This window comes from Enterococcus dispar ATCC 51266 (genome assembly GCF_000406945.1).
Lineage (GTDB): Bacteria > Bacillota > Bacilli > Lactobacillales > Enterococcaceae > Enterococcus_C > Enterococcus_C dispar.
The window spans coordinates 1,808,592-1,866,262 of the sequence record NZ_KE136354.1; the positions used below are offsets into that span (position 1 = coordinate 1,808,592).

Annotated in this window: 48 protein-coding genes and 1 other annotated feature (1 of these 49 only partly in view); of the genes, 11 read left to right on the forward strand and 37 right to left on the reverse strand. The window is 37.2% G+C overall.

Annotation, left to right across the window (positions count from 1 at the left end):
• Window positions 1-10: 10 nt before the first annotated feature.
• The 5 genes from RK01_RS13755 to RK01_RS08685 all read right to left on the reverse strand — a co-directional run bounded on the left by RK01_RS13755 (window position 11) and on the right by RK01_RS08685 (window position 4,869).
• Window positions 11-178, reverse strand: a complete 168-nt coding sequence (locus RK01_RS13755) for a hypothetical protein (protein ID WP_016172920.1) — start codon at window positions 176-178, stop codon at window positions 11-13.
• A gap of 43 nt (window positions 179-221) precedes the next feature.
• Complete coding sequence (locus tag RK01_RS08670; protein ID WP_016172921.1) at window positions 222-2,636, reverse strand: DNA translocase FtsK; 2,415 nt, start codon at window positions 2,634-2,636, stop codon at window positions 222-224.
• Window positions 2,637-2,726: 90 nt separating this feature from the next.
• Window positions 2,727-3,536, reverse strand: coding sequence for an amino acid ABC transporter substrate-binding protein (locus tag RK01_RS08675; protein WP_034864858.1), 810 nt, complete (start codon window positions 3,534-3,536; stop codon window positions 2,727-2,729).
• A gap of 38 nt (window positions 3,537-3,574) precedes the next feature.
• Complete coding sequence (locus RK01_RS08680; protein ID WP_016172923.1) at window positions 3,575-4,207, reverse strand: amino acid ABC transporter ATP-binding protein; 633 nt, start codon at window positions 4,205-4,207, stop codon at window positions 3,575-3,577.
• 14 nt (window positions 4,208-4,221) lie between these two features.
• Entirely contained in the window at window positions 4,222-4,869 is a 648-nt protein-coding gene (locus RK01_RS08685; RefSeq protein WP_016172924.1) for an amino acid ABC transporter permease, read from the reverse strand.
• A gap of 167 nt (window positions 4,870-5,036) precedes the next feature.
• Window positions 5,037-5,271, reverse strand: a binding site (T-box leader).
• A 71-nt stretch (window positions 5,272-5,342) separates the two neighbouring features.
• Between RK01_RS08685 and RK01_RS08690 the strand changes: the two genes are divergently transcribed.
• Both RK01_RS08690 and RK01_RS13760 read left to right on the forward strand, forming a co-directional pair.
• The gene (locus RK01_RS08690) at window positions 5,343-5,825 is read left to right on the forward strand and encodes a prolyl-tRNA synthetase associated domain-containing protein (protein WP_016172925.1); all 483 of its coding nucleotides are present in this window, start codon (window positions 5,343-5,345) and stop codon (window positions 5,823-5,825) included.
• A 28-nt stretch (window positions 5,826-5,853) separates the two neighbouring features.
• The gene (locus tag RK01_RS13760) at window positions 5,854-6,024 is read left to right on the forward strand and encodes a hypothetical protein (protein ID WP_169391355.1); all 171 of its coding nucleotides are present in this window, start codon (window positions 5,854-5,856) and stop codon (window positions 6,022-6,024) included.
• Between the two features lie 575 nt (window positions 6,025-6,599).
• On the opposite strand, the gene RK01_RS08695 is transcribed toward RK01_RS13760, so the two are convergent.
• Complete coding sequence (locus RK01_RS08695; protein WP_016172927.1) at window positions 6,600-7,235, reverse strand: DUF421 domain-containing protein; 636 nt, start codon at window positions 7,233-7,235, stop codon at window positions 6,600-6,602.
• Window positions 7,236-7,246: 11 nt separating this feature from the next.
• On the reverse strand, window positions 7,247-7,696 hold the full coding sequence (locus tag RK01_RS08700) for a DUF3290 domain-containing protein (protein ID WP_016172928.1): 450 nt from the start codon (window positions 7,694-7,696) through the stop codon (window positions 7,247-7,249).
• A 284-nt stretch (window positions 7,697-7,980) separates the two neighbouring features.
• Here RK01_RS08700 and RK01_RS08705 point away from each other — a divergent pair, with 284 nt between their 5' ends.
• Window positions 7,981-9,972 (forward strand): KUP/HAK/KT family potassium transporter, encoded by a 1,992-nt coding sequence (locus RK01_RS08705; RefSeq protein ID WP_016172929.1) that lies wholly within the window; start codon window positions 7,981-7,983, stop codon window positions 9,970-9,972.
• A 102-nt stretch (window positions 9,973-10,074) separates the two neighbouring features.
• Here RK01_RS08705 and RK01_RS08710 read toward each other — a convergent pair whose 3' ends face one another.
• On the reverse strand, window positions 10,075-11,856 hold the full coding sequence (locus tag RK01_RS08710) for an ABC transporter ATP-binding protein (protein WP_016172930.1): 1,782 nt from the start codon (window positions 11,854-11,856) through the stop codon (window positions 10,075-10,077).
• Entirely contained in the window at window positions 11,846-13,594 is a 1,749-nt protein-coding gene (locus tag RK01_RS08715; protein WP_016172931.1) for an ABC transporter ATP-binding protein, read from the reverse strand. Before RK01_RS08715 ends, RK01_RS08710 begins: the two co-directional genes overlap by 11 nt.
• Window positions 13,595-13,779: 185 nt before the next feature.
• Between RK01_RS08715 and RK01_RS08720 the strand changes: the two genes are divergently transcribed.
• Window positions 13,780-14,613 carry an AraC family transcriptional regulator gene (locus RK01_RS08720; protein ID WP_016172932.1) on the forward strand — a complete coding sequence of 278 codons (834 nt, stop codon included), beginning with the start codon at window positions 13,780-13,782 and terminating at the stop codon, window positions 14,611-14,613.
• Between the two features lie 307 nt (window positions 14,614-14,920).
• Complete coding sequence (locus RK01_RS08725; RefSeq protein ID WP_016172933.1) at window positions 14,921-16,195, forward strand: solute carrier family 23 protein; 1,275 nt, start codon at window positions 14,921-14,923, stop codon at window positions 16,193-16,195.
• A 175-nt stretch (window positions 16,196-16,370) separates the two neighbouring features.
• Here RK01_RS08725 and RK01_RS08730 read toward each other — a convergent pair whose 3' ends face one another.
• The 11 genes from RK01_RS08730 to RK01_RS08780 form a co-directional block, all read right to left on the reverse strand.
• Window positions 16,371-18,455 carry a DNA topoisomerase 3 gene (locus tag RK01_RS08730; RefSeq protein WP_016172934.1) on the reverse strand — a complete coding sequence of 695 codons (2,085 nt, stop codon included), beginning with the start codon at window positions 18,453-18,455 and terminating at the stop codon, window positions 16,371-16,373.
• 268 nt (window positions 18,456-18,723) lie between these two features.
• Window positions 18,724-19,092 carry a DUF1033 family protein gene (locus RK01_RS08735; protein ID WP_016172935.1) on the reverse strand — a complete coding sequence of 123 codons (369 nt, stop codon included), beginning with the start codon at window positions 19,090-19,092 and terminating at the stop codon, window positions 18,724-18,726.
• A gap of 558 nt (window positions 19,093-19,650) precedes the next feature.
• Window positions 19,651-21,690 carry a penicillin-binding protein PBP4(5) gene (gene pbp4, locus RK01_RS08740; RefSeq protein ID WP_016172936.1) on the reverse strand — a complete coding sequence of 680 codons (2,040 nt, stop codon included), beginning with the start codon at window positions 21,688-21,690 and terminating at the stop codon, window positions 19,651-19,653.
• A gap of 225 nt (window positions 21,691-21,915) precedes the next feature.
• The gene (gene mnmA / locus RK01_RS08745) at window positions 21,916-23,037 is read right to left on the reverse strand and encodes a tRNA 2-thiouridine(34) synthase MnmA (RefSeq protein ID WP_016172937.1); all 1,122 of its coding nucleotides are present in this window, start codon (window positions 23,035-23,037) and stop codon (window positions 21,916-21,918) included.
• 173 nt (window positions 23,038-23,210) lie between these two features.
• The gene (locus tag RK01_RS08750) at window positions 23,211-27,758 is read right to left on the reverse strand and encodes a prealbumin-like fold domain-containing protein (RefSeq protein ID WP_016172938.1); all 4,548 of its coding nucleotides are present in this window, start codon (window positions 27,756-27,758) and stop codon (window positions 23,211-23,213) included.
• 240 nt (window positions 27,759-27,998) lie between these two features.
• Window positions 27,999-28,604 (reverse strand): metallophosphoesterase, encoded by a 606-nt coding sequence (locus tag RK01_RS08755; RefSeq protein WP_016172939.1) that lies wholly within the window; start codon window positions 28,602-28,604, stop codon window positions 27,999-28,001.
• A 9-nt stretch (window positions 28,605-28,613) separates the two neighbouring features.
• Complete coding sequence (locus tag RK01_RS08760) at window positions 28,614-29,465, reverse strand: aldo/keto reductase (RefSeq protein ID WP_016172940.1); 852 nt, start codon at window positions 29,463-29,465, stop codon at window positions 28,614-28,616.
• Between the two features lie 327 nt (window positions 29,466-29,792).
• Window positions 29,793-30,140, reverse strand: coding sequence for a DUF1831 domain-containing protein (locus RK01_RS08765; protein WP_016172941.1), 348 nt, complete (start codon window positions 30,138-30,140; stop codon window positions 29,793-29,795).
• Between the two features lie 70 nt (window positions 30,141-30,210).
• Complete coding sequence (locus RK01_RS08770) at window positions 30,211-31,344, reverse strand: cysteine desulfurase family protein (protein ID WP_016172942.1); 1,134 nt, start codon at window positions 31,342-31,344, stop codon at window positions 30,211-30,213.
• 202 nt (window positions 31,345-31,546) lie between these two features.
• Window positions 31,547-32,518 (reverse strand): ribose-phosphate diphosphokinase, encoded by a 972-nt coding sequence (locus RK01_RS08775; protein WP_016172943.1) that lies wholly within the window; start codon window positions 32,516-32,518, stop codon window positions 31,547-31,549.
• Between the two features lie 124 nt (window positions 32,519-32,642).
• Complete coding sequence (locus RK01_RS08780; RefSeq protein WP_016172944.1) at window positions 32,643-33,185, reverse strand: hypothetical protein; 543 nt, start codon at window positions 33,183-33,185, stop codon at window positions 32,643-32,645.
• A 269-nt stretch (window positions 33,186-33,454) separates the two neighbouring features.
• Between RK01_RS08780 and RK01_RS08785 the strand changes: the two genes are divergently transcribed.
• Window positions 33,455-35,359 (forward strand): M13 family metallopeptidase, encoded by a 1,905-nt coding sequence (locus RK01_RS08785; protein ID WP_016172945.1) that lies wholly within the window; start codon window positions 33,455-33,457, stop codon window positions 35,357-35,359.
• A gap of 83 nt (window positions 35,360-35,442) precedes the next feature.
• Window positions 35,443-36,609 carry an alanyl-tRNA editing protein gene (locus tag RK01_RS08790; protein WP_244874959.1) on the forward strand — a complete coding sequence of 389 codons (1,167 nt, stop codon included), beginning with the start codon at window positions 35,443-35,445 and terminating at the stop codon, window positions 36,607-36,609.
• 372 nt (window positions 36,610-36,981) lie between these two features.
• Here the strand turns inward: RK01_RS08790 and RK01_RS08795 are convergent, their stop codons facing one another.
• From RK01_RS08795 to RK01_RS08810, 4 genes are all read right to left on the reverse strand, one after another.
• Complete coding sequence (locus tag RK01_RS08795; protein WP_016172947.1) at window positions 36,982-37,530, reverse strand: cysteine hydrolase family protein; 549 nt, start codon at window positions 37,528-37,530, stop codon at window positions 36,982-36,984.
• Between the two features lie 25 nt (window positions 37,531-37,555).
• Window positions 37,556-38,251, reverse strand: coding sequence for a 5'-methylthioadenosine/adenosylhomocysteine nucleosidase (locus RK01_RS08800; RefSeq protein WP_016172948.1), 696 nt, complete (start codon window positions 38,249-38,251; stop codon window positions 37,556-37,558).
• Window positions 38,252-38,547: 296 nt separating this feature from the next.
• On the reverse strand, window positions 38,548-38,853 hold the full coding sequence (macP, locus tag RK01_RS08805; RefSeq protein WP_016172949.1) for a cell wall synthase accessory phosphoprotein MacP: 306 nt from the start codon (window positions 38,851-38,853) through the stop codon (window positions 38,548-38,550).
• Between the two features lie 9 nt (window positions 38,854-38,862).
• Entirely contained in the window at window positions 38,863-39,420 is a 558-nt protein-coding gene (locus tag RK01_RS08810) for an NUDIX hydrolase (protein ID WP_016172950.1), read from the reverse strand.
• A 311-nt stretch (window positions 39,421-39,731) separates the two neighbouring features.
• On the opposite strand from RK01_RS08810, the gene RK01_RS08815 reads away from it, so the two are divergent.
• From RK01_RS08815 to RK01_RS08825, 3 genes are all read left to right on the forward strand, one after another.
• Window positions 39,732-40,382, forward strand: coding sequence for a 5-bromo-4-chloroindolyl phosphate hydrolysis family protein (locus tag RK01_RS08815; RefSeq protein WP_016172951.1), 651 nt, complete (start codon window positions 39,732-39,734; stop codon window positions 40,380-40,382).
• A gap of 89 nt (window positions 40,383-40,471) precedes the next feature.
• Window positions 40,472-41,668 (forward strand): toxic anion resistance protein, encoded by a 1,197-nt coding sequence (locus RK01_RS08820; protein ID WP_016172952.1) that lies wholly within the window; start codon window positions 40,472-40,474, stop codon window positions 41,666-41,668.
• Between the two features lie 142 nt (window positions 41,669-41,810).
• On the forward strand, window positions 41,811-42,593 hold the full coding sequence (locus RK01_RS08825; RefSeq protein ID WP_016172953.1) for an ABC transporter ATP-binding protein: 783 nt from the start codon (window positions 41,811-41,813) through the stop codon (window positions 42,591-42,593).
• Between the two features lie 239 nt (window positions 42,594-42,832).
• Here RK01_RS08825 and RK01_RS08830 read toward each other — a convergent pair whose 3' ends face one another.
• The 9 genes from RK01_RS08830 to RK01_RS08870 all read right to left on the reverse strand — a co-directional run bounded on the left by RK01_RS08830 (window position 42,833) and on the right by RK01_RS08870 (window position 52,853).
• Entirely contained in the window at window positions 42,833-44,206 is a 1,374-nt protein-coding gene (locus tag RK01_RS08830) for an amino acid permease (RefSeq protein ID WP_016172954.1), read from the reverse strand.
• 43 nt (window positions 44,207-44,249) lie between these two features.
• Window positions 44,250-45,125, reverse strand: coding sequence for a GRP family sugar transporter (locus RK01_RS08835; RefSeq protein WP_016172955.1), 876 nt, complete (start codon window positions 45,123-45,125; stop codon window positions 44,250-44,252).
• 98 nt (window positions 45,126-45,223) lie between these two features.
• Window positions 45,224-46,249 carry a two-component system sensor histidine kinase SapS gene (gene sapS / locus RK01_RS08840; RefSeq protein ID WP_016172956.1) on the reverse strand — a complete coding sequence of 342 codons (1,026 nt, stop codon included), beginning with the start codon at window positions 46,247-46,249 and terminating at the stop codon, window positions 45,224-45,226.
• An 88-nt stretch (window positions 46,250-46,337) separates the two neighbouring features.
• Window positions 46,338-47,012 carry a two-component system response regulator SapR gene (gene sapR, locus RK01_RS08845; protein WP_016172957.1) on the reverse strand — a complete coding sequence of 225 codons (675 nt, stop codon included), beginning with the start codon at window positions 47,010-47,012 and terminating at the stop codon, window positions 46,338-46,340.
• A 159-nt stretch (window positions 47,013-47,171) separates the two neighbouring features.
• A complete protein-coding gene (locus RK01_RS08850; protein ID WP_016172958.1) occupies window positions 47,172-47,375 on the reverse strand; it encodes a hypothetical protein in 204 nt (67 codons plus the stop codon).
• Between the two features lie 84 nt (window positions 47,376-47,459).
• Complete coding sequence (locus RK01_RS08855; protein ID WP_016172959.1) at window positions 47,460-48,965, reverse strand: phosphohexomutase domain-containing protein; 1,506 nt, start codon at window positions 48,963-48,965, stop codon at window positions 47,460-47,462.
• A 117-nt stretch (window positions 48,966-49,082) separates the two neighbouring features.
• Window positions 49,083-50,477 carry a glutamate decarboxylase gene (gene gad, locus RK01_RS08860; protein WP_016172960.1) on the reverse strand — a complete coding sequence of 465 codons (1,395 nt, stop codon included), beginning with the start codon at window positions 50,475-50,477 and terminating at the stop codon, window positions 49,083-49,085.
• 111 nt (window positions 50,478-50,588) lie between these two features.
• Entirely contained in the window at window positions 50,589-52,244 is a 1,656-nt protein-coding gene (locus tag RK01_RS08865) for a phosphoenolpyruvate carboxykinase (ATP) (protein ID WP_016172961.1), read from the reverse strand.
• A gap of 105 nt (window positions 52,245-52,349) precedes the next feature.
• Window positions 52,350-52,853 (reverse strand): methylated-DNA--[protein]-cysteine S-methyltransferase, encoded by a 504-nt coding sequence (locus RK01_RS08870; protein ID WP_016172962.1) that lies wholly within the window; start codon window positions 52,851-52,853, stop codon window positions 52,350-52,352.
• 114 nt (window positions 52,854-52,967) lie between these two features.
• On the opposite strand from RK01_RS08870, the gene RK01_RS08875 reads away from it, so the two are divergent.
• On the forward strand, window positions 52,968-53,885 hold the full coding sequence (locus RK01_RS08875; protein WP_016172963.1) for a GIY-YIG nuclease family protein: 918 nt from the start codon (window positions 52,968-52,970) through the stop codon (window positions 53,883-53,885).
• Between the two features lie 75 nt (window positions 53,886-53,960).
• Here the strand turns inward: RK01_RS08875 and dtd are convergent, their stop codons facing one another.
• The 4 genes from dtd to RK01_RS08895 form a co-directional block, all read right to left on the reverse strand.
• Complete coding sequence (gene dtd, locus RK01_RS08880; RefSeq protein WP_016172964.1) at window positions 53,961-54,407, reverse strand: D-aminoacyl-tRNA deacylase; 447 nt, start codon at window positions 54,405-54,407, stop codon at window positions 53,961-53,963.
• Between the two features lie 3 nt (window positions 54,408-54,410).
• Window positions 54,411-56,621, reverse strand: coding sequence for a RelA/SpoT family protein (locus RK01_RS08885; RefSeq protein ID WP_016172965.1), 2,211 nt, complete (start codon window positions 56,619-56,621; stop codon window positions 54,411-54,413).
• A gap of 286 nt (window positions 56,622-56,907) precedes the next feature.
• Entirely contained in the window at window positions 56,908-57,564 is a 657-nt protein-coding gene (locus RK01_RS08890) for a beta/alpha barrel domain-containing protein (protein WP_016172966.1), read from the reverse strand.
• A 12-nt stretch (window positions 57,565-57,576) separates the two neighbouring features.
• On the reverse strand, window positions 57,577-57,671 hold the 3' end of the coding sequence (locus RK01_RS08895) for a 16S rRNA (uracil(1498)-N(3))-methyltransferase (protein WP_016172967.1). Its footprint extends 652 nt past the window's final position; 95 of the gene's 747 nt are visible here — the last part of the coding sequence; its start codon lies beyond the right edge, outside the window; it ends in the stop codon at window positions 57,577-57,579.

Below are 57,671 nucleotides of genomic sequence, written 5' to 3' on the forward strand. Positions count from 1 at the left end.
CAATCAACTTTTACTTTGATGTCTTGTTACGTGCTTTTCTTTTTGTTTCGTTTACCCTTTGTTCTTTTCGCTCCAATTCACCATAAGCATTACGCGCATACGTATTGCCATTTGCCGCGCCGCCATTGCGTGATATTCGCGCGATTGTGCGCAATAATCTAATCAAAAAATTTTTCATCTTATGCCTCCCAGCCTTGCAAAAGCAATGTGCATGTGATTTCTTACTCTAAATCTTGCGGAAGTTCTTCTGTATTGGTTGGTTCAATTAAAACTTTACGGGGTTTACTTCCTTCAGAAGGCCCCACAACACCATGCATCTCCAGTTCATCTACTAGGCGAGCAGCTCGATTGTAACCAATTCGAAAACGACGTTGCAGTAACGAAACACTGGCGGTCTGCATATCGACGACTAAATCTTTTGCTTGTCCATAGAGCTCATCTTCTGGTTGGGCATTAGCACCGTTTGCGGCCTCGTCTTCTTCAGTTACCATCATTTTTTCTTCATAATCTGCCCCTTGTTGTTCCGTGATAAATGCTACAACTCGTTCTACTTCATGATCTGAAATAAAGGCACCTTGAACGCGAATTGGTTTATTTTCACCCATTGGTAAAAAGAGCATATCCCCACGGCCTAATAATTTTTCTGCGCCATTACTATCTAAAATCGTGCGGGAATCAGTCCCACTGGAAACAGCAAAAGCCATGCGGGAGGGAACATTGGCTTTAATGATTCCGGTAATAACATCAACACTTGGACGCTGTGTGGCTAAAATCATATGGATACCTGCTGCCCGGGCCATTTGAGCTAAGCGGATAATGGCATCTTCAACTTCATTGGAAGCGACCATCATCAAGTCCGCCAATTCATCAACAATAACTACAATAAAAGGTAAAATGGGGTTGTTTTCACCATGACTTAAATTACGAGCTAAAATCATTTCATTGTAACCGGTGATATTGCGTACACCGGCTGCAGCAAATTTTTCGTAACGCTCTTCCATTTCTTTGACTACTTTTTGTAATGCTTGGGCGGCTTTACGTGGATTAGTAACCACTGGTGTTAACAGATGGGGAATCCCGTTATAGACATTTAATTCCACCATTTTGGGATCAATCATCATTAACTTTACTTCATGCGGTTTAGCCCGCATCAAAATACTTGTGATAATGCCATTAATGGCAACAGATTTCCCACTACCAGTCGAACCAGCAATTAGTAAATGGGGCATCTTCGTTAAATCAGCCGTTTGAACCCGGCCAGAAATATCTCGTCCTAATGGCACTTCTAATAATTTATCGGGATGATCCGGTTGTGCTTCGATCACTTCCCGAAATGAAACGGTACTTATACTACTATTTGGCACTTCAATACCGATCAAAGATTTACCAGGAATCGGCGCTTCCATCCGGACATCTTTAGCGGCTAGCGCCAAAGCTATATCATCTGTTAAGCTCACAATTTTGCTGACCTTCACACCGACAGCCGGCTGCACTTCAAATTTGGTAACAGCAGGTCCCAAACTCGCTTTTACAACTTTGGCATCGACACCAAAACTTTGGAAGGTTTTTTCTAATACACCAATATTATGTTCAATTTTTTGATATTCATCACTTTGATCTATCGGTGGTAAAGAGTCTAGTAATTCCACATTTGGCAATTGATAGTCACGATCTTCCGCTTCAGCTGGAATTTCAAAATCCAAATCTTCTCCGTCATCCGGTAATTCTGGTGTCTCATTTGTACCTACTACAGTGTTGAGATCAGTTGCAGGTTTCGCCACTTTTTCTTGAAAATGATCAATTGGGACAAAACTCAATTGTTCCGGTTCGACTTCTACAGGACTTTTCGCTGCTTCTGCTAATTTTTCCCCTTCTGTCAGCGGTCGAACTTGGTTTTTCTCATTTTTTTCCAATTCCATTTTTGCAGCTGCTTTTTCAGCGGCAATTTTTTCCGCTTTGGCCGCAGCCTTTTCTTCTTGGCGTGCTTTTTTGGCCGCTTGTTTCGCTGCTTTTTTCGCTGGATCACCGGCTAAAAGTTCTTGCAAAGCTTCCCCTGCATTTTGCAGATGCTCTAAAAGTTCGCCACCACTCATCATACTGACTAAAAACAGACCAACTACTGCTAATAAAAATGCGAAAAAGTAACTGCCAATTTGGGAAACAAGAAAATAACTTCCTTGGTAAAGAATAGCGCCTAACATACCGCCACCTACATTTTGACTCACTTGATTCGTGCGGATATCCCCTAATAAAGTGCCCCATGTTGTATTAATAATATTGGGTGCACCGCTAATCACATTCCGGAACAATAGTGCGTGCAAAAACATTAAAAGTCCCGCATAAATGAACAGCCCTCCTAAAAAGCGCCGGAAATTTTCAAATTTTGCCGCTGTAGTTTTGACCATTAACCATAATCCATATAAAGCCAAGGCAATTGCCAACATTGGATAAGTATTGCCGCCAATGATTCTTAGACAGTTGGCAATTAAAGTTCCCAAAAAGCCTAGCTTAAATAGACCAAGTCCTGCAAATATTATAAAAGCGGCGCCGATTACCGCCAACATCATTTTTTCTTGTTGTTGCTGTTGTTTCTTTGTTACACGTTTCTTTTTCTTCTGGCTTTTTCGTTGTGCCATTTTTATAATCCCTCATTTCATCTTCCTTATTATACAAAAAAAAACAGGCGAACAAAAGTTTTGTTCTGCCTGTTAAAAGTTTTCTCCTCTTTATTTTGGCGATACATCTTCACCGAACCATTTTTCAGAGATTTTTTTAAATTCGCCATTTTCTTGGATTGTTTTCAAAGCCGCATTAATTTTTTCTGCCAAGGCTTGATCATTTTTTCGAATACCCACCGCGTAGTCCTCATTTTCAAAAGGCCCTTTGATAATATTATAATCGTTTAGCTGATTTTTCTGGGTTAAGTAATAATCTGCATAGACCTTATCAATTAGTAAACCGTCAATTCGACCATTTTCTAAATCAATAAAACCTTCATTAAAACTAGCATATAAGACAGCATCATTATCTGCTACGCTATCTTTTAAAACTTCTGGTTGTTTGGTAAACAAGTCATAGCCAGAGGAACCTTCTTGCGCTCCTAAAATTTTCCCTTTCATACCTTTAAAAGTGGTTATTTTACTTTTCTTAGGTGTCACGAGTACCTGATCATTTTCCATATAAGTATCAGAAAAAAGAACTTTCTTCTCGCGTTCTGCCGTTTTAGAGTATCCATTCCAAATGACGTCAATCGTCCCATTATCCAGTTCAGTTTCTTTCATTGACCAGTCAATCGATTGAAATTTGACTTTTTGTCCTGTTTCTTTAAAAACAGCTTTGGCTAAGTCGATGTCAAATCCAACTAACTTACCTGCTTTATCTTTAAAGCCCATTGGGACAAAAGTGTCATCTAACCCTACTACTACTTCTTTTGGCACTTCATTAGCTTTTGTTTTGGGATTTTCTTCCTTATTCCCACAAGCCACTAATACCCCAAGACTTGCTACTACTGTCAGTAATGTACCCCATTTTTTCAATTTCATTCTTATACCTCCTTGTTTTTCACACTTATATTTTATTTTGGTGTTACTTTTAGTGTTTGATCCGCGATATGTTCCGCAAACGTCCAGTCGTGGGTAACGACGATTTGGGTGACGCCCTCTTTTTTTAAAGACAAAATTAATTTTTCAACTTGTTCTCTTAAAGCAGGATCAAGAGCACTGGTCGGTTCATCGTAAGCTAAAACTTGCGGATCCATCGCCATAGCTCGGGCAAGTGCTACCCGTTGTTTTTGTCCACCAGACAGTTGATATGGGTAACTTTGTAATAAATCTTCTAGTCCCAACTGCGCTGCTAATTTTTCGGCTTTTTGTGTATACATCGCAGTATTTTCTTTTAAGACTAATTTTGGCGCTAACGTAATATTCTCAAAAACATTTAGATGCGGAAATAATTGAAAATCTTGAAAAACCACGCCGACAACTTGCTCTTGCTCATTTAAAGCTGTGGGATTAAAGGGTTGACCATCTAGTAAAAAAGTCCCGCTGTCTGCTTTTTCTAGTCCAGCTAACATTCGTAATAATGTCGTTTTCCCTCCACCAGAAGGGCCAACAATCGCTAAAATCTCACCATCGGGAATATTTAAATCCAAATTTTCAAAAATATTTTTTTTACCAAACGCTTTAGTAATTTTTTTTAATTCCAACATAGTTTTTCACCCACCTAACGATAATAATTCAATTTGTTTTCCAAAACCTTCATAATTAATGTGAAAACTCCCGTCATCACTAAGTATATCAAACCTACCCCAACTAACGGTAGCAAAGTAGTATCGCGTTCCATCGCAATTTTACCAATCCGCATCATATCCGATAGCCCTAAAATATAAACCAGTGATGTGTCTTTTACTAAGTTGACCACTTCATTTCCTACTGAAGGAAGTGTTATTTTTACAACTTGAGGAATAATAATTTTGGTGATTGTTTGCATTTTACTCAAGCGTAAAACTTGCGCTGCTTCATATTGCCCTTCTGGAATAGATTGAATGCCGCCACGAAAAATTTCAGCAAAATAAGCCGCATAGTTAATAATAAAAGCTAGTAGTGCAGCATCAAAACGATCCAAGACCAATGCCGGCATTAAAAGTGGCAATCCATAAAAAATAAAAATTAATTGCAATAAAAGTGGTGTGCCTCGCATAATCCAAACATACATTTGAACGATTAATTTAAAAGGCTGCAAGTGACTTGCTAATACAAAGGCCAAAAGAATCCCTAGTGGAATTGAACCGAGTAAGGTTAAGCCAAACAATTTTAGTGTGATGCCTGCTCCAGACAATAATTGTGGTAAAACAGATAATAAATAATTCATTTCATCAGCTCCTTATTTTTGTAAACAAAAAGCCCTCTGACTTTTACATCAGAGGGCGTAACAACGCGGTGCCACCTCTATTTATTACTTTTTCACAAAAGTAAACTCCATCAGTCACAATAGATAAGCAAAAAACGAGGCAATAAAAAAGTCCTTTAGCGCAAGCGCTAAAGGACGTGAATTACGTGGTTCCACCTTTTTTCACTCTTACTTTACAGTAAAGAGTCTCTATAAGTCATCTATCAATGACTGTTGCTATAACGGGCATACCCGGATTTTCTTACTTTCATTTCAGAAAAACAACTCCAAGATGTGGTTCACAAAATGTCATCGTCTCTTTTCACCTACCAGAGACTCTCTTTAGATGGCCATACTTGCTACTCTTCTTATCGATGTCGTATTATTAGGTTGTCTCTAACTTTAAAAGGTGAAATGAAATTTGTCAACTATTTTTTTCGAAGGGAGTCTTTTTTATGTTTGCTACAGCTCAAGCTGCCTATCAATTATTAGAAGATTTAAATATTGTCTACCAACGAGTAGATCATGAACCCATCACATCCGTTAAAAATGTTCCCTTTACATTACCAGGACCACAAGTAAAAAATTTAGTTTTAAAGCCACGCAAAGGTGAGCATCGTTTTTTAGTCATTTTACCTGATGAAAAACAAGCAGATTTGACACATTTAGCCGAAATTTTAAATGAAAAGCGTCTTTCTTTTGTTTCAGAAAAAAATTTGGTAGAATTACTCAATGTGCCCGCAGGTTCGGTCACACCTTTGGCTTTGCCCAATGATCATGATCACAAAATCACTGTCGTCATTGATAAAGAAATTGACCAACAAGACACGGTCGGATTTCACCCCAACATTAATTCGACAACACTTATTATGCAATTTCGTGATTTTGAAAAGATCTTAAATCATCTAGGTTACAAACCGCTTTATGTAGCGATTTAAATAGAAATTACGAGGTGTAGTTACTCTTATGTTGTTCTTATTGATTTTCACATTGATTGCCGGTGGCGCCGGCTACCTATTTTATTTACTTACCAAAGATACAATTCGCGAAGTTTATGAACAATTGGATGACAAAAATGAAAAGGTTCGTAAAATAAAAGCTGTTTGCTTAGGAGTATTTCACCTGATAGCTTTCTAAAGCTACCCCTAGTGAATAAAATCAAAATCTTTTATTCGATGCAAAAGCGCCCTCTAGTGAGGACGCTTTTTTATGTATTTTTCAAAAAATATGTACTATACCAGCAAATCCAAACCTAAATATTTTAAGACACCTAACAATACGCCGACGAATATAATAACAGAAATTATCATAAACAATATCAGTCCTACCATAAATTTTCTTCGACTACGCATACTTATTCCTCCCTTGTGGTAAATAATTAGCTTATTACATATTTATGCTAACACTTATTTACCAAAATATTCCTAAAATGTGAGAGGTTTTATGATTTTAACCAGCTTTTTTTATAACTTTGCCACCGAAAAAGAAATTTATTAAAAAACACTTTTCAAAAATTATAAATAACACTAATTATACCATTTCGCTTATTTTTTACAGAAAGAAAATAGATACAAACTAAAATTCACCCAAAAAATTCTCCTTGCATGTCTTTTTGTGACACGCTAATATCAAGAATGAAATTTTCAAAAAGCAATGTTTTTTCATGCGAAAAATTCATTATTGGTTTCATTAAGTCTGTATCTTTCTTCTTTTTAGGCATCATAAGCCGTTAGAATGACGTTGCCATTTAAATATTCTCCTAGATAAATTTCACTAATTTTATCATGCCCTTGGGCTTTTACCTCTGCTTCTAACCACTCGAGGTCTTTTTCAATTATTTCCAACAAGTCAAAATTAGCTTGCCCATCAACAATAATGGGATAGCGAATCATTTCGGCACCGTATTCAATCACATTTAACTGCCCGTTTTGTTCCATCACCGCTAGCTTGACTTTTTCTACTTCAAAAATACCATTCGAACGCAGTTTAAACATTAAATCATTGGCAGAGATACCAATTCGTAAACAATCTTGTACATTTACTGCACCATTACGTATCAAGGTTACTGGCGCTCCGTCAATCACTCGTTTCACCCAACGATTATGTTCTTTGGCAAATTTTAAAACGAGAACCAATAATGTCCAAATAATTAGGACCAGGACAAACTGTAAAACTGTAATGGCTTCGTTATAAATGACACCGCCAATGATTCCCCCTAATACGAAATTTTGCACTTGATCCATCGGAGAAGTTGGTGCCAAATTGCCTTTTCCCATAATTGTAATTTGTAATATCAAACAAATGAGCCCTAGGGCAAATTTGGCGAGTATTGGTAAATAATAACTCATCTTTATTCCTCCTACTTTTGTTTCACAATCTGGTCTTTGGTTGTTAAAAGAGCGACAGCATCCATTTTGAAATTGGACCCATCTTGGCTTAGTGTCACCCGATAACAATCATCCCCGATTAAAACGAGCATCTGGTCTGTTAAAGTCGTGCTGTTCACATACACTTCTTCTGGCGCTACCACTTCATCTTGCGCGACTCTTTTGACAAAATGAACCATTTGAGACGATTGCGAATGATTACTTTGATCTTGTTTGTAATCAGAATATTGGACGCCAAGTAAAAATAATAGCAGTAACAACATAATAATTGTTAAATCACGATATTTGGTATCTAAACGATGTCGCAAATAAGCACTAAACACAAAGATTAAAAATATTAAAGAGGCAAAAATCAAGCCATACTTAATATAATCGTTGACACCTGCATTATTTTGTAAATACTCAATGCCATAAAAAGTCATTTTCACTCCTCATTTCTTTTTTACTTGATTTTATTTTAGTATGAAGACGAATTATTTTTAGTATATTTGAATTTTACTATAAGTATTGTTTGACATTGCGCTTTAAAATCTCGATAATGTAGCTTAATTAGGGGAGTAGCACATAGACGTACTATGGTTTTAGATCAACAACTCGCGTAAATCGCTGGTCTAAAACATAAATGCCAGACCTAAGTTCCAACTGAAAAAGGATTCATTGTATATGAACTTTTCCAGTTAATTTAAGCAAAACTTAGGAGGAAAAAATGAGTCAGCAAAAAATGTCAAAAGTAACAGCAGCTGGACTGCTTGTTGCCATGGGGGTTGTCTACGGTGATATCGGGACAAGTCCTCTTTACGTTATGAAGGCGATTGTCGAAGAAAACGGTGGATTGAAAAGTTTGAACCCTGATTTTATTTTGGGTGCTGTGTCGCTGATTTTTTGGACGCTAACATTTTTAACGACAATTAAGTATGTCGTGATTGCTTTAAATGCCGACAACCACGGTGAAGGCGGAATTTTTTCGCTGTACACGTTGGTGCGTAAAAAAAGCAAATATTTGATTATCCCAGCTATGATTGGCGGAGCAGCTTTACTGGCTGACGGTGTATTAACGCCGGCGGTTACTGTGACCACTGCCATTGAAGGATTGCGCGGCATTCCAGCATTTTATGAACGGTTTGGGATGAACCAAAACGTCATTGTTATCATTACGTTAATTATTTTACTGATTTTATTTACAGTTCAACGTTTTGGTACTGACATGGTGGGAAAAGCTTTTGGACCGGCCATGTTTTTGTGGTTTACCTTTTTAGGAGGCATGGGAATTTTTCATTTTGCTCAAGATTTATCTGTTATCCGCGCTTTAAATCCGATGTATGCTATCAAACTTTTGTTTAGTCCGGATAATAAATTAGGGATTTTAATTTTAGGCAATATCTTTCTAGCGACTACCGGGGCGGAAGCTTTGTATTCCGATATGGGGCACGTCGGGAAGAAAAATATTCGGGTCAGCTGGCCTTATGTAAAAATTTGTCTTTTGCTAAATTATTTGGGTCAAGCTGCTTGGCTATTGAGTGTTTACCAAGATCCCAAAATCCAAGCAATTGAACAATTAAATCCATTTTTCCGCATTTTACCAGCCAGTTGGATGATTTTTGGGGTCATTTTTGCTACTATTGCCGCCGTGATTGCTTCCCAAGCATTATTGTCGGGTTCTTTTACGCTGGTATCTGAAGCTATTAAATTGCGCTTATTACCTCGTATGAAAATCATGTATCCTGGTTCTTCCATTGGGCAAATGTATATTCCAGCGGTGAACTTTATTTTATGGTTGGCCTGTTCGTTAATCGTTTTAACCTTCCGTACGTCTTCTCATATGGAGGCAGCTTACGGTCTATCGATTACCGTTACTATGCTAATGACAACTTTTTTGCTTTACTTTTATTTGTCCGAAAAACGGCACAACAAAGTTCTGGCAGCTTGTGTCAGTCTTTTCTTTGCTGCTATTGAAACGGTCTTTTTCATTTCCAGTGCCGCCAAATTTTTGCATGGTGGCTTTGTCGCCGTGATTATTGCCTTACTTATTTTGGCAGTTATGATTATTTGGGAATGGGGCAATATTATTCAAGAAGAAGCAGCAGATACGGTACATTTGAAGGAATATATTCCTCAACTAGCTGCTTTGCGTCAAGATGAAAGTATTCCAATGTATCAAACGAACGTTGTGTTTTTAGTTCCGCATGTCACTGATGATGAAATTGGGAAACAATTTGTCTACTCTATTTTAGACAAACGGCCAAAACGGGCGCAAACATATTGGTTTGTAAATGTGGTGGTAACAGATGAGCCATATACCAAAGAATTTTCTGTCGACACCTTGGAAACTGATTTTATTGTGGTTGTCCGCTTGTATTTAGGCTTTCGCGTCAATCAAGAAGTCAATGTCTACGTCCGGCAAATTATTCATGATCTAATGAAGGATGGCCGTCTACCTAAACAACCTCAACGCTATTCCCTAACACCGGGACGGAATGTAGGAGATTTCCAATTTGTATTAATTGAAGAAGAACTCTCCAACAATACGGAATTGGACAAATGGGAACGCCAAATTATGCAAGCTAAACTCTTTATTAAACGCCATACCATGTCACCTGAAAACTGGTTTGGTTTAGAGTACAGTGACGTCTTATATGAAACTGTACCTCTTATTATTGGGAAAATGAAAAAGACCCGTCTAGTGGAACGAAAAAAATAGAAACCAAGAGTTATTTCTCTTAAACAAGGAGGAATAATTCTTGGTTTTTTTAACGAAATGAGGATGATCTTCTATTCACCTCATCTATTTAATCCTGTATTTTTAAATTGCCTGTAATAAATCATATTGGGATTGATACAAATGGTAATAAAGACCATGTTCTTTCATTAACTCCTCATGATTCCCACTTTCTGCAATTTTACCTCCTACAATATAAAAAATACGATCTGCATTTTTTATTGTGGAAAGTCGGTGAGCAATAATGAAAGATGTCCTGCCTTTTAGTAGTTGTTGCAATCCTTCTTGGAGTAGTTCTTCTGTTTTAGTATCAATGCTCGATGTCGCTTCATCCAAAATTAAAATTTTAGGATCTGCTAAAAGAGCTCTGGCAAATGAAATCAATTGGCGCTGTCCGGCTGAAAGCGTGCTTCCTCTTTCTTCGACGACGGTTTCATAGCCATCTTTTAAATCTTTAATAAAATCATGCGCCCGGACTACTTTAGCCGCAGCAATAACTTCCTCTTTTGTCGCATCTAATTTACCATAACGAATATTTTCAATAATCGTTCCAGAGAAAATAAACGTGTCTTGCAACATCACACCCATCTGACTGCGCAGCGATTGCAATGTTACATCCCGTACATCGATGCCATCAACCTTGACACTGCCTTCATTAACGTCATAAAAACGGCTTAATAGATTAATAACAGTCGTCTTACCAGCACCAGTTGGTCCAACTAGCGCGATACTTTGACCTGCTTTTACATGAAAAGTGATATCATTTAAAATATTTTTTCCTGCTTCATAACGAAAAACTACTTGTTTAAAGTCGACCGCACCTTTAATTGAAGGTAAAATTTGAGCATCTTTTGCATCTTGAATATCTGGAATTTCATCTAATGTTTCAAAGATACGTTCCAAATATGCACTCGCTGTAATCAGTGAATTATAAAAATTTCCAATATTAATAACCGGATTCCAAAAATTATTAATGTAACTAATAAAGGCAATTAACGTTCCGGTTGTCACACTAACTCCCAAAGAAGAAATCCCCACGTAATAAATAATACAGGTGGTTAGGACGGCAATATTTTGTACTCCCGGCCACAAAAGAAACTGAATTTTCACTGCTTTTATCCACGAAGTCCGATATTCTTCACTCACTTCATCAAAAATCCGCGCATTTTCATTTTCTCTAGCAAAAGATTGTGTAATGCGAATGCCGGCGATACTTTCGTGAATATATGCATTCAAGTTAGACTGCTTATTACTTAGCGTTTGATAAGCTTTTCGTTGCTTATTTTGAATAATCAACACTATCACAAACAATACAGGCAATAAAATTAGACTATAAAAAGTCAGGCGCACATCAATAAAAAACATAAAAATAAGAGTAATTACAACACTGAAAATATCCGATATCAAATTGATTAATCCATTACTCAATAAATCACTTAATGTATTGATATAATTGACAACCCGAATCAAAATTTTACCATGAGGGCGATTGTCAAAATAAGAAAATGGCAATCGCTGCAAATGTTCAAAAATATCAAAACGCATGTCTTTTAACATATCTTGTCCAATTGCCGTAATCTGCATAATGCGATAACGCATACACAGTCCAATGACAATTAAGGAACCTAAAAAAATACCACCTAAAAGTAACAAACGATTGCTATCTTGCTGTGGAATAACGGTATCGATGGCAATTTTTGTTAGATAAGGCCCTAACATTCCTAGGCTATTGGCTAAAATAATGGTTGCCAGTACGAGAAAAATTGCTTTTTTATAGGGGCTAATATAGCTTATAAGCCGTTTTAAATCGCCCCAACGAAATTCTTGTGCTAATTCTTCATCTTCATCAAAACGATTACGCGCCATCTTCTTGCCCTCCTGTTAAACCAAGCTGTTTGCGATATACTTCGTAATATTTTCCCCGTTTGGTTACCAGCTCTTCATGGGTACCTTTTTCTACCACATGGCCTTTTTCCATCAAAAGAATTAGATCTGCATCTTTAACAGAAGAAATACGATGTGCAATGATAAAGGTGGTTTTTTTCGTTGTTAATTTGGCTAATTCCTGCTGAATTTTTGATTCTGTTTCCATATCCACTGCAGATGTCGTATCATCTAAAATTAAAATAGCTGGATTTTTGGCCAGGGCTCGTGCCAAAGAGATTCTTTGCTTTTGTCCCCCGGATAATCCCACTCCGCGTTCACCAACGACCGTTTCATACCCTTGAGGCATCCGCGCAATAAAGGAATCTGCATCTGCTACTGTCGCCATTTGGCGAATAAAATGTTCATCCGCATAAGGATTGCCAAAAGCAATGTTGTCTGCAATCGTATTGGAAAATAAGAAAACATCTTGCATCACCATGGAAATATTTTCCCGTAACTGACGAACAGGATATTGTCGCGCATCTTTGCCATCAATTAAGACACGACCTTGCGTAGGATCATAAAAACGCCCGACTAAATTCACTAAAGTCGTTTTACCAGAACCGGTCTCGCCTAAAATTCCGACTGTTTTACCCGGGCCAGTCTTAAAGCTGACATGGGACAAAACATTGTGATTTGGATCATCTGAAAAATGGAAACTGACATCTTCAAAAACCACTTCTCCTTTAATTGGGGTGATGCTTTTCTCAGCCTCCACGGGGATACTGGATTTTTGAGCTAATAATTGGCGAATTTTAATACAAGCAGCATTAAAACGTTGCACGTCATTAATGAGCCAGCCACTCATCCGCAAAGGGTTATTTAACATCCACAAATAGCCGTTAAATGCTACCAATTGCCCAATTGTCAATCGTCCCCTGATGACCAAAATCCCGCCAAAAACGAGTGTAATTACAGCTAGTGTACCGGCAAAACCATCTAGCCAAGGTAAAAAGCGGGCGGAAACTTCAGCAGAATCCATATTCCGCTGTTTAAAATCTTCGTTGTATTGTTTAAACTTGTCTAATTCAAAATCTTCTCTAGCAAAAGCTTTTACTACACGATTGCCGCCAATATTTTCTTCTACCATGGAATTCAACCGTGCAAAACTCTCGCGAATTTCAAAAAACTTAGGATGCGCTTGTTTGGCCATTTTATTGGTTAAAATAAAAATAATCGGCGTTACCACTAGTAAAGATAAAGTAAGTTGCCAACTAATAAAAGCCATGACAATGACTGCTGCTAAAAACCACAATACACATTCCACAATATTATAAGTAACCCATGCGACAAAATGACGAATGGCATCGACATCGCCAGTCATTCGCGCCATAATATCTCCTACTCGCGTATGGTTAAAAAAATCAAAATCCAGGGTTTGCAACTTGTAATACATATCCTCCCGCAATTTATAGATTGCATTTTGACTCATTTTCTCACACAAAATTTGATATAAGTAGCGTACAATTGTCCGCAAGACAGTGGTACCAATCATTAAAGCAATTAAAGGCAACAACCACGATTTTTTTCCTTGATTAATGACGTCGTCGACAATTAAGCCGCCGACATAAGGGTTTACAACAATCAAAATAGCGTTCATTAAAATAAACAAACAAATAAGACCAAAATGGTTGCGCGATTTTTTGATATATCCCCAAATCCATTGCATATTAGACATTATTTCACCTCCAACTTTTTGTCTATAAACATCTTAGTGGAATCATTTGGAAAAGAAATGGGATATCTTCTTTAAAATGATGTAAAATATTAACAGAAATGATTTTAGCAACTACTTTTTCACTGATTACCCACACAAATAAAAGCGATTTCAATTATCTTTTAAGCAGAATACAGGAGTTTATTATGCATTTAATCAACGCACAAACTTTTAACCCAGAAATTTTATATCTTTTTGATGCTTGTTGTGATGAAGATTGGGTAGGTGAATACCACGCCCATGATTTTTTAGAAATTTCGTTAGTGTTAGAGGGAGAATCGGAGTATTTTTTTGAGGACTTGCCCCAAACCACCATCCGTGCTGGCCAAATTTTACTTTTTAATCCTGGTTATCATCATATGGAGCGTCATATCAAACAAACTTCGCATCAGTTGCATATTGGCATTAAAAACTTTACTTTACAGGGATTGCCGCGCAATACCTTTCCTCACAAAAGTCCGATTTTAAATTTGGGACGCTATCACCAAAATGTTTTACAAATTGCTTGGCGTCTATTAGAAGAACTGTATCAAGATGCACCGGAAACAGTTGTTTTGCGCAAAATACTCATTAGTGAAATGCTGGTGCATATTTTACGCGGACTAGATGATACTAATGAAAGAGAACCCACTTATTTAACAAGTCGCCAACAGCGGCAACAAAAAATTGTCAATGATACGATTTATTTTTTAGAAAATCATTTTACAGAAGAAATTACGTTGGAACAATTAGCCCAGGCCCAATTTGTGAGCCCTGCTTATTTATCCCGCCTTTTTAAAGAAATCAGTGGCGAGAGTCCCATTAATTATTTGATTAAATTACGTTTAAATGAAGCGCAGCATCTGTTAAAAACAACACCATTGACAATCAAAAAAATTGCCCAATCCACCGGTTATCAAGATGCTTATCATTTTAGCAAAGCGTTTAAAAAACAATTTGGCATCTCACCTTCTCGTTTGAGTGAAAAAAGGGTAACTTAAGTAAAGAACCTAACCAGAAACTGCAATTACAAGTTTAGACTGCCTTTTGAATAAATGGGGGATAAAGTAATTCTCCTTGCTATCTCCCTTTTTGTAGTGTATATTTTTAACAGCAAAAAAATTCACCTCTTGAAAATAATTAATAGTCACGACTGTTAGTTTTTTCAAAACGTCCTTTAACATAGTCCAGAGAGGCTAAGAAGGGTCCGTCGCAAACCAACAGGGTAAATATCCTTGTATCCATTGACGATCCTCCTGCCTAAAAGGGTAGGATTTTTTTGTACCAAAAATTATGAGGAGGATTTTCATGGAAGAGAAAAATGATATTCACTTTCACAATGATGATGTCGTCTTGGACATCCACGACCGTCCCGCACCACTACACTGGTTTGGGCTGAGTTTGCAGCACTTATTTACCATGTTTGGAGCCACAGTTTTAGTTCCTATCTTAGTAGGCATTAACCCAAGTATCGCTTTAGTCAGTTCCGGTCTGGGTACACTTGTATACCTCACAGTGACAAAAGGAAAAATTCCAGCTTATCTGGGGAGTAGCTTTGCTTTTATCGCGGCCATGCAGCTGTTAATGAAAACCGATGGCTACCCTGCCATCGCACAAGGCGCTTTAACCACCGGTGCTGTCTATCTTGTGGTTTCTTTTTTAATTAAAAAAATTGGCACTGCTTGGTTGGATAAAGTTTTGCCGCCCATTGTAGTAGGTCCGGTTATTATGGTTATTGGTCTAGGATTAGCTAGCAATGCCGCTAACAATGCGATGTATAATGCAAGTGGCAATTATGATTTCAAATATGTAGCCGTTGCATTGTTAACTCTCGCTGTGACGATTATCTTCAATATGTTTTTAACCGGTTTTCTCGGCTTAATCCCAATTTTACTTGGAATTATTTCTGGTTATCTCATTGCATTAGCATTTGGAGTGGTAGATTTTCAACCTGTTATCGATGCCCCGTGGTTACAATTACCAGCTTTTGAAGTTATGTTTGTCCAATATCAACCAAAACTTTACTTAAATGCCATTACCACTATGGCACCCATCGCTTTTGTTACTATGACAGAACACATTGGCCATTTAATGGTTTTAAACAAATTGACGAAGCGCAATTTCTTTGAAGATCCTGGCATGGATCGCACTTTAATGGGGGACGGCTTAGCGCAAATCGTGGCCGGATTTGTCGGGGGTCCTCCGGTTACCAGTTATGGTGAAAACATTGGTGTGCTGGCGATTACTCGAGTGCATAGCGTTTTTGTTATCGGCGGTGCAGCTGTTTTAGCTATCGTTTTAGGTTTTGTCGGAAAGTTAAGTGCTTTGATCTTAAGTATTCCAGGTCCTGTAATCTCTGGTATTAGTTTTGTTTTATTCGGGGTGATTGCAGCGAGTGGATTAAAAATTTTAGTTGAAAATAAGACGAACTTTGATAAAAAGAAAAATTTGCTGATTGCTTCCAGCATTTTGGTCATCGGTATTGGTGGCTTAGTCTTTGAAGCCGGCACTTTTACTTTATCTGCCATGGCATTGTCCACTTTAATTGGTATCTTTTTAAATTTAGTTTTACCTGATCGTTAAATTGGAACTCTCTTATCCGAAAAAGGGCAGAGCAACGGGCAGCGCTTTGGAAAAATCTCAGAAATTCGTCTTTTGGTGCTCTTTACCAGAAAGGAATTTTTGAATTCTTCTCAAAGAGTTGTGGCATGTGCTAGACATCAAAAAAAGCGCGACCGTAATAATCGGTCGCGCTTTTTTAGTCTTCTTGTTGCATCGCAGCTTTTAATGCTAGCGCTAAAGGACTTTCTTCTGGCTCTTCTGGTTTACTATATTGCTTTACTAATTTTCTTTCTTCATGTTTTGTCATCTTTTTATTACGCGCTTTTTTATCCGGTATTTTTTCAGTAATACCACAATATTTACATTTAAAGAAGGCGCCATTTTTACCATCTAAAATCTCCATTTTTTTATGACACTGGGGACATCGATGATTGGAAAGCTTGGGTTCTTTTCTTCGACGATAACTACACTCTGCATTGGAACAAATATAGATTTTTCCGTCTTTGGTGTTACGTTCTTTCAGCTGAGAACCACATTCCGGACAAATTTTGGTCGTCAAGGAATAATCTTTATAGGTTGCCTGGGAATCTTTTATTTCATTTACCAAACGAGCAGTATCCTTCTCAATCCCTTTTAAAAAAGCACCGGCAGATTCTTTCCCCTGGGCAATGTTTTCCAAGCTTCTTTCCCACTTCGCAGTTAAATTAGGACTGACAAGGGAAGAATTGACTAAATTTAACAGTTGCTTACCTTTTGGTGTAACCGCCAAAACATTGCTTCGGCGTTCCATCAATTCTGATTTTAATAGTTTCTCAATAATTTCAGCACGAGTAGCTGGAGTTCCCAAGGCATATTTCTCCATCTGCGCTAGCAAGCTACCTTCTGTTGCCAATTTAGGTGGTGTAGTTAATTCTTTATTAATCGCAAATTGTCCTTTGACACTTTTAACGTTTTCCCAATCTGTCAATTTCTCAGCTACTTTTTCACTTGGTTTTTGCCACCCATTTTGCAATACTTTTTCTTGGCGGAAAATAAATTCTCCAGCTGGAAACTCCACTACTGTCTTAACGTTTGCCGTCACATATTGCTCTGCAAATAACCCTAGAAAGCGTTCTACAATCAGATGATAGATGCGACTTTCATCTGTTGACATTTTTTCAAAACGAGGACGTTCTTCGGTGGGAATTAGTGCATAGTGATCCGTCACTTTACTATCATTAAAAACAGCTTTTTGTTTAACTTGTGCCCCATTTTTCAAATATTCTTTGGCGCGATTATCGACATTTGCAATTGCTTGCAGTCTCTCTTTTAGGGTTGTCGCTACATCTTTTGGTAAATATTTCGAATCTGTTCGCGGATAACTGACTACTTTATGGGTTTCATACAAACTTTGCACTAAAGATAATGTTTTTTTGGCTGAGTACTGATACAAGCTATTGGCTACTCGTTGTAATTCAGTTAGGTCGTAAGGAAGTGGAGCAGACTGCCGTTTTTCTTTTAATGTGACTTCACTTACTTTACCAATCTGGTTGTGCCATTTTGCCACCATTGTTTCGGCTTCACTACGATTATGCAGTTGCTGCGGATTTTTTAATTGCAAGCGTCCTTTTTCATTACCATATAATAAGTCAATTGTGTAATAAGTCTCAGGAATAAATTTCTCTGATTTTTCTTGCGCTTTGGCTACTAGCGCTAAAGTTGGCGTTTGAACTCGCCCGGCACTCAAACTATCATGATATTTTACCGTTAAAGCACGCGTAACATTCAAACCTACTAGCCAATCTGCTTTTCCCCGCGCCACTGCAGATTGATATAAATTATCATATTGCTTAGCCGGTTTTAATTGACGAAAACCAGCTTGAACGGCTTTTGTAGTTTGGGAAGAAATCCATAGTCGTTCTAATGGTTTATTAAAACGGATCCATTCAAAAATATACCGTCCGACGGCTTCTCCTTCACGACCGCCGTCCGTTGCAATAATACCACCGGTAATATCTTGACGTTTGGCCAAATTTCCAATCAATTTTAATTGTCGGGTCGTTTTTGGCAATGGTTTAATACCAATCTGTTTTGGAATCATTGGCAATGTTTCCATTGTCCAAGTTTTCCACTCTTGTTTAATATCTTCGGGTAATTTTAAGGTTAATAAATGGCCATATGCCCAAGTAATCACATATTGGTCATTTTCAAAATAATCTTTTCCATGTGGTTTTGCCCCTAAAACTTTGGCAAAATCTTTGGCGACACTTGGTTTTTCGGTTAATACTAATTTTTTTCCCATATTTGCTCCTTTAAAACAGATAAGTTTACTACTTAAATTTCTATTGATGCTAAATACTTTAGCTTTTATTGGCGTCCCTTTTACTCATTGCGTTTTTCATTATAACAGCTCCCCTTTAAAAGCTAAACTGCTATTAAATAATCTTACAATCTCTACTTGAAATGAAGCCATCTCAACGCCTCTTCCTCTTATGAAAAACTATTCAAAATAATTTTTCTAATAAAAAAGCTTAAACCAGCTACCACAGCCAGTTCAAGCTTAATAACAATTAGTTGGCAACTTTACGTTTACAAACACGTAACTTACCTTCACCATTTATTGTTTGACACAATTGCGTAGCGCTTTTTTGAACCACAGCCCCATAATCTTTCAATAAAGCCAAACCGGTATACTGTTGCAAATAGTCATCACACTCTTCACACCAACGTTCATCACTTTCATTCCAAAATGCAGCTTGATAATTTGGATGTGATTTTAAATGTGTAAAGTGTGGATTTAATTCTAACCATTTGGTTTCATAAAACTGCGCCGCTGCTTTTAAATCGGCAAATGCATATTCTTCTTTGATATCATTTTGCCAATCTTCAAAGAACCACCATGGCTCATTGTCCCCATACATAATAACAACCTGGTACATGATTTATTGCTCCTTTTATTCCCCACTTGCATTAATCATACTCATGAAACGTAGCTATGACAAGAAATTCGCACCAAACTTAAATACCCATTATTATTTTTATTTAATTTGATTAAGATTGTGAATTTTATTCTTTTTAGATAAATTTTTTAATAAGAATAGACAAATATTTTTCATCATGCATTCTGTGTTTCTGTGAAATTTTGGGTATACCTAAAATGGTATGCCAACAAAATAGATTTAAAACTAGTAATATTGATTACGATCAGAGTGATTGCTGTAAGTAGGAACGAGCCAAAAATTAGTCCAGTATTACACAAAACAAGCAGCTGTTAACGATTGTTTAACGAGACGTTTTTTATTGCTGGTTTTACTAAGTTAGATTCAGTATAAAATACATTTAATAAAATAAAAGGTTTTTTTTAAATTTCTCATTTATTTTTTGATAAAAAACAGCCTAAAAGGAAGAAAAACCTGAACGATTTTGCGACTATTTTACGGATATTTTTTGTCATCCATAAAAGAATCAATCATTCAGGTAAAAACGTTTCATGCTAATTAATAATGATCATGTAAATATTGTAAAACCGACGGTGCCAATTGTGTGGCCGATTCATTCTCCTTGCGATCTTCCAACATACTAATAAAGAGATAGCCGCTACCTTCCCCCTCATAGGCTAATAAGAAACTATTTTCTTGCCCTTTTTCATCTTGTTTCTCTTTAATTTCAGCTGTCCCTGTTTTCGCGGCTAATGAAAAGCCTAAACTGTTTAAACTATGAGCAGTACCATTTGTATCGGTTACAACAGCCTGCAAATCTTTATTGATTTGTGCGACACTAGCGGCTTTTACCACTGCTGCTTTTTCTTTTGTCTTGGTGTCAGTGACAAGTTTTGGATAGACAAGCGTTCCTTGATTTGCAAAAACAGAATACATGGTTGCTTGTTGAATTGGATTAATTAACAGCTGTCCTTGGCCATAACCAGTATCCGCTAGTAAAATTTTGGAATCAAAACTTTTTTCATTGCTAATCTGCGCTGGATTCATTGCTAGGGGCAAATCTAGTTCTTCGCCAAAAATAAATTGATCTAATCCTGTACGAAAAGCTTTTTCCCCCATCTTTAATGTTGCTTGTGCCATGTAAATATTATCAGAATAAACCAGTGCATCTTCTAAATTCACTGAAGACACATCCGAGACGCGGGTGACGTAATAGTCTCCCCAAGAACTGTCTTGCTGCCATTTCAAACCGTTAATTGCAACTTTTTGGTTGGGATTTAGGCTGCCATTATCAAGTCCAATAGCAGCGGTAATCGTTTTAAAAGTTGAGCCTGGCGCATATCCGGTTACTAAACGATTTAAAAATGGTTTTTTACTGTCGTTTTCATAAGCTTCATAATCTTTTTGTGAAATCCCATTGGTCATTTTATTGGGATCATAACTTGGACTGCTGACTAAAGCTAAAAGATCCCCTGTTTTAGGAGCACTTACCACTGTGGCACCGGCTTGATTATCTAAAGCATTATAAGCTAATTCTTGTAAGCTGCTGTCAATGGTTAAGTGAACAGACTCGCCATCTTTTTTCTTTGTTTCTAATAAAATTGTTTTTTCATTGCCCTCTTCATCGGTAATCGCTAATTTCCCCCCCGCTGTGCCCCGTAATTTCTCATCATACGTTGCTTCTAAGCCTGCACGTCCAATTTCACCATCACTGGTTAGTTCAGGATGCTTCTTTAAATCTTCAGCGGTAATTTTACCTAAGTAGCCCACTAATTGCGCAGCGGCTGCCCCTAGCGGATATTTACGTCCGGTAATTTCTTGAATACTGGCACCAGTAGGCAGACTTTTAACTTCATCCACAATTTTTAAGGGCACAAAATAATCTGATTTAACCCAACTTTGATTTAAGGCTTGTGTAATTTGTTTTTCAGTTAGATCATAAATTTTGGCAATTGCTTGAATGTTTTTTTCTTTTTCTGTACCTTCACCCAATTTTTGCGGCACAACCCCTAATTGTTGTAATGTGCCATTTTCTGCTAAGGGTTGATTGTTGCGATCTAAAATTTGACCGCGAACAGGTGCATCCACTGTCATACTCACTTTATCTTTGCCACTCATTTGTGGGAAAATTAAATTTGGCCCCCACTCCAATTTGGGTTGCTTGTTTTCATAGGCGATATAGGTTTGGTATTTTAAGTTTTTCAACTGTCCCATTGCCGTTGACAAAGAGAGCTCATAGGTCACTTGGTATTGGTCATTTTTTTGCTCAGTTATTTTTAAATGAGACAATTTGAGATTTTTGGCTTCGATTGCTGTAAAAATATTTTGATATTTTTCACTGATTTCTTTATTACTATACCCATTACGTTGGGCTGTATCCGCTAAAAGCGTGGTAGAAATTTTATCATATTTTCCTTGTGCCAAATAGGTTGTGAAATCTTTGACAACTTGTTCTCTGGCTGCTTGTTTCTTTTCACTTTGTAAATGATACGCAAAAAAAGCCCCGCCAGCTATAAGCAAAATAATCAGTGGAATAATAATAAAAAATGGACGAAATTCCTTCTGTTGTTTGGTATTGCGTCGTGATTGTTCAGTCATCGTTTTTCTCCTAATAAAATAATATCCTTATTTTACCTTATTAAAAGGTACAGTTTTTAAAAATTCGTTATTTTTTAGTAAAAGTTAATGCTTTAAGACGAGCTGAACGGACTCGCTCAGCTCTCTTGGGCAGTAACCTTGGTATATTGTTCTTATTCCTTGTGAAAATCATATAGTCTCTGTGCTCATAAAAAAAGATGTGCCATTTTAGACACATCTTTCCTTTTAGATATATTGTAAAACTTCTTCTGCTTTATAAGCATGGTCAATTAGACCACCGCCCAGACATTCATCGCCGTCATAAAAGACAACCGCTTGTCCTGGTGTAATTGCCCGTACAGGTTCATCAAAAATGACTTCTGCACGATCATCAGCTAATAAACGGACTGTAACAGGGACATCAGCTTGACGATAGCGGAATTTAGCTGTGCATTTGAATTCCTGTGGCATTGCTTCATTCGTTGTCAAATGAATCGTACTAGCATCTAAGCGATCGGCATAAAGCGCTGGATGATGAAATCCTTGGCCAACATAAAGCGTGTTAGTTGTTAAATCTTTGCCTACGACAAACCAAGGATCATTTGACGCACCACCGCCACCAATGCCTAAACCTTGACGTTGACCAATTGTATAATACATTAAACCATCATGATCCCCTTTAACTTCACCATCAAGAGTGACCATTTTACCTTTTGTAGCTGGCAAATAATTACTTAAAAATTGTTTGAAATTCTTTTCGCCGATAAAACACACACCTGTAGAATCCTTCTTCTTAGCAGTTGCTAGCCCAGCACGTTCAGCAATTGCCCGTACTTCAGGTTTTTGCATGCCTCCTAAAGGAAACATCGTTTTGGCAAGTTGCTCTTGTGATAATTGGCTTAAGAAATACGTTTGATCTTTATTATTATCCACACCCCGTAGCATGTGAACAATACCATTTTCATCTTTTGCGACACGGGCATAATGACCCGTAGCTACATAATCTGCTCCTAATTCCATCGCATAATCCAAGAAAGCTTTAAATTTAATTTCTTTATTACACATAACATCTGGATTTGGCGTGCGACCGGCGCGATATTCCGCTAAGAAATATTCAAACACGCGATCCCAGTATTCTTTTTCGAAATTGACCGAATAATACGGAATTCCAATTTGTGCTGCCACTTGGGCAACATCTTTATAGTCTTCTGTTGCGGTACAGACACCGTTCTCATCAGTATCATCCCAATTTTTCATGAAGATACCTACGACATCGTATCCTTGTTCTTTTAGCAAAAGCGCGGTTACAGAAGAACCCACCCCGCCACTCATGCCCACGACAACGCGAATTTTACTGTTGTCTGTCATGTAATCACCATCATTTCATTGTTAATTCCGAAAATTTAACGATTTGAAGGTCGCAACTTTTCAGTATTTGTCATTATACAACAGAAGTCTCATAATTTCATGTACTTGTTTTCAAATTAGCCATTTCTTTAAATGCTTGTGACAAAACCAGTAAAAATCGTCAGCAATAAGTTTCACTTTTTCTGCCTAAAATTACGCCAGCCGTAATACCCACCGAGGCAAATACCAGAAAGGCTCAAGATTAAAGCCACGATTATAAAGGTACGCGTTCCTTGTCCTCCAGTTGCAGGCATAAATCCTTTTTCAAAAGTATTGGTCACACGAAATTGGAGTGTCTGCGCCTTTTTTTCCACGGTAAACTCATTTGTTTGAGTATTCGTTAGTGTATTATAGTAAGTCACAGTTACATTTTTAGGTAGGCTCACTTCTTCTAAAGAATATGTTTTTCCAACTAGCAAATACTGACGCCAATTTTTAATTGGAACATCTTTTTTGGCAGAAGTGTAAAAAACAATCTCACTGGTTGTTTGATTCTCTTTAATATTCACTTCTCCATAGGCAATAACTTCTTTTGTCGCCTTTTCCTTTAAGATAAAATCAAATGTCGCAGCTCCTTTCATCCCTTTTAATACTTTATATGCATTAAACTCTAATGATGGTTGCTTTTCATTTGCTACATTTAACGTGAGATTCAGCTGATTATCAGATTCTGTAAATGAATACATCTTTTGCAGCGTCTCGTTTACCTTTTCGTTTTCATCTGTTACTTCTGGCTTTTTATCATTGAGCTTAAAATAAACATACTCAGAAAATAATTCATAGCCAGCAGGGGCGACGATTTCTTTCATGCGATAGTTTCCCGATTTTAAGCCAGTAAAGGTGAGTAAACCACTAGTAGATGTGCCAGCTTGGGCCTGCTTTTCATTTACTGTTTGCCAAGAACCATTCGTTTGTTTTTCTAAAACAAACTTTGCCCCTGCTAACACTTCTTTATCTGATTGACTATGTTTTTTGATTGTTAACATCCTCGCTTCACCACTGATCGTTCCAGAAGCGCTAATATTACGAATTTCGACTTTTTTTGTATCACTGTTGGAATATTTTCCCGCCCAATTCATTTTAATTTTGTTTTCAATATAACTTTGATCGGCTTTTTTAGGTTTCCCGCTATATTCAATGATTAATGGTGTCGTCACCGCAAAATCCTTAGCAAATTCAATTTTAAATCCGTTTTCGTTACACGCCAATTGATAGACTTCAGCTTCTACCTCGCCTTTTTTCTCAATTTTAGCTTCCCAAACCTTATCACTAATTTGAACATATTCTAAATTGGCATAATACAGCTTAATCTCTCCTGGAATAATAACTTGATCTGTAGAGATGTCTTCAATGATTAAATCATAAAGATGTGCTCCTTCAGGATTAACCACCACCTGCCAAGGTAATTGGGTTGTTTCTGTATCAAAGTCACCCGCACTTTTATAAATGCCATTTCCTCCTTTTTGATATGTGACCGTATTGGCCGTTGTCTCCGTTCCTGTCTGTGTTATCAGTGCCGCAGTATTTAATATTTGATTTTTATTTCCATTTTCAGCTGCCATTACCTCTGGGTTCAATCGAGAAGAAAAGCTCACTTTAAAAGCGGAATACCCCATGTCTTTTTTAAAGCGAACTGTAAAACCACGAATTACAAGATCGGAAGTTTGCTGATCTGCTGCAATTTCATGCCACTTACCATTGCTGTTTTGCAGGGGAATAATTTCATAGTCACTACTTTTTGTTAGAAGTGTTTCTGTGTAATCATGAAACCAATCTGTCGTTGAATTTTTTTGACCATCATCTTCTATTTTTAACTGGTGTACTCTAATATTTGCCAAATCTGCTATCGTCATTGTTTGAATTAGGCTGGTTGAATTATCCTCAAATTTCCAGACATTCATATGATCACTTATTTCATCGCCGGCTTTTATTTCATAGCCGCGGGTATTGGCCAAAATTTCCCAATCCACCCGGTTTTCTTCTAAATCCATAGTGCCTCTTTTACGAATAGAGGCACTGATATGTGCATTGTTGGTCCAACTAGTGTTGGCTCTTGAACTTCCTTCAAAATTAGCTTGGATGGCTTCTATTGTGTTGTAAAAATAATTGGCAATCGGCTGTTGGGGAACAATTCCTGCTTCCCCACCGTATTTTGAGGCAATTGCCAACCATATTTTTTTCCCCGAATATTTTTCATCAATTTTTAAGCTAAAACCGGCACCTTTTTCAGACCAACTCAGATCTTTTGATACGAGTGCAACGCCAGATTCGGAATCAAAAACCTTTTTTCCGTTTTCATCAATGATTTTCCCATTATCAATCGTAATCTCTTCTGGCTGTATTTCTACAAATTCGCCGTTTTCTTCATAAGCGACAATAATCCCTTTTTCTTTTAAGTAAGCTTGATTAATTCCTTCATTAAATTTTTTACCAGAGACTAAGACTTCTCCTGATTTTAATAAAGCTGCTTTATTCCAATAATAAAACAGACCATTTTTATAAAATGTTGCGTCCCTTTTGCCAATGGCAGCATCATTAATTAGAATCTCCCCAGCATTAGGAACAGTTGTAATAGAGGCTGACCACAAAATTGTCTTATCGTCAAAATTACTCTCCACTTGCTCATTAAATAAATTTTGGCGTATAACCTTTTTTTCCACTGCTAAAGAGGTAACACCGTTCGTACTTGCCTTTAAATTGCCTCCTTCAATGGTATTTGTTACTAAAGTTTGGCCATTGGCATCATCATGTTTGGATTGATAACTGATCATATACCTTCCTTTAGGCAATGTTTCTGCTACTTCTAATGTAAATCTTTGCGATTCTTTTTCCTTTAACAGAATTGTATTACGATACTGATCTGGTGTTGACGTAATTTCAGGGAAGATTTGCTGGCCTTTATTTATTTCGGCTAAAATTTTTAATGAATTAAAATCAATCTCCCCTGCACTGATTACATCACTAAAATCTATTCTTTCTTCTGTTTTTCTGTGATAAACCACCGTCCATTCAATGATTCCGTTACCTTTACCTACCGATGTCTTTTTTAGATCATCATGATAATACTCAGTCGCAGCATTTGCTTCCAATTTATTACTCCCCGCAATATTACTTTGTACCTGATTGGTTAACAGACTAGGATGATCATCTTTTAAGACTGCCGTATATTGAATTTTTAACGGCCCGGTTATCTGAGTATCAATCCCAGCTGCCCAATTATAAAAAGAAAGCGAAAATTTTGAATCATTACTTTTATCGTATGAAAGCTTGTAGTCTTTTCCTTCTATCAACTCTTTTTCTTTTCCATCTAATTCTAGAAATATTTTAAAAAGCTGATAATCAGGATGTTGTGCAATTCCTTCAGCTAACTCTCCTTGGGGTAGATAAAATCCCGCCGCCTTGTTCACACTAGTAGGGTATAGTGTTGAGATGTCTTCATCTGTGATACGCAAATCTTTAATCGGGACATATTGCGTAGGATTATTTTTATCTCGTCCGGGAGTGACAGCAATTTCCCATTCCACCAAGTGATAATTTTCTTTTTCAAATGAAACTTTATTTGGTTCTTTTGTAACACTTTTTTGTAAGCTATATTCATTTTTAACTGGTTTAATTTGAATTTTATCGTGGATATCTGCTTCTTTTGAAACCATAATATCGATTGTTTCTGTTACTTCTTCAACGGTAATAGTAGAAGATAAATTCATTTCTCCCCGAACATTTTCTTTGTCCCAATTCTCATTATTTAAAGTCACTGTCCATAAATGATTTTTACCGTCTGCTCCTCCATTTTTGACAATGGTGAACTCTCCTCTTTTTTCCCCTGCAATCGTAAGATTTTCGGTAATATTTTTTTCTAAATAAATATCGCCGGAAATTTCAAAACTAAAAACAAAATAACGTTGTCGCTCTTCATTGGCTTCAATTTCCTCTTTTACTTTTTGACCTGCTGGGGTTTCAAAGAATAAATCCAAATCATATGTATATTCTAATTGAACAGAGGTATCAGAAAAAATATAAGGTGGGTTTGCTGGATCATGACTTTGCCACGCTTCATTACCTTGTTTTGTTTTTACTACGACTTGGTTTATCGGCCATCCCGTCAAATCGTTGGGCAAGGTAATTACCAACGGATCTGCAGCTGTAGCTTTTGTATGCTCTTTAGTCACTTGTTTTTCTGAGGGAGTAGTATTCTTTGTCACGTGAGGATTCTTTAAATCGTGCACCTTTTCGTCTGCAGATAATTGATAATCTACTACTTGGGATTCTTGAATTAAATCAAATTGGAACTGCGGAACGCTATCTTTAGCTGTGACTGCCTTAAGTGTGCCTTTACTTTGGTTGTTACCAAAGGCCGCACTCGTTTCCTTTAACCAACCATCTTTTGTGGCAAAGTTTTCGCCGTTTAATTCTTTTATACCATTTTCATCCCAAAACTGCGCTTGTAATTGGGTTGCAGCCAATGGCGTATTTTTTTCATAATGAAAGCTCCACAATAGCGAATCCTCCCCATGAACTTCAACAGTATAGTCGATGGTTAAAAAATCTTTTTTTATTAAATAGTTTTTCTCATCTGTTGCTTTCGGTCGCCAAGTAAATGAACTCCCCACCAATGCTTCTAAAAAAGGAAAAAGCAGACTAATACATAAAATTAAGACAATTTTTTTATTTTTTAACTTCATTTCCATCCCTCACCTTACCATCATTATCTAATCTTATTTTAATTGTATAACAATTAAAGATGGATTCGCAAATTTAATAGTCAACAAAAGAACAACGAACACTATATTTTCCCTCATTTTGGCTAATTCAAAAAAATAATTGAATAATAAATTTTCCATTAAAAAAAAGAGATACGCTGTTAAACAGCCTAACTCTTTTACAAACTTACTAATTATAAAAAATAGAATTTGGTTATTTTATTACATCATCTTCTCTAATAGCGCTGCCTTTTTTTCTGCAATGGTATCAATTTGATTTTCTGAAATTGGCATGCCAAAAGGTTGTTTACTTGGTAAAAAGTCTAATTCAGGGGCATCCACGCCCACATTAATATTTTCTTTGATTGGCACACTATAGTGATGAACATGTCCATGAAGATTGCGAATATTTTTTGTAACACCCAAAAGTAGCGGATAGTGCGTCAAATAGTACTGATGGTGGTTGAACTTGACAATAATCCCCACATCCGCAAAATCAAACTTCCTTTGCCCATTGTTCATGTTGCTATTATTTTGTGCTAAAAATTTGAATAAAGTCCGATGATCATGATTGCCTTTAATAAAGATGATGTGACCATTTAAACGCATAAGTAACGCTAAAATTTCTGAATAGCCTGCTTCATAATCCGGATGCATGGCAATGTCGCCCAAATGATAAACCGTATCCGTTTCTTTTACGACTGCATTCCAATTTTTGATCATTACTTCATGCATGGTCATTATATCTTTAAATGGACGGGGAGCAAAGTCATTATCACCTAATAAATCTTGATGAAAGTAATGGGTATCGGATGTAAAAAATTTCATTTTCTTCACCTACAATACTGCCAAAGGCTGTTTTTTTGTTGGAGCAGGGTAATGAGATGCAATCAGCTCCCATTCGTCTGCTGTTAATAAGATATTTGCCGCAGCAAAGTTAGCCAATACATGCTGTTTGTTACTAGATTGTGGGATAGCTAATGTATCGTTATTGCGAATTGCAAAAGCCAATAACAATTGAAAAATTGTACACTGATATTTTTTAGCTAAATTTTGTAAAAGTTCATCTGCCAAAAATTGATTTCCTAAAGTATCCCCTTGGGCTACGGGTGAATAAGCAATTAAAGGCAGATTTATTTCTTTCATGTAAGGCAATAAATCAAACTCAATGCCGCGGTTGCCTAAGTTATAGAGCACTTCATTTGCCACACAATTTTTACCATTAGGTACTTGTGCCAACGCTTTAAGATCTGCTACATCAAAGTTTGAGACTCCCCAATTGCGAATTTTGCCCGCTTGTTTGGCTGATTCCATTGCTGCTACTGTCTCTTCTAAAGGAATGTCCCCCGGCCAATGGAGTAAATATAAATCCAAATAATCTGTGTTAAGGCGTTTTAAGCTGGCATCTAAGCTTTGCGGTAATTGATTTTTTGAAGCATGCCAGGGATAAACTTTTGAAATCAAATAAATCGTATCGCGCTGGATTGTTTTTAAAGCTTCTCCTACCAATCTTTCAGAATTTCCTTCACCATACATTTCTGCTGTATCCAAAGCTACTTTAGCATCTGGTGTCGTTTGCACCAAACCAGTTGACAAAGCCGCTAGTTCAGCTGTCTTTTCAGCAGAACTATCCCCCATATGCCATGTCCCTAATCCAATAGGATAGATTTGTTCACCTGCAATTTCCATCAACTTCTCCTCCTCGGCTTTTCTTACTTTCAGTATAAACCAGCTGGTAGATGGGGTAAAAAATTTTCCCTTTTCTTACAGTTAAAAGGCAATAGGCTATTAAAAAACTGTGTAAAAAAACTTAGGGGACTTGTTTACCTCTCAAGCAACCAGACGAAATTTTAAGAAAATGTCCTTTACATTCTTAAGATTTCAACTTAATTTTGCTAAGCGTTCGTTTGGGCAACTAGCTCCCAAAAACCTTGGTCTATCAGCCTTTTTTTAATCATATAATTCCTTTCTCTATAAAAAAACCGTTAGCATCAGCTAACGGTCCTACTTCATATTTCATTTTTCAACTTTTTCAAATAATCCACGACTAATAAAACCATCCATTAAAAAGTAAAACTTGTCTTGCAACATTTTATGTTGCGGATCTTTAAAGATGTTCACTGCTTTTAAACCATTGGCTGTTGTTACTGACATTTTTAGTGTTTTGATTTCACTATCGACAGTAATTTTCAATTTGAAGCCTTCTTTACTTTGAGGGGTTGCTTCTAAAGGTTGAATCAATTGAAAATTGCCGCCATTGGTTTCTTTAAAGCCATTATCACGCAATGTATATTTCTTTGCTTCAGGATTTAATCGATACGTGACAGCTGCCCCTAATACTGTTGCTGTTTTTTGAAAAGCCATTTACTCCACCTCTACTCCGTTATTACTTTAATTATAAAAGTTTTTGTGGTATTTGACTATACTCAACCTGCTATTTTTGGCATGCGGCAATTAATTGCTCCGCAAAATATGCCACATCTTCTACGGTATTGCCATATCCGAAGCTAACGCGAATGGATTCATGAATGGCATCACTATCTTTGCCATACATCGCAGTTAAAACATGGGAAGGTTCAATATTACCTGCCGTACAAGCAGAGCCAGTCGAAATTGCTTGGCCTTTTAAATCCAATTTCATTAATAACAAATTATTATCGACATCCATTAGTTGTAAATTTAAAACATGAGGTAACTTATGATTTAAATCACCATTAATGCGATAGGCAATGTTGGCCTCTGTTAGTTTTTTTAGTAATAATTCTGCCAACCGGGCATAATGCGTCGCATTTTCTGCCTGTTTTTCCGGTGTCAAAATGGAAACTGCTTGGGCCAACCCAATAATTCCCATTAAGTTTTCAGTACCGGCACGCCGTTTTTCCTCTTGTTCACCGCCATGAAGATAACTTGGCAGTTTGACACCATCTTTTTTGAAAAGAAAGCCCACTCCTTTTGGTCCATTGATTTTATGAGCTGAAATACTGAATAAATCAATCTGGTTTTCATAAGGATTTAGAGGAGTTTTCCCAAAAGCTTGAACGGCATCTGTATGAAATACAGCAGGGTGATCTTTTAACAACGCGCCAATTTCTTTAATTGGTAATAAATTTCCCGTTTCGTTATTGGCCGCCATAATTGAAACTAAAGTTGTATCTGGGCGTAATGCGTTTTTGACTTTTTCAACTGCCAATTGTCCTTTTTCATCAACGGGTAAATACGTTACTTCAAACCCCAAAGATTCCAAATAATGCATCGATTCTAAAACAGCGGGATGTTCAATCGCGGTTGTAATTAGATGACGTCCTTCTTGTTGTCGTGCCAAAGCAGTGCCAATAATAGCTGTATTATCGCCTTCAGTTCCACCACTATTAAAAATGATTTCATGCGCTTTTACGCCTAAACTTTTGGCAATCAATAAGCGACTCGCTTCTAATTTTTCATGGGCTTTGCGGCCAAAACCATGAACACTAGAAGGATTGCCAAAAATTGGCATTGCTTCTGTCATTGCGCTTATAACTGTCGGATGCAGCGGAGTCGTTGCAGCATGGTCCAAATAAATTTCTTTCACTATCTTCACCTTTTCTTGTGCATACTAGGGACATTCTAGCATAAAAGTAGCGTTTTATTAATTGATTACTATTTTAGCTAAAATAAAATAAAAAAGGCAGCGACAAAAGAATTGTCACCACCCATTTTAGGAATAAACAGTGTTTTATACCGCATTTTTTCTGAGAGTCAAAGATTTCTGTTACAGCCTTCTTGACTTTGGATTAATCAAAATCCTTTTCTTCTAAGCGAAATAATGGACTCATCGGCGTATTCTCGTGAATCCTTTTAACAGCCTCACCCATCAATTCTCCACAGGTAATATAAGTTAAATTATTAGGATGACGACTATCATCGGTTAAACAAGAATCGGTTACACAAATGTCAGTAATGCCAGCACTTTCCAAATTTTCTTTTGCCGGTGGGGATAACAAGGCATGAGACGCACACGCGTAAACTTCTTTTGCACCAGCTTCTTTTAATAATTCAGCAGCTACTTTGAAAGTATTTCCGGTATTTAAAATATCATCTACCATGATACAAGTTTTACCTGCCACATCCCCAATAACATAGCCGCCATTTTCATCACTTTCTTCTTGATCTACAATAGCTAAGGTCGTGTTGAGGTATTCTGCTAAACTTCGGGTGCGATTGACACCAGAATTTTTGGGCGAAACCACGACAAAATCATCGCCATACATTTTCTTTTCCCGATAATATTTTGCAAAAAGCGGCATGGTAAACAAATTATCAACTGGAATATCAAAGAATCCTTGCACTTGGACAGTATGTAAATCCAAAGTTAAAATTCGTGTAGCCCCTGCTTCTTGTAACATATTGGCTACAAGTTTAGCAGTAATCGGTTCATGAGGTCGTGCAGTTCGATCTTGACGGGCATACCCATAATAAGGCAAGACGACATTAATTGTTTTTGCACTTGCACGTTTCATTGCATCAATCATAATCAACAATTCCATATAATAATCATTAACAGGTTGATTGGTGGCTTGAATTAAGTAAACGTGGGCACCCCGCACACTTTCTTCAATACTAATTGAAATTTCACCATCACTAAAATGTTTAATGGCACATTGTCCTAATTGTGTTCCAAAAACAGCAGCGATCTTTTCTGCTAGCGGTTCATTTCCATTCAAGCTAAAAATTTTCAACGATTGATCCTGGTATTGTTCCCCCATGATAGCCTCCTTAATTAATGGCAGTTCTTTAACAATGTCATTTTCTCTGACAAATTCTTTTTTATTCTAACATCTTTTGCAGCTTTTTTGAACCGTAAGCGCCAGTTGCTTATTCCATTTCTCACTAGGGCAGGGAAATAGTACCATTAATCCAGCTAGCTGGAATCACTTTTTGGTAATCTCCCCAATTATCATGAACTTTGAGCCAATAATTTCCCATCGCATCTTTTTTATAGGCATAAGCCACTACCCAATGATTGCCATAAGTACTGCCTTTTAGTTTCATTAGTCCGACAATTACCGGTTTGCCTTCATCAATTCGTTTGGTTACTCGACTAATACCGCCTATGGGTGTTTGTCGGGCCCGAAAAGGCAATTGAAATAAAGTAAAGTAGCGAGACATTCCGTGAGCTACTTGCAAAGAAAGCGTGGGAAAATCAAAAGGTTGAATAATTACCCGTAATAAATCTTGTAAAGCGGCAGTCTTTTCACTACCTTGTTGTCGAATGTGGGGCGGGATGATAGTAGGGACTAGATAGTCTTGGTAATAGCACAAAAAAGTAGTAGCGGCACTTGTTCCACACAAATACCCCGATTTCGTCACAATATTGCGATAAGGATAAAAACGCGCTGGAGAAATTCCCTTCCATTCATTTACAGTTGTCATCTTCTCACCTCGCCCACAGTATAGCACAGGAGCTCTTTTTCGTTCACTTTATTCTAACCCGCCAAGAAGCCTGAACGTTTTCTTTGTGAAAAAGCTTTCTATGTATGATAATAGACGTAAAATAAAAAGAAATTTTATTTCTTTTAAGCGCTTTTCAACAACACAGACGATTTGACAATAAATTGGTAAAAAAGGATTGGGAAAAAATATTTTTATTTTCAATTGCGTCAATTTGTTGAAACTGCAAAAAACAAGGAGGACGCCATCTTATGAGCAACTTACTAAAAAATGATTTTTACGAATATGTGAATGGTGAATGGATGAAAACAGCAGTGATTCCTGCAGATAAACCGGCTACTGGTGGTTTTCAAGATTTAGTTGATGGTATCGATAAGTTATTAATGACAGAGTTTAATACTATGCTTGCTACAAAAAATAACATTCCCCAAGGAAAAATGAAAGATGCCATCGCCTATTATGAATTAGCAAAAGATTATGCTATGCGGGATAAATTAGGAACGGAACCGATCCAACCACTTTTGTCTAAAATTCGTGATCTAAAAGACTATGACGACTTAAATAAGCAATTGACCGATTGGGTTTTAGACGGTTTTCCGCTTCCTTTTGCGCTGGATGTAGACCAAGATATGAAAAATACCCAACAAAATGTTTTATTTGCCTATCCAGCTGATACAATCTTGCCTGATAAAACTTATTATGAAAAAGAACATCCTCAAGGTGAAAATTTATTAAAAGTTTTTGCTGATATGACGATCGCTGTCCTAGAAAAAATGGGACATTCCCAAGAAGAGGCAAAAAAAATCACCCAAGATGCCTTGGCTTTTGACCGCCTAATTGTTCCTCATGTAAGAAGTTCTGAGGAGAATGCCGATTATAGTAAAAATTATAACCCCCGTAGTTTTACGGAATTTTGTGCCTATGCACCAGTATTGGATTTAAAAGATTTAGTTGAAACGCTCGTGGAGACAACACCTGAAACTATCATTGTAACAGAACCAGATTACTTCGATGCGTTAAATGAGCTTTTAACTGAAGAAAACTTTCCATTACTGCAAAATTGGTTATACATCCATACTGCTTTAGGCTATACCAACTTATTGAGTGAAGAATTACGCCAACTTGGCGGGACATATGCCCGTCAATTATCTGGTGCTCCAAGTGCTATGCCACCAGAAAAGGCCGCCTTTTATTTAGCTAATGGACGCTTTAGCCAAGTTGTCGGCCAGTTTTATGGCACAAAATATTTTGGTGAAAAAGCCAAACAAGATGTCCAACACATGGTACAAACCATGATTGGCATTTATCAAGACCGTTTAGAAAAAAATGAATGGTTATCAAAAGAAACGCGTACAAAAGCGATTACCAAATTAAATAAGTTGGGTGTTCAAGTGGGGTACCCCGAAAAAATTCCAGCTTTTTATGAAAAATTCACTACTACAAGTAAAGCTGACGGCGGTACATTAGTTGCAAACAGCCGCAAGTTTAGTCGCATTGTTAGAGAAGATAATTTCAGCCGTTACGGTAAAACTGCTGATCGCAACGAGTGGGAAATGAGTGCGGCTACCGTCAACGCTTATTATCACCCATTTAAAAATATTATTGTTTTTCCGGCGGCCATTTTACAAGCACCTTTTTATAGCTTAGAACAATCTACTAGTGCGAACTACGGTGGAATTGGCGCCGTTATCGCCCACGAGATTTCTCATGCTTTTGATAACAATGGTGCAAAATTTGATGAATACGGCAATATGAATAACTGGTGGACAGACGCTGATTTAAATCACTTTGAAAAATTAGCTGCAAAAATGATTGCTGAATTTGATGGCATTGAATTTGCAGGTGGGAAAGTGAACGGTACGTTAACTGTTTCAGAAAATATTGCCGATGCAGGAGGAATTAGTTGCGCACTAGCAGCCGCTAAAAAAGAAGCAGATGTATCTTTAGATGATTTCTTTACCAACTGGGCTAAAATTTGGCGCACGAAAGCACGGGAACAATATCAACAATTATTATTAGCGGTGGATGTTCACGCCCCAGCCAAACTACGGGCCAATATTCAACTGCAAAATGTCCCTGAGTTCTTTGAAACTTATGCTATTACAGAAGGAGACGGCATGTACAAAGCCCCCGCAAATAGAGTGCATATTTGGTAAAAAGACAGAAGTAGAAGGGGAGCATTAAGCTATTCGTATTTTTATGCGTCTAACTTATTGCTCTTTTTTAAAATAAAAAAGAGGTGAGTTATTTGCAACAATATGAAAGCGATAGTTATTTGACTACCATCCAAACAACCATTACCCAACAAGGAAAAGACGAACACGGTAGTTTTGTATGTTTAAAAGAAAGCATTATTTATCCTGGAGGCGGTGGGCAACCAGCTGATAATGCTTGGATACAAGACATCCCCGTAACAAAAATACAAAAGAAAGATAATGAGGTACGTTATCATCTAAAAGATGATGTGCCCGCATTACCACAGCAAGTAAATGTTAAAATTGATTGGGACCAACGTTTTGACCTAATGCAACAACATACCGGTCAACATATCTTGGCTCGTGTCTGTGAAGATTTATTTCAAGTACGCATTTCAAAAGAACAAATCACATTGACGGATTCCTTTTTTGAAATTGATACCAAACTGAATGAAGCGCAGCTAAACGCAGCCATTGCCCGCAGCAACGAAATTATTCGCCATCACAAAAGTGTTGCTATTCTTTTTCCCACTGAAGAGCAATTAGCCAAAGAAACACTTTTCACTACTCCACCCAAGTATTTTGCCGGCTTGCGATTAATTAAAATTGATGATTTTGATATTATCGGCTGCGGCGGCACTCACGTCAATAATACTGCGGAAGTGCAAGCAATTGCTTTTACCCAAATAAAAGAGCATAAAAAAGGCACCACATTACACTTTGCCTGTGGCAATCGCCTGTTACAACAATTTGAAAGCAATCAAAAACAATTAGCCACTTTAAGTCAAAAAGCGCAAGTACCCACTACGGCTTTAACTGAGGCTTTCCAGCAGCAGCAAACAATGCTGAAATTTTATCAGCAGCGCATTGCTACTTATCAAGTTCAAGCATTAATCGAAAATGCCAACGAAATTTCAGCCAACTTTGTTTATAGTGAAATAGCCGAATCCGATGTAAAAGAATTACAACAAGCAGCTGGCAAACTTACTGCCATTTATCCTTCTGCTTTGATTTGTACTGCCACCAAAGATGAAGAAAATTTACGCTATCACCTTATTTGTCCCAATGAAAATACCAAGCTTCCCATCGGACAACTTATTAAAGTGAGCAATCAAAAATTTGGCGGACGCGGCGGCGGTTCTGCTTCAAAAGGTGATGGAACTTTGCCTTATAGTCAAAAAGAAGCCTGGTTACACTTTTTACAAGACTAGCCTAGTAAAAAACTAAACCAGCAGCCTCATTAGAGTGCCTTATTCCTTGTGAAACAAGATAATACCTTTCATTAAAAAAGCAGTGATGAGAAAAACGGTTATGAAAGCTTATAGCGTGACCCTAAAAAGTTAGTCTTTTTGAGGCCGCTACAAAGGCTTACCGAATTTCCATCACTGTTTTTTAGTGTTGTAATACATTTTTGAATAATTTTACTAAATTATCATAAGAAAAATGAATGGGGCAAAAACTGATTGCAGTTTTAGCCCCATTTCACCTTTTTTTGCAGCTGCCCATCACACATTACTATCGGGAATTTATAGCTCACATGCAAATGATCAAAAATACTTCTTGCACTTCTCATTTTTATTCTCTTACAAAATTTCAGCACCCAATGTATTTTTAAAGTGTGATAACGCCCAGTCATGTCCAATTTCATCAAAACTGGCGACAGCATTTTTAACAATGTGCAATTTATATCCCAAATTATACGCATCGACAGCTGTATGAAGAACACAAATATCCGTACAAACACCTGTTAAGTATAAATCGGTAATTTTTCTTTCCCGTAAGCGGATATCTAAATCTGTACCGCTAAAAGCAGAATAATGGCGCTTATCAATCCAATAAACTGCCGCTGCTTCTTTGTGCGTATCATATAAAGGAGTAAGACTTCCATAAAGCTCACGGCCAGAAGTTCCTATAACATTATGAGGAGGAAACAGGGCATTTTCGGGATGATACTGATCGTTTGGATCATGAGCATCAATGGCAAACACGGTATAATCTCCCGCTTCGATAAAATCTTGAGTAAATGCCACTAGACTCTTTTCAATTGCCTGACCGGCTTTGCCAGTGGTCAATTTTCCATCAGTCGCAACAAAATCATTGGTATAATCAATCGAGATAAGTGCTTTTTTCATATTGGACCTCCTTTTTATGAAAAATCTATTTTAGAATTCGAATAAATTCTAAGACTAATTCAGCCGAACGTTTGCCAGCTTCTTCAATAAATTCATCAAAGCTTACGGTAGCACTATGATCTGCGGTATCACTCATTGCTCGGACAACTAAAAATGGAATTGAAAATTGGCTCGCCGTTTGCGCAATTGCGGCACCTTCCATTTCACAAGCCAGGGCATCAGGAAAATCATTTAAAATTGCGGCCACTTTTTCTGAACTATCAATAAAGCTGTCCCCGGTCACAATTAGACCTTTTTTCACTTCATGGGCAGTTTTTACTGCCGCTTCTGCCATTACTTGTTGCAAATAAGTGCTGGTATCATAATAAAGGGGAAATCCTCCCGGTAATTGACCTTTCTTATAACCAAATCCGGTTACGTCAACGTCAAAATAGGCTAATTTTTCCGCGATAACTAAATCTCCAACCCTCAGACCAGAACCAATTCCGCCAGCAGATCCGGTGTTAATCACCATATTCACACCATATTGTTGAATTAATAAACTTGTGGTTAAAGAAGCTGCAACTTTTCCAATCCCTGAACGAACTACAATAACTTCATGATTGCCAATACGGCCGGAAATAAATAAAGCATCTGCCCGTTCCCAAGACAGCGGACTATCTATTGCACTTCTTAAAATTCTAATTTCTTCTTCCATTGCACCAATAATTCCAATTTTCACGTTAATTCCTCCAGCTTTTATCTGTTATTTAACCTAATAGTATCAGTTTCTTTAAAAAAATTCACTTTATAAGAAAATAGAATATTTTCTAGCTGCTTCCTCACAGGAAGCCAAAATTCTACCAGCCACTTCCAAATTCTGATTCTTCTTTCTAAAAGTTGCCAAAATTTATGGAAAGGATTAGAGATTCAATTTTTAATCCTTACAGTAATGAAAATTGAAAAACAAAAAAAGTTGGAACCAAAGTTTACTTGCAGACTGCTTGTTAACTTGATTCCAACTTATTTCATTTTAAGTTATAAAAAGAAAGTTGCCAATAATACAACACCAATCAAAAGGGCAACGACAATAATTGCACCAACTAAAAAACTGTTTAATTCCCGGGATTTACGGGACTCTCCGCTTCTAGTTTTGGTTAGTTCTTTTTGTTTTTTTGCTTCTTTACGATAAAAATTTTTAATTTTTTCATCTTTACGATCATATTCTTTTTGTAATTTCATCGTATTTTTTTCCCGCACAGGAACATCCAATTCATTTCTTATTCCTGCTTTTTCTTTTTGGCGCCGTAACTCGCTGCGGGTAATTAGTGGTCCTTTACTCACTTACGCCCCTCATTTCTGTAATAATTCCCAATAGGTAATAGCATACATGGTTTTTGCATCACAAATGAGCCCGTCTTTCATCGCTTTTTTTGCTTCGTCCAGCGACAATGCGTATAATTCTAATACCTCATCCTCATCTTGTGGTCGGGGATTTTCGACTTTTGTTAATTCTACAGCGTGATAAAGATGGAGCATTTCATTAGAAAAGCCTGGTGATAAATACATTGAGCCGACATGCTTCATTTCGGCTGCGGTAAAACCAGTTTCTTCTTCTAATTCTCTCGCACCTGTCACAGCGGGGTGATCTCCTTCCCCCGGATCGATTTTACCAGCGGGGATCTCTAAGATGACTTTTTCTAAAGGTTTTCGGAATTGTTTGACAAAGAGCATTTTATTTTCGGGGGTAATCGCGATAATCCCCACTCCACCAGGATGAAACACCAATTCACGTTTTGCGGTACCCCCATTTGGTAGTGAAACATCGTCTAAAAAAACATCGATAATTTTACCATGAAAAAGTTCGGTACGATTGATTGTTTTTTCTTCAAAATCTGCAAAGGAAAGCATTGCTACGCCTACTTTCTATCATTTATTATTTTCAATATTTACGTTGATTAACCTTGTGACACCTGCAGAGTAAAATTGGGGTCGATCTGCAAGGTACTAAAAAGATTTTTTCCTAAAAACTAAATACTATTATACACAATTTCACGAATGGGAAACTTAAGATTGCGATAATAAATCTTATGAATTCTCTAAATCGCAAAAATCCACCCTTGGTCTGATTTTTTTCCTTCTCCCCTCGTGGTAAAATAAACTCGTGAAGTTAAGGGAAGACCTTTAAAAGATAAATCACCCAAATTTTAGGAGGGTAAAAAATGAAGAAAAAAACCAAAGGACTAGTGCTAGCAGGGATCCTCTTTTTGCTACTTTATTTCGGTTTTGAAACAGGAACTGATTTGATTCCGTTCATCCTCGTTGTCGGTGGCATCTGCTTAATTGTTTATGGCGTTTCAAATCGCCGCAACAATGGTCAAACCAGTATATTACCAGTAATGACCAAAGAAAAAGAAGCCCATTATGTCGAAAGTGGTATGTCGGAAAAAGAAATTGAATTTTTCCGAGAAACAATGAATCAAACAAAAAAACAAATTTTACAATTACAAGAAAATATTAACAAAAATGCAAAGTTAAAAGCAATTGACTTACGCCATGATACATTGCGGGCATCAAAAGCCATGTTCAAAGAATTGGTCAAAGATCCACAAAAACTCCATTTTGCCAACCATTTCTTGTATACTCACTTACCTAATATGGTGGATTTGACCGACAAATTTATTGAAATTAACGGTCATGAAATCAAAACCAAAGAAACTTACGAAAAAATTGAAGAAAGCTCCCAAATTATTGATCAAATGGCAGCCTTAATTGCCAAAGATTATCAGCAATTTGTCGCCGATGATTTGGAAGATTTGGATATCGAGCTTTCCATTGCCAAACAAAGCTTAAAAAGAGATAATAGTTTGTAAGCAGGCGCTTACAGAAAAAAATCTAGCGCAAGCTAGATTTTTTATTAAACTTTTATTTAAGCAAACAAATTGAAATTGGAGGAATGAACATGGCAGATACACCTGAAACACAACAAAACGTCGATCAAACATTGGACGATTTATTAAATAATCCTTTCACTACACCAGTAGGTTCTTTAACTGAAACACAACAAAACGAAATTAATGTCTTAAAAGATCAGCAAAAAGCTGATCGCTTAGTCGATAAATTACCTGAAGATCGTAAAGTACAAGCGCAAGAATTAGCAGCAAAAATTGATGTCACCGACCAACAAGGTGTTATCACCTATGGCGCCGTGGCCCAACAAAAATTAAGTGAATTTTCACAATCGATGTTAAATCACGTGCAAGCGGCTGATATCGGTCCTGTGGGAGATTCTTTAACCGATTTAATGTATCGTTTAAATGAAGCAAATCCAGATGATTTAAGAGCTGGAGAAGGTAACGTCTTTAAGCGAATGTTTGGTAAAGTCAAACAATCCATCTATGAAATTACCGCCAAATATCAAAAAATTGGTGCCCAAATTGACAAAATTGCCGTTAAACTGGACAAAGAAAAAGATGGGCTACTAAAAGATAATTTGATGCTAGAACAACTTTATCATAAAAACAAAGACTATTTTGATGCCTTAAATCTTTACATTGCCGCTGGCGAATTAAAAATGGAAGAATTACAAACAAAAATTATTCCAGAAGCTGTTGCAAAAGCCCAAGCAACCGGTGATCAAATGGATGTGCAAATTGTCAATGACTATAATCAGTTTTTAGACCGTTTAGATAAACGTACCCATGATTTGCGTTTAGCACGTCAAATTACAATTCAACAAGCACCACAAATTCGCTTAATTCAAAATACGAACCAAGCGTTAGCAGAAAAAATTCAAGCATCTGTCAATACTGCTATTCCATTATGGAAAAACCAAGTAGTGATTGCTTTGACTTTATTGCGTCAAAAAGATGCTGTAACAGCACAACGCCAAGTTTCTGAAACAACGAATGAATTATTGAAGAAAAATTCTGAAATGTTGAAAGTTTCCGCAATTGAAACCGCCAAAGAAAACGAACGCGGTATCGTTGACATCGAAACCTTGCAAAAAACCCAAAACGACTTGGTTGAAACGATTCAACAAACATTACAAATTCAGCGCGAAGGAAAAGAAAAACGGCGGGCAGCCGAAGTGGAACTTGGCCACATGGAGGCTGATTTGAAACAACGCCTATTGGAATTAACCCAAAGTGAAAAATAAATCTGATTAACTGTCTAAGCTCTGCTAAGTTGCAGAGCTTTTTTGTTGGACTTAAACTACTTTGTTCAATAGCAAAAGCTGGCTGACTTTGCTATCATAAAATTGCAGCAAAATTCTGTCATTTAAGGAAAAGAGGGAAAATATGGCGATTTTACGTTTTGAAGCAGTCCATTTGATTCGCAACCAAAAGGTATTACTTGAAAATATCAACTGGCAAATTGAACGTGGGGAAGACTGGGCTATTCTAGGTCTAAATGGCGCTGGTAAAACATTACTATTGCAATTAATTGCTGGAAACCTATGGCCATCAAAGGGTAATCTAACGGTTTTAGGCGCTGAATTTGGTAAAGCGAATATACCCAATTTGGCCAAACGCATTGGTTGGGTCAGTAATGTAGTTCAAGCCAAACTTTACCAAAGTGATACTGCTCTGGCGATTGTTATTTCCGGCAAATTTGCCAGTATCGGCTTGTGGCAAGAGCACAGTGCTGCCGATGAAAAAAAAGCAGTGAAATTGTTAGACGCTTCAGGGGGCAACAAACTCCATCATAAACCTTATCAAATTTTATCCCAAGGAGAAAAACAAGTTGTTCTAATTGCCCGTGCCCTTATGGCGGACCCTGAGCTTTTGATCTTAGATGAACCTTGTAATGGTTTGGATTTATTTGCCAGAGAAGACTTACTGGCAAATATCGCAAAATTAAAACAGCAAAAAAATGCCCCCACTGTTTTATTTGTGACTCATCATACAGAAGAAATACTTCCTTTTATTACTCAAGTACTCATGATTCGTAATGGCCAGATTTACGCCCAAGGAACTCCTCAAGAATTGCTTACGTCACCAGTTTTAAGCGCGTTTTATGAACGTCCAATTCAAATTATACCTCTTGCTAAAGACCGCTTGATTGTCTATCCCAAATCGTAAAAAAGCATAAGAAAAGTAAAAGGAATAGGGTAAACTTTCAAGCAATAAGATGAGATTTTAATAAACTTTTCTTGAAATTTCAATTTATTGACATAGAAAGTTCGTTAGGGTAGCTAGCCAATATCATTCTTAATATATTCCCTTTATTTCTTGTAAAAAGATCTCTTTCCCTACAAAAAAAGTGTCAGGAAAATTCTCATTTTGCTGTGAGAATTTCCCTGACACTTTTTACAAGATATTTATTGCTTGTTCATTTCACTATTGCGATAACCATAGAAAAAGTAAATCGCTAGTCCGAGTATCAACGTTACACCAAATACAATATAAGTTGTCAGCGTAAACTGGGCAATTAAAAAGATACAAGCCAATACTGATAAAATTGGTAAGATTGGCACTAATGGCACAGCAAACTGACCTTTTTCAGGTTTCCCAAAATCTTTGCGTAATTTCAAAATACCACCAGACACCATCATCAAATACACCAAAGCGGCAATATTAGTTAATTCCGCCAAAATTTGTAGCGGAAAAGCGGCAGCAAAGAATAAGGCAAAGGCACCTGCCACAAAAGTTGCATTTTTCGGTGTCCGCGTTTTTTTATCAATTTTTTGCATTTGCTTTGGTAACAAACCGTCCTTACTAATTGCATATAACAGACGGGCCAAAGAGTACATCATAGAAATCGTCACCGTCAATAACGTTAAGATTGCGCCAACAGAAATGACGGAACCAATAAAACCGTGACCGGCATAGCGCATTACAAAAGCCATGGGATCAGATACTTGTAATTTGGCAAAAGGAACAGCCCCTGTAGAAATCAAAGTTACAATAATATATAAAACAGTTGCAATCCCAATGGAGCCGATGATGCCTTTTGGAACATCTTTTTGAGGATTTTTTACTTCTTCGGCGGCCATGGCAACGGAGTCAAAACCTAAAAAGGCAAAGAAAACTAAAGATGCTCCGCGAAAAACACTGCTTGTCCCATTTGGCATAAACGGCGTCCAGTTATTGGGTTTGATATAAAAAATACCAACCGCAATAAATAGAATAATAATGAAAAATTTCACCCATACCATCGCATTATTTAAACGGAGTGCTTTTTTGGCTTCTTGGCTGACCCAAAAAGTAATAAAAACAATGACCAAAGCTGCGATTAAATCAATATAAGTCCCATTTGCCGCATTGTAGCCGCCTGTTAGTGCTTTAGGCAAGTGAATTCCCCAACTGCCTAAAAAACCTTGCATGTAGCCTGACCAGCCTGAAGCAACTGAACAAACTGCTAATAAAAACTCACAAATCAAAAACCAACCCGTAAACCAAGCGGCAAATTCTCCAAAAACGACATACATATATGCGTAAGGACCACCAATTACGGGGATTCGCGCTGAAAATTCAGCGAAACAAAGTCCAGAGAGACCAACAACTACAGCTGCTAACACAAAAGATAAAGTTAATGCCGGACCAGCTTGATTAGCGTCTGGTACTCCTGTAATAACAAAAATACCGGTGCCGATAATGGCGCCAATTCCTAACATAATCAAATCTTTCAATTGTAAATTGCGCTTTAAGTCCGTTGCTTGACTTGTTTTAATCTCTTTTTTGCGAAAATCCATTGCGCTCCCCCTCATAATCTAACCAAATTTCTTTTAGTGGCTTTTAAGACAAAGCCTTCATATATCCTAAAAGGATACCACCAAAAATAACAAGAAGGCAACCAATAATGACATAAAACATTTCTTTTTTCGTTTTGTGTTCTCCTAATAAGAAGATACCGCCTAAAGTTGAAATGATGATGCCCATTTGGGATAATGAAAAACCAACTGCTAAGCCGACTGTTTGAATGGATAGCAGCATACAAATATTCCCGATTCCCCATAAAAGACCCGAGGTAATATTGCGCCAAACATATTTGTCAAAAGAAACTTTTTTCGCGGAAAAACATAACGCCCCAGTTAACATACCGATACTTTGGGGCAAAATAATCGCTAAAGGATCAAGACCAGCCCAAGTGATAATAATGGTATAAAGGCCATAACCAATTGTTGAAATAAACAAAAAACGAAATCCTTTGCCAAAATCATACATTTTCATGCCCGCTTCTGGCTCACTCTTGCCATTTGGATCTTTGCGCGAAGTTAAATAAGCACCGGCAACAAGTAAAGCTAAAGCTAAAAACCCTAAGACAAAATCACGTCCATGTTGCCACTCATGGAAAAAGATTGCACCGGCAATAGTATTTAACATCAATTGCATACCCGTTGAAAGGGGTAGTCCCACTGAAACACCCATCGCTTTCATGGCATGAAATTGACCATTTTGGCCGACAAACCAAAATAAACCCGAAATAAAACCGATGATTATTGTCATCATATCAATACTTGGTCGCATAACAAAAAAGATACCTAAAGAGAAAATAAAAGCCCCCATTGTCATCCCAAGAGTCTGTTGGTTGGCGTCACCGCCTAATTTTCCACTTACCAAACCAATGCTGCCCCAGGCAAACATCGGTATTAATGCTACTAATAAAGCCATTTTCATTCTCCTTTTTTCTATAATCTAAAAAGACACCCAAACAGTGTAGCAGTGAAAACGTTTTGCAGACAAGAAAAAACTCGCAGTTTTCTGCGAGTTTATCGTTGTTCTTGATAATAAGAAACATAAGGAAAGAAAAGTGTCATAGTCGTCCCCACACCTACCGTTGATTCAGCCGACAAAGTGACACCTAACTGTTGGGCCAAATTTTGCGCTAAATACAAACCTAAGCCCGTCGCATGCATTTCTGAAAAACGACCATTTTGACCTGTAAAGCCTTTATCAAAAATACGGCGTACATCTTCTTTAGGAATTCCGATGCCATTATCTTTTACAGATAAGGTTACACCTTTAGCAGATTGATCAAGCAAAATAAGGATTTCCCCATTTTCGGGCGTATATTTAATGGCATTACTCAATAATTGCTGAAAGATAAAGCCAATCCATTTGCCATCGGTTAAAACACTTTGATCTTCCCCCACCACTTGATAACGCAATTTTTTTTGAATAAAATAATTTGCATTACTCCGCATAATCGGTTGAATCACTCTTTTTAATTGGGTTTCTTCAATCAAGTAATCTTTTGAAAAATTATCCAAGCGGGCAACATACAATACCTGTTCAACATAGCCGTCGATTTTACCCAATTCATTTTCCAACTGCATATATTTATCATCGGGAATATCGAATTCTATGGCATGGAGTAAAAGCTGACTGGCAGCCAGTGGAACTTTAATTTCATGTACCCATGAGTCAATATAATCTTTTTGATCTTCTTGAGCGGCTACAATTTTTTGCATATGGACTTGATGTTCACGAATGATTTGATTGATAAAATCTTGTTGCAGTTGTTCTTCGTAAGTTCTGGCTCCTGTCAAATAATTTTGAATAGAGCTCTCCTCTTCTCCGACTTGTAGTTTTTGCCACCATCGCCGCTTGTAATAATAGTGATATGCCAAAAATAAGATAAAAAAAACACCTTCAATTAGAGCCAAATATCCTATATTGCGCCAATCAACATGAAACCCTGGTGTTAGCCACATAATAAACGCCGTTAGAAAAACAAAACCAATCCAAGCAAAAATCAATAACCACTGGTCTTTTAAATATCTAAAAAAATTCATCGGAACTCCTATCACATCAAAATTTCCAACCTTCATCTAAATGAAACGTGGGATTAGCCTTTCATTTTGCTACAAATTAGAAAAGCGTCTACGGAACAAGATACCCTTGTCCGACTTTTGTTTCAATATAATCTTTCACACCAGCTTGTTCAATTTTTCGTCGCAAACGATTAATATTAACTGTCAACGTGTTGTCATCAACATAGCGTTCATCGTCCCATAGTGCTCGCAATAATTTTTCTCGGGACAAGATTTTGCCGTTGTTTTTCATTAAAATATACAACAAGCGATATTCATTTTTACTTAAATCTATGACCTCATCATTAATCATCATGGTACTGTTATCCACATTCAGCGTTAAGCCATTATGCACGAGTGTTTCACTATTAGCTTCAGAATAGTTATAAGAGCGTCGCAATAGTGCATTGATTTTTGCAACTAAAACATCTAATTCAAATGGTTTGGTTACAAAATCATCTGCTCCCATATTCATCGCCATAATCATATCCATATTGGTATTGCGACTGGAAATAAAGATAATCGGAACTTTGGAGACTTCACGAATTTTTTGACACCAATAATAGCCATCAAATACCGGTAAGTTAATATCCAATAAGATTAATTGCGGTTCTTGCTCTAAAAAATCATCAAAAACATTTTCAAAATTGGTGGTACCAAAAACATCAAACTGCCACTTTTTCAATTCTTCCATAATTAATTGACGAATTACACCTTCGTCTTCTACTACCATAATTTTTGCCATGATATCCTCCTATCAGACACGCGTGGTTAAAATAATCTATACTAACAAGTTAGCGCATTTTGTTTTTTGTCGCAAGTTCTTGCCTCTGATTTAAAAGTAACTTAGGTAATAAGAAAAAAGGCAGCCGACAAAATAATTTGCAGACTACCTTCACTATGTTTATTCGATTAATAAAATACCTTCTTCAACCAATTTGGCAATAAATAAAAATATGCCATCCGCAAACAAGACACTCATATTCACACCAAAGTACAGCGCAATCTTCTCAAACCAATCACTGCGGCGTTTTTTCAAATAGCGGTAAGCTAAAAAATTGCTGCCATAAGTTATGATGGTTGCACCAACTAAAACCCAGCCTATCATTTTACATTCCCCTTTTAACTAAAACCTTTTCATCTTTAGTTTTACCTAAAAACCATTGATTTGCAAGCGGTATCCTAACAAAAGTTATTTTTTGTCTAAAGAAGTGAGATCCAAATGCGTAAAAGTCGCAAAAAATTCGTTCAAAACAGGGATTACTTTGGCAATCATATCCACTTCATCATTTTCGATTTGTAAAACTAAAAGTGGTTCATGCAAACTTAAGCGCAGTAAAAACCAGCCGCTACCATAGGGCTCACTAAGAATCATGCGGACGCCTTCTTCGTTTTCATCATCTTCTTTAAATCCTACAAAATCAGCCGCCTTTAAGTCGGCAATTATTTTTTGACCATATGCTTTAAAATCACTGGCGGTAATTTTCAGCCGAATTTCTACTGTTTCGGCTGGCTGCTGTAATTTTGCAATTAAATCATTGATTGTCAGTCCTTGGGCTTTTAATTGCGGTAAAATCATCAAAATTTTTGCCACCACATAAGCCCCATCATCGAGGTTATAGTTTTCTTTGAAGGCAGCATGACCACTAGTCTCAATCGCTAGTTGTGTATCAATTCCTTCATTGTTTAATCCAATCATTTTATTAATGACATTCCGATAACCAGAAATATAACGAACTTGCTTTCCTCCAAGAGATTGAATAAATTCTTTAAGATGGTCACTGGTAGGAGAATTGGTAACAATTACAGCGCCAGGATGTTGGGCTAAAACAATTTTACTTAAAACGGCAATTAAATTATTGCGATTCAAAACAGCTCCATCTGGACCCACCAGAGCTGCGCGATCAACATCAGTATCAAAAATGACGCCTAAATCAGCTTTTTGTGCTAATACAGCTTGCTGAATACTGGCCATGGCTGCTTTATTATCAGGGTTGGGAATATGATTAGGAAAACGTCCATCCGGTGATAAAAATTGTGAGCCTGCAGTATTTGCTCCTAACACTGACAAAACTTTTTCTGCAAAAAATCCACCGGCTCCATTGCCTGCATCTACAATAATATGCCAGCCTCGTAAGGGCTTGTCCCCAAATTCTTTGGTTGCAGCTTTTACTTTTTTCACCAAATCCGCACTATAAACAGAAATGAGATCTGCTGTTTGATACGTTCCTTTAACATTATTTGTGTGTGTTTCAAAATGATTCCGAATATAGGCAATATCTTCTGCTTCGACGCCACCTGCTTTGGTAAAAATTTTCACACCATTATAATAGTAAGGTAAATGACTTGCTGTCAGCATGATTCCAGCATCACAATCAAACTGCGCAAATTGCGTACTCATAAACATTGCCGGTGTGGTAGCTAAATCAAAATCAATGACATGCACGCCTTGTGCGATAAAAGAATCCACCAATGCTGCTTTTAAAGTGGGGCTACTAATACGACTGTCTCGTCCTATTCCAATTACTAATTTCCCTTTCACATATTTTTCAGCTAAGCCATTTTTTATTAGAAAAGAAATCGTACCTGCTGCAATTTCTTCCATTTCGACTGACGTTAAATTTGCTTCATAATCTGTGGTCGCTATGGCTATTCCCCGAATATCTGAACTTAATGCTAATGGTAATTTCTTCGCCAAAATAAGCACCCTTTCTGAAAACGCTTTTCTTCAGTATAACAGATTCATTTTTTAGAAGCATCCGTTTTTTGGTAAATAATACTTTTATCTAGCAAAAAAATTATCTTTTTTACATTCTTAATGGGTAAACCCATAATTTTTACGCTCTGTTTTTTCATGAAATACTAAATGACTGTGCTCCAATTCCTGAATAGCTGCTTTTAAATCTTCGATAAAATCATGAGCCATATTCATTCCAAAATCACTACGTACGACAATCCGCTGAATAATCTCTTCATCCAAATCTTTAGGCAATGGGTAAGTTGGTACTTGCCACCCTTTCATTAATAAACGATCAGAAAGATCGTATAATGTCCATTTTCTTTTTTTATTTGTTGTTAATTTATAACAGACCAGTGGTAATTGATTCCCATCATTGATAAGTTCAAATTGTTTTGCTTCTTTTAACTTCTCAGCTAAATAAAGCGCCACATCATGGGTGCGTTTATGAATACTTTGATAGCCTTTATAACCAAACCGAACAAAATTGTAGTATTGACCAATTAATTGGGCGGCACTGTGGGAAAAATTAATTGCCATCGTTGGTAATTCCCCGCCTAAATAACTCACTTTAAAAATCAACTCCTCAGGTAAAAAAGTTTTATCCTTCCATAAGACCCAGCCAACTCCTGGATAAACCAGACCATATTTATGACCGGAAGTATTAATTGAAATAACATTATCTAATTGAAAATCCCATTTTAACTCGGGTTCAACAAAAGGTGCATAAAGCCCCCCAGAAGCAGCGTCGACGTGAATAAAAACTTTATTTTCTGTTTGTTTATTATAAGTGGTCAACAATTCATCCAGCTTTTTGATATTATCGTATTGCCCGGTATAGGTAATACCAAGAATACCCACAATGCCAATTGTATATTCATCAATAGCCGCCACTGCCTTTTCTACGTCCAAAGAAAGGCAATCCGCCGTTAGAGGAATTTCTCGTAGTTCAATGTCCCAGTAGACACAAAATTTTTCCCAACATACTTGGTACCCCGCAGAAATAATTAAATTCGGCTTTTTTTCTCCTAGTGCTATTGCAGCCTTTTCGGCTCGCTTGCGCCAAGCAAATTTCATTGCCATTCCCGCCAGCATACACGCTTCTGAAGAACCAATAGTAGATGTGCCAATAAAATTTTCTGGTGCATGCCACAAATTGGCGATGATGTTGACGCAACGATTTTCAATTTCTGCAGTTCGGGGATATTCTGATTTATCAATGACATTGCGATCTAGTGTCTCACTCATCAATTTAACTGCTTCTGGTTCCATATAAGTTTGGCAAAAAGTAGCCAAATTTAATCGGGCTTTGCCCTCATCTAACAAATCATCTTTAATCATTTGATAAGCTACTCTGGGTTCAACTGAATCCTGTCCTAATTTATAAGACGGTAAAATCTCATCTTCGTTTTTGGTGCCAAAGATTGGTTCCAAATATTCTGCCTCACGACGATCTTTTTTTTCATACAGCATTTTTTTCCACTCCAATTCTCTTTTAATATTTTAGCGAGAGTAATAAGTTGAAAGGATTAACTATATAAAGAAAATCCGCAAAAAGGCTTATTTGCGGATTTTATCGCTATTTTAAGCTAATTCACCAATTAGTTTTTCCATTGCTTGCGCTACTTCAGCGGGTAAGGCGTTGTATCCTTCATTTTCTGTTTTTTGCGCCAAAATAAAATCAAGCCGGCCTTGCATCCGCGTCCTTAATTGATCAATATACTCAGGATCTGAAAAATCTACCTCAAAACCGTTTACTGGTAAGTAACTCATGTTGGTAAGCGGTCCAAAGTCACGAAATTCAGCAGTACCATCAACAATTTTTTCGATTGAACCTAATGTATCTTGGGGTTTAACTTTTTTACCTTTGTAAAAGCCGGTATTTAAAATATAGCAGGCAGTGTCCGTCGTCTTGTTGGCAAAAATAGCCCGAAAATCGGCATAATCTTGCCCCAATGGATAACAGCGGAACGGATTAGCAAAAGGCTCAATCACCAGCTTGTCCAAATCAACATTTCCCACCACATTTTCAGCAGTGGTACGTTTGGTTGCTAGAGTTAACCCAAAGACTGCGGCTAAGGTGGGATCTTCAATTTTGATGACTGGCGGTAAACTATCATCTTTCATAATCCAAAAAATTGCATCAACAGCTTCTTTTAAATGGTCTACTCGATTTGGGGTCACGTAGCGCGATTTAACCGTCCGACCATTACCATTTCGAATGTCTTGTGTGACAATTACTTTTTTGTCATCATTGTCTAATGTTACTCCGACATTTTGACAAGTCAGAAAATATTTCACTGCTTCATCTTCCAGCGGATAATCTTGTGTTTTATCAAAATAAGCCGGCTCTAACGCTGTCGTTGATCCATGTTCTTTATTGATAACAAAAGCATCATCATGTAAAACATCAACTTGATATTTATCCCTATGTTTGGCTAGTGTGATAGTAGATTTACCGGAGCCCGAAAGACCAAAAGCAGCCATGGTAAACTTAGTATTTTCTTTGTGATATTGTTTCATACCGCCATGACAGGCAATAAAACCATTGCGATGCGCAGTAGCCCAAGCTAAAGTTAGTGTGGCTTTTTTTAATTCACCAAAATACTTCAATCCTAATACAGCAGCTACGTTATGCTCAGGGTCAAATAAGGCTAACCCGTGAGGAAAATCAGGGTGCGTCCAATCCGGATCTGCATACAGATAAATATCGTTTTCAGGATACTCTATTGAATTTTGGTATAAATCACGAAATTCATTGGTTAAAATCTGAAAATTCAATAGATAAGAATAGAAATTGGTTTCATATCCCATTGGCAATAATAAATGACCTTTTACCATGAATTCTGAATCTAATCCGACTACGACTTCTCCACGGTAAAATTTTTGTTTTCGGCCCGTATACAAAGCCTGACGCAATATTCCTTCAAAAAGCGGACGATCAATACCCGGTTGTCCGATAACTCGACGGGCAGCGGCTGTGCGCCCGGTAACTTTCCCATCGTTAAAAACGATTAATTTGGCATCTTCTGAAAGACCCAGTTCTTTCGTGTGAATTATCGGCATATCAGTGAGAACAGCCCCTGGTGCGTTTTTTGCTAATTCATAAGCAGTAGCTAAATCTAAAACCGGTGTAACGTTATTGCCATAAAATACCGACTCGACCATTGTTTTAAAACTTGAAAATAATTGATTTTCAGGTGTAATATCCTGATGTGAATAAGTGCCAATCGTTGCCATATGTCGTCCTCCAATCATCTATATTAAAATTAAAGTGTTTACATGATAATAAATTAATTATAATACAACGTTGGTTACTTGTCTTTTCATTTCCTTAAAAAATTTTTAATATGCAAATTCAGATATTCCTTCCTGTTCAAGTAAAGCGACTTTCATTGAAATCCCACCACGATAACCCGTTAAGCGCCCATTTTTACCGATGATACGATGACAGGGAATTACAATCATTACAGGGTTGCGCCCGACTGCATTAGCTACTGCCCGCACTCCTTTTTCATTTTCTACTTGTTGCGCTAATCGACTATACGAAATCGTTTTACCATAAGGAATTTCCTCTAATTTTTGCCATACTTTTTTTTGAAAATCGGTGCCAACTAACGCGAGAGGAAAATTAAATTCTTCTAATTTTCCAGTGAAATAAGCAGTTAATTGTGTTTGAACATCTTCACTACTGCCGTCAGCAGCTTTTAGCGGCCATCCTTTGAAAAATTTTGCTAATTCAGTAGCTGCGAGCTTTTCTAGTCCAATATAGCAAACGCCACTTGAAATGCGTCCAACGACAAAATGATACACATCAATAGTAAAACGATCGATTAAAATTGTTTCCATTTTATTCACCTCATAGTTATTTTATATTTTTTATTAATTATCTTGATGTATTTTGGTTAATTGCTCTTTTTACGTTATACTAAACCCACTAAAATATAAGAAGAGACGAAAACTATGCCTTTATCAAATAAGTTACAACATTTACCGGAAAGTCCCGGAATTTATTTAATGAAAGATATCCACGGCGATATTATTTATGTCGGGAAAGCCAAAAATTTGAAGCGGCGCGTACGCTCTTATTTTCAAAAAAATCAGCACCATTCCAAAAAAGTACAGCGTATGGTTTTTAATATTGCTGATTTAGAAATTCGTCTGGTAGAAACCGAACTGGATGCCTTGCTATTAGAGTGCCGCCTCATTCAAGAAATTCATCCCCCTTACAATCGTATCATGAACTACTATCAGAATTATGCTTACGTAGATTTTGGCCAAACGGGGCCGCTTTTAACTCCCATGCCAACCAAAACCAGTTTTGGCCCTTTTCGCCAATACAAACAGTTACCCCAGATTTTGACAATCTTAACTGAAACGTATCTATTCCCTGATACGAATAGTGTAACGTACAAAATGATTCAACAACAATTACCAGATGTCGAAATGATTCCCCTTTCTGAACGACTCGCTAATTGCCAATCCTTTTTTTCTGGCCAGCAAACAAACTTTTTTAGTTTATTAGAAGAACGAATTTCATATAGTGCACAACAGCAAAATTTTGAACATGCGCAATTACTAAAAGAACAACTGGAATTATGCCTAAATTTCTATCATTATATCCAACAACGCCAACAATTCTGCCGACAAAAGCAATTAATTTTAAAATTACCGGTAACCACTGAAAAACAAAAAATCTATTTTATTGCTTACGGAACAATAGTCAAAACACTCATCTTGAAAAATGATGAACCCGTATTATTTCCACGCGGAAACTTTTCATCACAGCCCTTGCAAAAAGAAGATGTTGATCCACTAGATATTTTACGGAGCTACTATGCGCGTTACTACAAGGAAAGAACTTCAGCGAATAGTTCGTAATGATACTTGCATCTGCTAAATAAAAAAACGACCTGAACTATCCGCTTTTACAGCAACTTCGTTCAGGTCGTTTCCTTATTTATCTCGGGTATCGATAATAATTGTTACCGGTCCGTCATTGACTAAAGCAACTTGCATATCGGCACCAAATTCACCAGTTTCTACATGCAACCCACTTTGCCGTAAGCCTTCATTAAATGCTTCATAAAGCGGAATAGCTTGTTCAGGTCGAGCGGCTTTGACAAAACTTGGACGATTGCCTTTTTTAGTATCAGCATAAAGCGTAAATTGCGAAATACTTAAAATACTGCCGGCAACCGCATCAATATTTAAATTCATTTTACCAGCTTCATCTTCAAAAATGCGCATCATGGTAATTTTACGCACCAAGTAATCCACATCTTCTTTGGTATCTTCTTCATGAATCCCAAGTAAAATCATAAAGCCTTGCGGAATAATACCGACGATTGTATCGTCAATCGTTACACTGGCTGATTTTACTCGTTGAATAACTGCTTTCATTTTTTACCCCTTCGTGCGTCTGACGCTATAAACTTCAGGTATCTGTTTAATTTTATCCACAATTTGTTTTAAATGGGTCAAATTTTGAATACCAACTGTGATCCGAATCGTGGCCATTTTATCTTTATTGGATTTTGCTTCCACGCTTTGCAACCGTTTGGTCATAGCATTCACTGTTTGTAAGACATCATTTAACAGTCCGGAACGATCGTAACCATAAATTTCTAGATCAGCGTCATATTCTTTGGAATGATTAGAAGTATCTTCCCATTCAACTTCAATTAAACGTTTTTGTGCATTTTCGGTCTGAACATTGGGACAATCCCGTCGATGAATGGAAATCCCGCGTCCTTTGGTGATATAGCCGACAATGTCATCACCGGGAACTGGATTACAGCAACGGCTGATCCGAATTAATAAATTATCTGCACCTTCAATGACGATACCGCCATCATGGCGAACTTTCATCCGCTCTTCTTTTTTGGTAGGTGGCTGATTCATCAAATCTTGCACTTTTTGTTTTTCTTTTTCTTCTTTTTGCTGGCGTCGTTCTTCTTCTGTTAGGCGATTGGCTACAGTGGTAGGACTTACTTCACCATACCCCACCGCAGCATACAAGTCATCTTCTGATTGATAATTAAAGCGTTCCAAAAGATCTGACATTTTATTTTTGTTCATGTAATCTTTTGGTAAAAATTCCATTTCTTGCAATGTTTTATAAACAGCGTCATGACCTTTTTGGACATTTTCTTCCCGATCTTGCGCTTTAAAGAAACGTTTAATTTTATTTTTGGCTTTACTGGTTGCTACAAACTTCAACCAGTCACGACTAGGGCCAAAAGAATTGGGGGAAGTTAAAATCTCAACGATATCCCCGTTTTTCAATTTATAATCCAGTTGTACCATTTTTCCGTTGACCTTGGCACCGGTGGTTTTATTGCCCACATCAGTATGAATACTGTAAGCAAAATCAAGTGGTCCAGATCCTTGAGGCAATTCTGTTACATCGCCTTTTGGTGTGAAGACATACACTTTATCACTAAAAATGTCCCCTTTAACACCTTCCATAAATTCAGAAGCATCATAACTTTCATCTTGCAGCTCCAAAATTTCACGGAACCAACTGATTTGGTTGGTCATTTTATCTGGCTTAACTTTATCGGTTTTACCTTCTTTATAAGCCCAATGTGCCGCGACCCCGAATTCAGCGATTTCATGCATTTCGTGGGTTCTGATTTGAATTTCAACCGGATTACCCTTAGGCCCGATAACTGTCGTATGCAAAGACTGATACATATTTGCTTTTGGCATTGCAATATAATCTTTAAAGCGGCCTGGCATCGGTTTCCATTTTGTATGAATGGTACCTAACACTGCATAGCAATCTTTAATGGTATCCACAATGACACGAATGGCTAACAAATCATAAATTTCTTCAAATTTTTTCTTTTGATCTACCATTTTTCGATAGATAGAATAAATATGTTTGGGACGACCGTAAATTTCAGCGTAAATGTCCAATTCTTCCGTTGATAAGCGAATTTCTTCAACAGTTTCTGCTACATAAGCTTCCCGTTCATCTCTTTTTGACTGCATTAAATGGACAATTCGGTAATATTGTTGGGGGTTTAAGTAGCGTAAAGCCGTATCTTCCAATTCCCATTTAATTCGACTAATCCCTAAACGATGAGCCAAAGGAGCATAAATTTCCAAAGTTTCTTTGGCAATTCGCCGTTGTTTATCTTCACGAAGATGTTTCAAGGTACGCATATTGTGCAATCGGTCAGCTAACTTAACCATAATCACGCGTAAATCTTGCGCCATCGCAATTAACATTTTCCGATGATTTTCAGCCAATTGTTCTTCGTGAGATTTATATTTAATTTTTCCTAGTTTTGTGACCCCATCTACCAACATAGCCACGTCACTACCAAAGTCTCGCGTTAAATCTGCTAAAGTAATCGGTGTATCTTCCACTACATCATGTAAAAAGCCCGTCGCAACAGTATGGGGATCCATGTGCAGTTCTGCTAAAATCCCCGCTACTTGGATGGGATGAATAATGTAGGGCTCCCCTGATTTGCGAAACTGCTCTTTATGAGCTTCTGTGGCGTAATCCAATGCTTTTTGCACAAAGGCCACATGCTCAGGGCTCATATATTGACTAACTAAACGAATCACGCCGGGGCCTGTTAGGATTTCATCTTTTGCCACAAGCATACCTCTTTTCTTTAAAAACGAGCAGAAAAACTTCACAAAGGCCTTTTCACCAAGTACTAAGGCGGAATTTTGAGAAATGATTAGCTTCATTTTTCAAAATTTCGACTTAATAGCCCCAGAAGTTTCTTTGTAAAGCTGAACCTCGTTTTATTTACAATCTTACTTATCATAAAAATTGAATTTATTAGTAAGAAAAGTACCAGCCGTAAAGCGGTACTTTCCAATAATTAGGCCTATTATACACTAGAAACAAGCCCGATTTCAATTACTGTAAACTTATTTAAAACTCCCTTAATTCTGCTGATAAATCCAAATTTACCAATGTAAAAACACCAAAGCTGTCGGCACCACTTAAAATAAGTTCTTGCAACTGTTCATGAGTGGCTTGAGACAAATTGATTTGAAGTTTCACACTTTTTCCAGCATCATAAGCAAAAATCGTGGCATCATGCTTGGCATTATCAAATGAATCACCTTCGCCTAAGACGAGATGATGCCAGCCTAATTCTTTAATACAAGCAGCAATTTCAATTTTTTGCAGTTCTTTTAAATTGCGACTATCGACGCGGATACGAATTTCCCCCCACGCCATTGCCAGAGAGTGCAATGTTTGCTGCAGGGCTTTTGCTTGCTCCTTTTGATGAATTAACATAGTAGGAGAAATCGTAATTTCTAAAAAGTCAGCACCACTTTGAAAGGCTTTGCCAACCTCGAAAGCTTTTTTGGCAATCGTACCATTGCCTAAAGGATAGTCAATTACTGTTCCTATTTTAATTGATGTTCGTGCCAAAAGCTGTTTTGCACGGGCAACCTGGTTTGGTAAAACAACAATTTCATTTAGAGGTTTTGCTTGTAATTCTAAAATTTGATCTTTAAAGTCCCAATCTGTCATGGCTGGATTTACCAAGCGTAAACTGATAATCTCACTAACTTTCATATCCTCACCTCTTTATAGTAATTCCCATTGATAACTGATTGCACTCAATAAGTATAAAGGTGCCGTTTCGGTTCTCAAAATTCTTGGCCCTAATCCACACAATTCGC

Bases quoted from the DNA above. Each gene is read 5' to 3' on its own strand.
- sapS (WP_016172956.1), bottom strand. From the start codon at position 46,249: ATGAATTTTTTTAGATATTTAAAAGACCAGTGGTTATTGATTTTTGCT.
- RK01_RS08830 (WP_016172954.1), bottom strand. From the start codon at position 44,206: ATGGATTTTCGCAAAAAAGAGATTAAAACAAGTCAAGCAACGGACTTA.
- RK01_RS08775 (WP_016172943.1), bottom strand. From the start codon at position 32,518: ATGGGGGAACAATACCAGGATCAATCGTTGAAAATTTTTAGCTTGAAT.
- RK01_RS08735 (WP_016172935.1), bottom strand. From the start codon at position 19,092: ATGTACCAGGTTGTTATTATGTATGGGGACAATGAGCCATGGTGGTTC.
- gad (WP_016172960.1), bottom strand. From the start codon at position 50,477: ATGCTGTATGAAAAAAAAGATCGTCGTGAGGCAGAATATTTGGAACCA.
- dtd (WP_016172964.1), bottom strand. From the start codon at position 54,407: ATGAAAGCAGTTATTCAACGAGTAAAATCAGCCAGTGTAACGATTGAC.
- RK01_RS08765 (WP_016172941.1), bottom strand. From the start codon at position 30,140: ATGGCTTTTCAAAAAACAGCAACAGTATTAGGGGCAGCTGTCACGTAT.
- RK01_RS08700 (WP_016172928.1), bottom strand. From the start codon at position 7,696: ATGACTTTTTATGGCATTGAGTATTTACAAAATAATGCAGGTGTCAAC.
- RK01_RS08680 (WP_016172923.1), bottom strand. From the start codon at position 4,207: ATGTTGGAATTAAAAAAAATTACTAAAGCGTTTGGTAAAAAAAATATT.
- RK01_RS08875 (WP_016172963.1), top strand. From the start codon at position 52,968: ATGCCTTTATCAAATAAGTTACAACATTTACCGGAAAGTCCCGGAATT.
- RK01_RS08695 (WP_016172927.1), bottom strand. From the start codon at position 7,235: ATGAGTTATTATTTACCAATACTCGCCAAATTTGCCCTAGGGCTCATT.
- RK01_RS08705 (WP_016172929.1), top strand. From the start codon at position 7,981: ATGAGTCAGCAAAAAATGTCAAAAGTAACAGCAGCTGGACTGCTTGTT.
- RK01_RS08865 (WP_016172961.1), bottom strand. From the start codon at position 52,244: ATGGCAACGATTGGCACTTATTCACATCAGGATATTACACCTGAAAAT.
- RK01_RS13755 (WP_016172920.1), bottom strand. From the start codon at position 178: ATGAAAAATTTTTTGATTAGATTATTGCGCACAATCGCGCGAATATCA.
- RK01_RS08755 (WP_016172939.1), bottom strand. From the start codon at position 28,604: ATGAAATTTTTTACATCCGATACCCATTACTTTCATCAAGATTTATTA.
- RK01_RS08835 (WP_016172955.1), bottom strand. From the start codon at position 45,125: ATGGCTTTATTAGTAGCATTAATACCGATGTTTGCCTGGGGCAGCATT.
- RK01_RS08690 (WP_016172925.1), top strand. From the start codon at position 5,343: ATGTTTGCTACAGCTCAAGCTGCCTATCAATTATTAGAAGATTTAAAT.
- RK01_RS08870 (WP_016172962.1), bottom strand. From the start codon at position 52,853: ATGGAAACAATTTTAATCGATCGTTTTACTATTGATGTGTATCATTTT.
- RK01_RS08795 (WP_016172947.1), bottom strand. From the start codon at position 37,530: ATGAAAAAAGCACTTATCTCGATTGATTATACCAATGATTTTGTTGCG.
- RK01_RS08750 (WP_016172938.1), bottom strand. From the start codon at position 27,758: ATGAAGTTAAAAAATAAAAAAATTGTCTTAATTTTATGTATTAGTCTG.
- RK01_RS08760 (WP_016172940.1), bottom strand. From the start codon at position 29,465: ATGGAAATTGCAGGTGAACAAATCTATCCTATTGGATTAGGGACATGG.
- RK01_RS08890 (WP_016172966.1), bottom strand. From the start codon at position 57,564: ATGAAAGTTAGTGAGATTATCAGTTTACGCTTGGTAAATCCAGCCATG.
- RK01_RS08780 (WP_016172944.1), bottom strand. From the start codon at position 33,185: ATGACAACTGTAAATGAATGGAAGGGAATTTCTCCAGCGCGTTTTTAT.
- RK01_RS08810 (WP_016172950.1), bottom strand. From the start codon at position 39,420: ATGCTTTCCTTTGCAGATTTTGAAGAAAAAACAATCAATCGTACCGAA.
- RK01_RS08815 (WP_016172951.1), top strand. From the start codon at position 39,732: ATGAAGAAAAAAACCAAAGGACTAGTGCTAGCAGGGATCCTCTTTTTG.
- pbp4 (WP_016172936.1), bottom strand. From the start codon at position 21,690: ATGACTGAACAATCACGACGCAATACCAAACAACAGAAGGAATTTCGT.
- RK01_RS08725 (WP_016172933.1), top strand. From the start codon at position 14,921: ATGGAAGAGAAAAATGATATTCACTTTCACAATGATGATGTCGTCTTG.
- RK01_RS08685 (WP_016172924.1), bottom strand. From the start codon at position 4,869: ATGAATTATTTATTATCTGTTTTACCACAATTATTGTCTGGAGCAGGC.
- RK01_RS08850 (WP_016172958.1), bottom strand. From the start codon at position 47,375: ATGATAGGCTGGGTTTTAGTTGGTGCAACCATCATAACTTATGGCAGC.
- RK01_RS08715 (WP_016172931.1), bottom strand. From the start codon at position 13,594: ATGTCTAATATGCAATGGATTTGGGGATATATCAAAAAATCGCGCAAC.
- RK01_RS08730 (WP_016172934.1), bottom strand. From the start codon at position 18,455: ATGGGAAAAAAATTAGTATTAACCGAAAAACCAAGTGTCGCCAAAGAT.
- RK01_RS08710 (WP_016172930.1), bottom strand. From the start codon at position 11,856: ATGGCGCGTAATCGTTTTGATGAAGATGAAGAATTAGCACAAGAATTT.
- RK01_RS08825 (WP_016172953.1), top strand. From the start codon at position 41,811: ATGGCGATTTTACGTTTTGAAGCAGTCCATTTGATTCGCAACCAAAAG.
- RK01_RS08720 (WP_016172932.1), top strand. From the start codon at position 13,780: ATGCATTTAATCAACGCACAAACTTTTAACCCAGAAATTTTATATCTT.
- RK01_RS13760 (WP_169391355.1), top strand. From the start codon at position 5,854: ATGTTGTTCTTATTGATTTTCACATTGATTGCCGGTGGCGCCGGCTAC.
- RK01_RS08670 (WP_016172921.1), bottom strand. From the start codon at position 2,636: ATGGCACAACGAAAAAGCCAGAAGAAAAAGAAACGTGTAACAAAGAAA.
- mnmA (WP_016172937.1), bottom strand. From the start codon at position 23,037: ATGACAGACAACAGTAAAATTCGCGTTGTCGTGGGCATGAGTGGCGGG.
- RK01_RS08820 (WP_016172952.1), top strand. From the start codon at position 40,472: ATGGCAGATACACCTGAAACACAACAAAACGTCGATCAAACATTGGAC.
- RK01_RS08785 (WP_016172945.1), top strand. From the start codon at position 33,455: ATGAGCAACTTACTAAAAAATGATTTTTACGAATATGTGAATGGTGAA.
- sapR (WP_016172957.1), bottom strand. From the start codon at position 47,012: ATGGCAAAAATTATGGTAGTAGAAGACGAAGGTGTAATTCGTCAATTA.